At 71.6% G+C, this 54,593-nt stretch carries 58 protein-coding genes (2 of these 58 running past the window's edge); 35 read left to right on the top strand and 23 right to left on the bottom strand.

Annotated elements, in window-relative coordinates:
* The 8 genes from ACGFYP_RS26420 to ACGFYP_RS26385 all read left to right on the top strand — a co-directional run.
* On the top strand, positions 1 to 370 hold the 3' portion of the coding sequence (locus ACGFYP_RS26420) for an ABC transporter ATP-binding protein (protein ID WP_393498281.1). The gene continues 689 nt to the left of window position 1, outside the view; 370 of the gene's 1,059 nt are visible here — the last part of the coding sequence; the start codon falls outside the window, past its left edge; its stop codon occupies positions 368 to 370.
* Positions 363 to 1,511 carry a dipeptide ABC transporter ATP-binding protein gene (locus ACGFYP_RS26415; protein WP_361965746.1) on the top strand — a complete coding sequence of 383 codons (1,149 nt, stop codon included), beginning with the start codon at positions 363 to 365 and terminating at the stop codon, positions 1,509 to 1,511. The genes ACGFYP_RS26420 and ACGFYP_RS26415 overlap by 8 nt, the downstream gene beginning before the upstream one ends.
* A gap of 162 nt (positions 1,512 to 1,673) precedes the next feature.
* Positions 1,674 to 3,299: an ABC transporter substrate-binding protein gene (locus tag ACGFYP_RS26410; protein WP_393498277.1), complete on the top strand. Its 1,626-nt coding sequence runs from the start codon at positions 1,674 to 1,676 to the stop codon at positions 3,297 to 3,299.
* A gap of 82 nt (positions 3,300 to 3,381) precedes the next feature.
* Positions 3,382 to 4,305: an ABC transporter permease gene (locus ACGFYP_RS26405; protein ID WP_393498274.1), complete on the top strand. Its 924-nt coding sequence runs from the start codon at positions 3,382 to 3,384 to the stop codon at positions 4,303 to 4,305.
* Positions 4,298 to 5,284, top strand: coding sequence for an ABC transporter permease (locus ACGFYP_RS26400; protein ID WP_361965740.1), 987 nt, complete (start codon positions 4,298 to 4,300; stop codon positions 5,282 to 5,284). The genes ACGFYP_RS26405 and ACGFYP_RS26400 overlap by 8 nt, the downstream gene beginning before the upstream one ends.
* 6 nt (positions 5,285 to 5,290) lie before the next feature.
* A complete protein-coding gene (locus ACGFYP_RS26395; protein WP_393498270.1) occupies positions 5,291 to 6,265 on the top strand; it encodes an ABC transporter ATP-binding protein in 975 nt (324 codons plus the stop codon).
* Positions 6,258 to 7,370 carry an ABC transporter ATP-binding protein gene (locus ACGFYP_RS26390; RefSeq protein WP_393498267.1) on the top strand — a complete coding sequence of 371 codons (1,113 nt, stop codon included), beginning with the start codon at positions 6,258 to 6,260 and terminating at the stop codon, positions 7,368 to 7,370. The genes ACGFYP_RS26395 and ACGFYP_RS26390 overlap by 8 nt, the downstream gene beginning before the upstream one ends.
* 212 nt (positions 7,371 to 7,582) lie before the next feature.
* Entirely contained in the window at positions 7,583 to 8,503 is a 921-nt protein-coding gene (locus ACGFYP_RS26385) for a hypothetical protein (protein ID WP_393498264.1), read from the top strand.
* A gap of 44 nt (positions 8,504 to 8,547) precedes the next feature.
* Here ACGFYP_RS26385 and ACGFYP_RS26380 read toward each other — a convergent pair whose 3' ends face one another.
* The gene (locus ACGFYP_RS26380; protein WP_393498260.1) at positions 8,548 to 10,698 is read right to left on the bottom strand and encodes a prolyl oligopeptidase family serine peptidase; all 2,151 of its coding nucleotides are present in this window, start codon (positions 10,696 to 10,698) and stop codon (positions 8,548 to 8,550) included.
* Between the two features lie 174 nt (positions 10,699 to 10,872).
* Between ACGFYP_RS26380 and ACGFYP_RS26375 the strand changes: the two genes are divergently transcribed.
* The 4 genes from ACGFYP_RS26375 (at position 10,873) to ACGFYP_RS26360 (ending at position 14,915) form a co-directional block, all read left to right on the top strand.
* A complete protein-coding gene (locus ACGFYP_RS26375; protein WP_137993529.1) occupies positions 10,873 to 11,067 on the top strand; it encodes a hypothetical protein in 195 nt (64 codons plus the stop codon).
* Between the two features lie 112 nt (positions 11,068 to 11,179).
* On the top strand, positions 11,180 to 12,124 hold the full coding sequence (gene mshB / locus ACGFYP_RS26370) for an N-acetyl-1-D-myo-inositol-2-amino-2-deoxy-alpha-D-glucopyranoside deacetylase (RefSeq protein WP_393498256.1): 945 nt from the start codon (positions 11,180 to 11,182) through the stop codon (positions 12,122 to 12,124).
* Entirely contained in the window at positions 12,124 to 12,462 is a 339-nt protein-coding gene (locus tag ACGFYP_RS26365; RefSeq protein ID WP_393498253.1) for a DUF6113 family protein, read from the top strand. Before mshB ends, ACGFYP_RS26365 begins: the two co-directional genes overlap by 1 nt.
* Positions 12,463 to 12,647: 185 nt before the next feature.
* A complete protein-coding gene (locus ACGFYP_RS26360; protein ID WP_393498250.1) occupies positions 12,648 to 14,915 on the top strand; it encodes a hypothetical protein in 2,268 nt (755 codons plus the stop codon).
* Positions 14,916 to 14,988: 73 nt separating this feature from the next.
* Here ACGFYP_RS26360 and ACGFYP_RS26355 read toward each other — a convergent pair whose 3' ends face one another.
* From ACGFYP_RS26355 to ACGFYP_RS26340, 4 genes are all read right to left on the bottom strand, one after another.
* Complete coding sequence (locus ACGFYP_RS26355) at positions 14,989 to 16,563, bottom strand: alkaline phosphatase D family protein (RefSeq protein ID WP_393498247.1); 1,575 nt, start codon at positions 16,561 to 16,563, stop codon at positions 14,989 to 14,991.
* Positions 16,560 to 17,138, bottom strand: a complete 579-nt coding sequence (locus ACGFYP_RS26350; protein ID WP_393498244.1) for a phosphoesterase — start codon at positions 17,136 to 17,138, stop codon at positions 16,560 to 16,562. The genes ACGFYP_RS26355 and ACGFYP_RS26350 overlap by 4 nt, the downstream gene beginning before the upstream one ends.
* Before the next feature lie 162 nt (positions 17,139 to 17,300).
* The gene (locus tag ACGFYP_RS26345; protein WP_393498241.1) at positions 17,301 to 18,248 is read right to left on the bottom strand and encodes a hypothetical protein; all 948 of its coding nucleotides are present in this window, start codon (positions 18,246 to 18,248) and stop codon (positions 17,301 to 17,303) included.
* A gap of 250 nt (positions 18,249 to 18,498) precedes the next feature.
* Positions 18,499 to 18,723 carry a hypothetical protein gene (locus tag ACGFYP_RS26340; RefSeq protein WP_393498238.1) on the bottom strand — a complete coding sequence of 75 codons (225 nt, stop codon included), beginning with the start codon at positions 18,721 to 18,723 and terminating at the stop codon, positions 18,499 to 18,501.
* A gap of 115 nt (positions 18,724 to 18,838) precedes the next feature.
* On the opposite strand from ACGFYP_RS26340, the gene ACGFYP_RS26335 reads away from it, so the two are divergent.
* Both ACGFYP_RS26335 and ACGFYP_RS26330 read left to right on the top strand, forming a co-directional pair.
* The gene (locus tag ACGFYP_RS26335) at positions 18,839 to 19,681 is read left to right on the top strand and encodes a Scr1 family TA system antitoxin-like transcriptional regulator (protein WP_393498235.1); all 843 of its coding nucleotides are present in this window, start codon (positions 18,839 to 18,841) and stop codon (positions 19,679 to 19,681) included.
* The gene (locus tag ACGFYP_RS26330) at positions 19,653 to 19,943 is read left to right on the top strand and encodes a DUF397 domain-containing protein (protein ID WP_393498232.1); all 291 of its coding nucleotides are present in this window, start codon (positions 19,653 to 19,655) and stop codon (positions 19,941 to 19,943) included. Before ACGFYP_RS26335 ends, ACGFYP_RS26330 begins: the two co-directional genes overlap by 29 nt.
* On the opposite strand, the gene ACGFYP_RS26325 is transcribed toward ACGFYP_RS26330, so the two are convergent.
* From ACGFYP_RS26325 to ACGFYP_RS26315, 3 genes are all read right to left on the bottom strand, one after another.
* Positions 19,926 to 21,623, bottom strand: a complete 1,698-nt coding sequence (locus ACGFYP_RS26325; protein ID WP_393498229.1) for a serine/threonine-protein kinase — start codon at positions 21,621 to 21,623, stop codon at positions 19,926 to 19,928. The two genes, ACGFYP_RS26330 and ACGFYP_RS26325, sit on opposite strands and share 18 nt — an antisense overlap.
* 237 nt (positions 21,624 to 21,860) lie before the next feature.
* On the bottom strand, positions 21,861 to 22,187 hold the full coding sequence (locus ACGFYP_RS26320) for a hypothetical protein (protein WP_393498417.1): 327 nt from the start codon (positions 22,185 to 22,187) through the stop codon (positions 21,861 to 21,863).
* Positions 22,188 to 22,288: 101 nt separating this feature from the next.
* Positions 22,289 to 22,675, bottom strand: coding sequence for a winged helix-turn-helix transcriptional regulator (locus ACGFYP_RS26315; RefSeq protein WP_393498226.1), 387 nt, complete (start codon positions 22,673 to 22,675; stop codon positions 22,289 to 22,291).
* 59 nt (positions 22,676 to 22,734) lie between these two features.
* Between ACGFYP_RS26315 and ACGFYP_RS26310 the strand changes: the two genes are divergently transcribed.
* Both ACGFYP_RS26310 and ACGFYP_RS26305 read left to right on the top strand, forming a co-directional pair.
* A complete protein-coding gene (locus ACGFYP_RS26310) occupies positions 22,735 to 23,355 on the top strand; it encodes an NAD(P)-dependent oxidoreductase (RefSeq protein WP_393498223.1) in 621 nt (206 codons plus the stop codon).
* Complete coding sequence (locus ACGFYP_RS26305) at positions 23,352 to 23,798, top strand: nitroreductase/quinone reductase family protein (RefSeq protein WP_393498220.1); 447 nt, start codon at positions 23,352 to 23,354, stop codon at positions 23,796 to 23,798. The genes ACGFYP_RS26310 and ACGFYP_RS26305 overlap by 4 nt, the downstream gene beginning before the upstream one ends.
* 15 nt (positions 23,799 to 23,813) lie before the next feature.
* Here ACGFYP_RS26305 and ACGFYP_RS26300 read toward each other — a convergent pair whose 3' ends face one another.
* A complete protein-coding gene (locus ACGFYP_RS26300) occupies positions 23,814 to 24,407 on the bottom strand; it encodes a hypothetical protein (protein ID WP_393498217.1) in 594 nt (197 codons plus the stop codon).
* Positions 24,408 to 24,614: 207 nt separating this feature from the next.
* On the opposite strand from ACGFYP_RS26300, the gene ACGFYP_RS26295 reads away from it, so the two are divergent.
* A complete protein-coding gene (locus ACGFYP_RS26295; protein ID WP_393498214.1) occupies positions 24,615 to 26,942 on the top strand; it encodes a hypothetical protein in 2,328 nt (775 codons plus the stop codon).
* A gap of 123 nt (positions 26,943 to 27,065) precedes the next feature.
* Here ACGFYP_RS26295 and ACGFYP_RS26290 read toward each other — a convergent pair whose 3' ends face one another.
* Positions 27,066 to 27,902: a tetratricopeptide repeat protein gene (locus ACGFYP_RS26290; RefSeq protein WP_393498414.1), complete on the bottom strand. Its 837-nt coding sequence runs from the start codon at positions 27,900 to 27,902 to the stop codon at positions 27,066 to 27,068.
* 5 nt (positions 27,903 to 27,907) lie between these two features.
* On the bottom strand, positions 27,908 to 28,909 hold the full coding sequence (locus tag ACGFYP_RS26285) for a GNAT family N-acetyltransferase (RefSeq protein WP_393498211.1): 1,002 nt from the start codon (positions 28,907 to 28,909) through the stop codon (positions 27,908 to 27,910).
* Positions 28,910 to 29,021: 112 nt separating this feature from the next.
* On the opposite strand from ACGFYP_RS26285, the gene fdxA reads away from it, so the two are divergent.
* Positions 29,022 to 29,342: a ferredoxin gene (gene fdxA, locus ACGFYP_RS26280; protein WP_003985062.1), complete on the top strand. Its 321-nt coding sequence runs from the start codon at positions 29,022 to 29,024 to the stop codon at positions 29,340 to 29,342.
* A 114-nt stretch (positions 29,343 to 29,456) separates the two neighbouring features.
* Positions 29,457 to 30,569: a succinyldiaminopimelate transaminase gene (gene dapC / locus ACGFYP_RS26275; RefSeq protein ID WP_393498206.1), complete on the top strand. Its 1,113-nt coding sequence runs from the start codon at positions 29,457 to 29,459 to the stop codon at positions 30,567 to 30,569.
* Positions 30,570 to 30,666: 97 nt separating this feature from the next.
* Here the strand turns inward: dapC and ACGFYP_RS26270 are convergent, their stop codons facing one another.
* Entirely contained in the window at positions 30,667 to 31,083 is a 417-nt protein-coding gene (locus ACGFYP_RS26270; RefSeq protein ID WP_361965688.1) for an ATP-binding protein, read from the bottom strand.
* A gap of 466 nt (positions 31,084 to 31,549) precedes the next feature.
* On the bottom strand, positions 31,550 to 32,518 hold the full coding sequence (locus ACGFYP_RS26265) for a hypothetical protein (RefSeq protein ID WP_393498202.1): 969 nt from the start codon (positions 32,516 to 32,518) through the stop codon (positions 31,550 to 31,552).
* Positions 32,519 to 32,547: 29 nt separating this feature from the next.
* Here ACGFYP_RS26265 and dapE point away from each other — a divergent pair, with 29 nt between their 5' ends.
* The gene (gene dapE / locus ACGFYP_RS26260; RefSeq protein ID WP_393498199.1) at positions 32,548 to 33,630 is read left to right on the top strand and encodes a succinyl-diaminopimelate desuccinylase; all 1,083 of its coding nucleotides are present in this window, start codon (positions 32,548 to 32,550) and stop codon (positions 33,628 to 33,630) included.
* 84 nt (positions 33,631 to 33,714) lie between these two features.
* Positions 33,715 to 34,464 carry a TIGR00730 family Rossman fold protein gene (locus ACGFYP_RS26255; RefSeq protein ID WP_393498196.1) on the top strand — a complete coding sequence of 250 codons (750 nt, stop codon included), beginning with the start codon at positions 33,715 to 33,717 and terminating at the stop codon, positions 34,462 to 34,464.
* Positions 34,465 to 34,525: 61 nt separating this feature from the next.
* On the opposite strand, the gene folP is transcribed toward ACGFYP_RS26255, so the two are convergent.
* On the bottom strand, positions 34,526 to 35,386 hold the full coding sequence (gene folP / locus ACGFYP_RS26250) for a dihydropteroate synthase (RefSeq protein ID WP_393498193.1): 861 nt from the start codon (positions 35,384 to 35,386) through the stop codon (positions 34,526 to 34,528).
* 103 nt (positions 35,387 to 35,489) lie between these two features.
* Here folP and ACGFYP_RS26245 point away from each other — a divergent pair, with 103 nt between their 5' ends.
* Together ACGFYP_RS26245 and ACGFYP_RS26240 are read left to right on the top strand one after the other, a co-directional pair.
* The gene (locus ACGFYP_RS26245; RefSeq protein ID WP_361964256.1) at positions 35,490 to 35,843 is read left to right on the top strand and encodes a hypothetical protein; all 354 of its coding nucleotides are present in this window, start codon (positions 35,490 to 35,492) and stop codon (positions 35,841 to 35,843) included.
* Positions 35,840 to 36,424: a DNA-3-methyladenine glycosylase I gene (locus ACGFYP_RS26240; RefSeq protein WP_393498189.1), complete on the top strand. Its 585-nt coding sequence runs from the start codon at positions 35,840 to 35,842 to the stop codon at positions 36,422 to 36,424. Before ACGFYP_RS26245 ends, ACGFYP_RS26240 begins: the two co-directional genes overlap by 4 nt.
* 69 nt (positions 36,425 to 36,493) lie before the next feature.
* Here ACGFYP_RS26240 and ACGFYP_RS26235 read toward each other — a convergent pair whose 3' ends face one another.
* On the bottom strand, positions 36,494 to 37,297 hold the full coding sequence (locus ACGFYP_RS26235; RefSeq protein WP_393498186.1) for an enoyl-CoA hydratase/isomerase family protein: 804 nt from the start codon (positions 37,295 to 37,297) through the stop codon (positions 36,494 to 36,496).
* A gap of 42 nt (positions 37,298 to 37,339) precedes the next feature.
* Between ACGFYP_RS26235 and ACGFYP_RS26230 the strand changes: the two genes are divergently transcribed.
* Positions 37,340 to 37,483 (top strand): hypothetical protein, encoded by a 144-nt coding sequence (locus ACGFYP_RS26230; protein WP_361964251.1) that lies wholly within the window; start codon positions 37,340 to 37,342, stop codon positions 37,481 to 37,483.
* Positions 37,484 to 37,609: 126 nt separating this feature from the next.
* Positions 37,610 to 37,777 (top strand): DUF3117 domain-containing protein, encoded by a 168-nt coding sequence (locus ACGFYP_RS26225; RefSeq protein WP_006346801.1) that lies wholly within the window; start codon positions 37,610 to 37,612, stop codon positions 37,775 to 37,777.
* Between the two features lie 141 nt (positions 37,778 to 37,918).
* Here ACGFYP_RS26225 and ACGFYP_RS26220 read toward each other — a convergent pair whose 3' ends face one another.
* Positions 37,919 to 38,584, bottom strand: a complete 666-nt coding sequence (locus ACGFYP_RS26220) for an O-methyltransferase (RefSeq protein WP_393498181.1) — start codon at positions 38,582 to 38,584, stop codon at positions 37,919 to 37,921.
* 142 nt (positions 38,585 to 38,726) lie between these two features.
* Between ACGFYP_RS26220 and sigE the strand changes: the two genes are divergently transcribed.
* The 5 genes from sigE (at position 38,727) to ACGFYP_RS26195 (ending at position 43,586) form a co-directional block, all read left to right on the top strand.
* Positions 38,727 to 39,485: an RNA polymerase sigma factor SigE gene (sigE, locus tag ACGFYP_RS26215; protein ID WP_361964247.1), complete on the top strand. Its 759-nt coding sequence runs from the start codon at positions 38,727 to 38,729 to the stop codon at positions 39,483 to 39,485.
* 2 nt (positions 39,486 to 39,487) lie between these two features.
* Positions 39,488 to 40,468, top strand: coding sequence for an anti-sigma factor family protein (locus ACGFYP_RS26210; RefSeq protein ID WP_393498411.1), 981 nt, complete (start codon positions 39,488 to 39,490; stop codon positions 40,466 to 40,468).
* Positions 40,469 to 40,546: 78 nt separating this feature from the next.
* Positions 40,547 to 42,319: a trypsin-like peptidase domain-containing protein gene (locus ACGFYP_RS26205; RefSeq protein WP_393498176.1), complete on the top strand. Its 1,773-nt coding sequence runs from the start codon at positions 40,547 to 40,549 to the stop codon at positions 42,317 to 42,319.
* Between the two features lie 91 nt (positions 42,320 to 42,410).
* Positions 42,411 to 42,863, top strand: coding sequence for a sec-independent translocase (locus tag ACGFYP_RS26200; protein WP_393498173.1), 453 nt, complete (start codon positions 42,411 to 42,413; stop codon positions 42,861 to 42,863).
* 93 nt (positions 42,864 to 42,956) lie between these two features.
* Positions 42,957 to 43,586 carry a hypothetical protein gene (locus ACGFYP_RS26195; protein ID WP_361964241.1) on the top strand — a complete coding sequence of 210 codons (630 nt, stop codon included), beginning with the start codon at positions 42,957 to 42,959 and terminating at the stop codon, positions 43,584 to 43,586.
* Between the two features lie 66 nt (positions 43,587 to 43,652).
* On the opposite strand, the gene ACGFYP_RS26190 is transcribed toward ACGFYP_RS26195, so the two are convergent.
* From ACGFYP_RS26190 to ACGFYP_RS26180, 3 genes are read right to left on the bottom strand one after another with little or no spacing between them, the layout of a single operon-like run.
* The gene (locus tag ACGFYP_RS26190; RefSeq protein WP_361964239.1) at positions 43,653 to 44,786 is read right to left on the bottom strand and encodes an Mrp/NBP35 family ATP-binding protein; all 1,134 of its coding nucleotides are present in this window, start codon (positions 44,784 to 44,786) and stop codon (positions 43,653 to 43,655) included.
* Positions 44,787 to 44,829: 43 nt separating this feature from the next.
* Complete coding sequence (locus ACGFYP_RS26185; RefSeq protein WP_393498167.1) at positions 44,830 to 45,423, bottom strand: DUF1003 domain-containing protein; 594 nt, start codon at positions 45,421 to 45,423, stop codon at positions 44,830 to 44,832.
* Positions 45,413 to 46,696 carry a magnesium transporter MgtE N-terminal domain-containing protein gene (locus ACGFYP_RS26180; protein ID WP_393498164.1) on the bottom strand — a complete coding sequence of 428 codons (1,284 nt, stop codon included), beginning with the start codon at positions 46,694 to 46,696 and terminating at the stop codon, positions 45,413 to 45,415. Before ACGFYP_RS26180 ends, ACGFYP_RS26185 begins: the two co-directional genes overlap by 11 nt.
* Before the next feature lie 210 nt (positions 46,697 to 46,906).
* Here ACGFYP_RS26180 and ACGFYP_RS26175 point away from each other — a divergent pair, with 210 nt between their 5' ends.
* Positions 46,907 to 47,698, top strand: a complete 792-nt coding sequence (locus ACGFYP_RS26175; protein WP_361964233.1) for a hypothetical protein — start codon at positions 46,907 to 46,909, stop codon at positions 47,696 to 47,698.
* A 19-nt stretch (positions 47,699 to 47,717) separates the two neighbouring features.
* On the opposite strand, the gene ACGFYP_RS26170 is transcribed toward ACGFYP_RS26175, so the two are convergent.
* The 3 genes from ACGFYP_RS26170 to ACGFYP_RS26160 form a co-directional block, all read right to left on the bottom strand.
* Positions 47,718 to 48,983, bottom strand: coding sequence for a CapA family protein (locus ACGFYP_RS26170; RefSeq protein ID WP_393498159.1), 1,266 nt, complete (start codon positions 48,981 to 48,983; stop codon positions 47,718 to 47,720).
* Positions 48,984 to 49,102: 119 nt separating this feature from the next.
* On the bottom strand, positions 49,103 to 49,612 hold the full coding sequence (locus ACGFYP_RS26165; protein WP_393498157.1) for a hypothetical protein: 510 nt from the start codon (positions 49,610 to 49,612) through the stop codon (positions 49,103 to 49,105).
* Positions 49,613 to 49,660: 48 nt separating this feature from the next.
* Positions 49,661 to 50,803 (bottom strand): magnesium and cobalt transport protein CorA, encoded by a 1,143-nt coding sequence (locus ACGFYP_RS26160; protein ID WP_361964227.1) that lies wholly within the window; start codon positions 50,801 to 50,803, stop codon positions 49,661 to 49,663.
* 414 nt (positions 50,804 to 51,217) lie between these two features.
* Between ACGFYP_RS26160 and ACGFYP_RS26155 the strand changes: the two genes are divergently transcribed.
* From ACGFYP_RS26155 to ACGFYP_RS26140, 4 genes are all read left to right on the top strand, one after another.
* Positions 51,218 to 51,802: a suppressor of fused domain protein gene (locus tag ACGFYP_RS26155; RefSeq protein WP_361964225.1), complete on the top strand. Its 585-nt coding sequence runs from the start codon at positions 51,218 to 51,220 to the stop codon at positions 51,800 to 51,802.
* Positions 51,803 to 51,944: 142 nt separating this feature from the next.
* Positions 51,945 to 52,583 carry a DUF6758 family protein gene (locus tag ACGFYP_RS26150; RefSeq protein WP_361964223.1) on the top strand — a complete coding sequence of 213 codons (639 nt, stop codon included), beginning with the start codon at positions 51,945 to 51,947 and terminating at the stop codon, positions 52,581 to 52,583.
* Positions 52,584 to 52,777: 194 nt separating this feature from the next.
* On the top strand, positions 52,778 to 53,638 hold the full coding sequence (locus ACGFYP_RS26145; protein ID WP_393498151.1) for a PHP domain-containing protein: 861 nt from the start codon (positions 52,778 to 52,780) through the stop codon (positions 53,636 to 53,638).
* 229 nt (positions 53,639 to 53,867) lie between these two features.
* On the top strand, positions 53,868 to 54,473 hold the full coding sequence (locus tag ACGFYP_RS26140) for a MarC family protein (protein WP_361964219.1): 606 nt from the start codon (positions 53,868 to 53,870) through the stop codon (positions 54,471 to 54,473).
* 100 nt (positions 54,474 to 54,573) lie between these two features.
* Here the strand turns inward: ACGFYP_RS26140 and ACGFYP_RS26135 are convergent, their stop codons facing one another.
* Positions 54,574 to 54,593 carry the end of a hypothetical protein gene (locus ACGFYP_RS26135; protein ID WP_315891306.1) on the bottom strand. The gene runs 133 nt beyond the window's last position, so 20 of the gene's 153 nt are visible here — the last part of the coding sequence; its start codon lies off the right edge, out of view; the stop codon is at positions 54,574 to 54,576.

Genomic DNA, 54,593 nt, shown 5'->3' with positions numbered 1-54,593 from the left:
GATCACCCACGACCTCGGCGTCGTCGCCGACGTCGCGGACAAGATCGCGGTCATGTACGCGGGCCGGATCGTCGAGACCGCCCCCGTCCACGAGCTGTACAAGCGCCCGGCCCACCCGTACACCCGGGGTCTGCTCGACTCGATCCCGCGCCTGGACCAGAAGGGCCAGGAGCTGTACGCGATCAAGGGCCTGCCGCCCAACCTGCTCCGGGTGCCCACCGGCTGCGCCTTCAACCCGCGCTGCCCCAAGGCCGACGACATCTGCCGCACGGAGATCCCGGCGCTCGCGCCGGTCACCGAGCAGGACGGCACGGAGCTGCCCGGTCGCGGCAGCGCCTGCCACTTCTGGAAGGAGACGATCCATGGCTGAGCTCAGCAAGAAGGACGAGGCCGCGGACGCGACTCCGAACGTCACCGAGGTCGAGACGGTCGACGCCGCCACCGAGGCGGAGGCCATGGCCGCGATCGACGCGCCGGTCGAGCGCGGTGAGCCGATCCTGCAGGTGCGCAACCTGGTCAAGCACTTCCCGCTGACCCAGGGCATCCTGTTCAAGAAGCAGGTCGGCGCGGTCAAGGCCGTGGACGGGGTCTCCTTCGACCTCTACCAGGGCGAGACCCTCGGCATCGTCGGCGAGTCCGGCTGTGGCAAGTCCACGGTCGCCAAGCTGCTGATGACCCTGGAGCGGGCCACCGCCGGCGAGGTCTTCTACAAGGGCCAGGACATCACCAAGCTGTCCGGCCGCGCGCTGAAGGCCGTCCGCCGGAACATCCAGATGGTGTTCCAGGACCCGTACACCTCGCTGAACCCGCGTATGACGGTCGGCGACATCATCGGCGAGCCCTTCGACATCCACCCCGAGGTGGCCCCGAAGGGTGACCGGCGCCGCAGGGTGCAGGAGCTGCTCGATGTGGTCGGTCTGAACCCCGAGTACATCAACCGCTACCCGCACCAGTTCTCCGGCGGTCAGCGCCAGCGCATCGGCATCGCCCGAGGCCTCGCGCTCAACCCCGAGATCATCATCTGCGACGAGCCGGTCTCGGCCCTGGACGTCTCCGTCCAGGCGCAGGTCATCAACCTGATGGAGAAGCTGCAGGACGAGTTCAACCTCTCCTACGTCTTCATCGCCCACGACCTGTCGATCGTCCGGCACATCTCGGACCGGGTCGGCGTGATGTACCTCGGCAAGATGGCCGAGATCGGTACGGACACGCAGATCTACGACCACCCGACGCACCCCTACACCCAGGCGCTGCTGTCGGCGGTCCCGGTCCCGGACCCGGACGCCCGTGAAGGCCGCGAGCGGATCATCCTCACCGGTGACGTCCCCTCGCCGGCCAACCCGCCGTCGGGCTGCCGCTTCCGCACCCGGTGCTGGAAGGCGCAGGACAAGTGCTCCACGGAGATCCCGCTCCTGGCGATCCCCGAGCGTTTCCAGGGTGAGGACACCCCGGCCGCGCACGAGTCGGCGTGCCACTTCGCCGAGGAGAAGGACGTCATCCACGCGGCGTAGTTCTCCCGCTCCGCATCGAGGGCGCCCCGGCCGTGACGGCCGGGGCGCCCTCGCGCGTTCCCGTACGGGTGTCGCCCGACGGGTGTCGTTAAGGTGCATACCGCCCGCACTCGGGTGATATTGGGGCTCTCGGTACATACCAGGATCCTCGGGAGGAACCTCATGCGCGGAGCCACGCACGCCAAGTGGGCCGCAGTGGCCGTAGCCGTCGCCCTCACGGCCACGGCCTGCGGCGGCGGAGGCGATGGCGGAGGTGGTGGCGCGGACGGTGTCGTGAGCTCCTCGTGGGGCGACCCGCAGAACCCGCTGGAGCCGGCGAACACCAACGAGGTCCAGGGCGGCAAGGTCCTCTCCATGATCTTCCGGGGGCTCAAGCAGTACGACCCGAAGACCGGCGCGGCCACGGACATGCTCGCCGAGAAGATCGAGACCACCGACTCCACGAACTTCACCGTCACCGTCAAGGACGGCTGGACCTTCTCCAACGGGGAGGCGGTCACCGCCAACTCCTTCGTGGACGCGTGGAACTACGGCGCCCATCTGAAGAACAACCAGAAGAACTCCTCCTTCTTCGCCCAGATCGAGGGCTACGAGCAGGTCCACCCGGCGAAGGGCGAGCCGACCGCCGAGACCATGTCCGGCCTCAAGGTCGTCGACCCCAAGACCTTCACGGTCAAGCTCAACCAGGTCTTTTCCACCTGGCCCGACACCCTCGGCTACGCCGCCTTCTCCCCGCTCCCCAAGGCCTTCTTCGACGACCACGCCGCCTGGCTCAACCAGCCCGTCGGCAACGGCCCGTACACGGTCGACACGTACGCCAAGGGCTCCCAGATGGAGCTGAAGCGCTGGGACGGCTACCCCGGCGACGACAAGGCGCAGAACGGCGGTGTGACCCTCAAGGTCTACACCGACAACAACACCGCCTACACCGACCTGACGGCCGGCAACCTCGACCTCGTCGACGACGTGCCCGCCTCCCAGCTCAAGAACGTCCAGGCGGACCTCGGCGACCGGTACATCAACGAGCCGGCCGGCATCATCCAGACCCTCGGCTTCCCCTTCTACGACCCGGCGTGGAACAAGCCCGGCCAGGAGAAGCTCCGCCAGGGCCTCTCCATGGCGATCAACCGCCAGCAGATCACCGACACGATCTTCCAGAAGACCCGGACGCCCGCCGTCGACTGGACCTCCCCGGTCCTCGGCGAGGAGGGCGGCTTCAAGGACATCTGCGGCGAGTTCTGCAAGTACAACGCGGCAGACGCGAAGAGGCTGGTCGCCGAGGGCGGCGGCATCCCCGGCGGCACGATGAAGATCTCGTACAACGCCGACACCGGCTCCCACAAGGAGTGGGTGGACGCCGTCTGCAACTCCATCAACAACGCGCTGGGCAACAACCGGGCCTGCGTCGGCAACCCGATCGGCACCTTCGCCGACTACCGCAGCCAGGTCTCCACGCAGAAGATGCCCGGCCCCTTCCGGGCCGGCTGGCAGATGGACTACCCCCTCATCCAGAACTTCCTGCAGCCGCTGTACTACACGAACGCGTCCTCCAACGACGGCAAGTACACGGACCCCGAGTTCGACAAGCTCGTCGACCAGGCCAACGCCGAGACCGACATCGGCAAGGCCGTCTCGACCTTCCAGCAGGCCGAGGAGATCCTCCGCGACGACATGGGCGCGATCCCGCTCTGGTACCAGAACGGCAGTGCCGGCTACTCGGACCGCGTCTCCAACGTCCTGCTCAACCCCTTCAGCGTCCCGGTCTACGACCAGATCAAGGTCAACTGACGCAGCGCGTCGGCGTACGGCCCGGCCCGGCGTTCTCGCTCGCGCCGGGCCGTACGCCTACCCCACACCCCCGGAGCCCCTCATGGGTCGTTATGTGATCCGGCGTCTGCTGCAGATGATCCCGGTCTTCATCGGCGCCACCCTGCTGATCTTCCTGATGGTGAACGTGATGGGCGACCCCATCGCCGGCCTCTGCGGCGACCGCGCCTGCGATCCGGCGACCGCCGCCCAGCTGGAGAAGGAGTTCGGCCTCGACAAGCCCGTCTGGCAGCAATACCTGACCTACATGGGCAACCTCTTCACCGGCGACTTCGGGACGGCCTTCAACGGCCAGCCGGTCACCGAACTGATGGCCAGCGCCTTCCCCGTCACCATCCGGCTCACCATCGTCGCGATCCTCTTCGAGATCGTCATCGGCATCAGCCTCGGCGTCCTGACGGGCCTCAAGCGCGGCCGCCCCGTCGACACCACCGTGCTGCTGCTGACCCTGGTCGTCATCTCGATCCCGACCTTCGTCACCGGTCTGCTGCTCCAGCTCCTCCTCGGCGTGAAGTGGGGCTGGATCAAGCCCGCGGTCTCCTCCGACGCCACCTTCGACGAGCTGATCGTCCCCGGCCTCGTCCTGGCCTCCGTCTCCCTCGCCTACGTCACCCGGCTCACCCGGACCTCGATCGCGGAGAACAAGCGCGCCGACTACGTCCGTACCGCCGTCGCCAAGGGCCTGCCGCGCCGCCGGGTCATCACCCGCCACCTGCTGCGCAACAGCCTCATCCCCGTGGTGACCTTCATCGGAGCCGACATCGGCGCGCTGATGGGCGGCGCGATCGTCACGGAGCGGATCTTCAACATCCACGGCGTCGGCTACCAGCTCTACCAGGGCATCGTCCGGCAGAACACCCAGACCGTCGTCGGCTTCGTGACCGTTCTCGTCATCGTCTTCCTGCTCGCCAACCTCCTGGTCGACCTCCTGTACGCCGTCCTTGACCCGAGGATCCGCTATGCCTGAGCCCCTTGAGCCGTTCGACGACGGGCGCGCCATCGACCACACGGGGGCGGGTGGCGCCACGGACCTCGCCATGGAGGAGGGCGCCTCGCTGGAGAAGACCCCCGGCGGCCCCCTCGGCACGGGACCGGCCGGAAAGCCCCGCTCGCTCTGGTCCGACGCCTGGCACGACCTGCGCCGCAACCCGGTCTTCATCGTCTCGGGCCTGATCATCCTCTTCCTCGTGATCATCTCCATCTGGCCGTCCCTGATCGCAAGCGGAGACCCCCTCCAGTGCGACCTGTCCAAGGCGCAGGAGGGCTCCCAGCCCGGCCACCCCTTCGGCTTCAACGGCCAGGGCTGCGACGTGTACACCCGTACGGTCTACGGCGCCAGGACCTCCGTCGCCGTCGGTGTCCTCGCCACCCTCGGCGTCGCGATCCTCGGCTCCCTCCTCGGCGGCCTCGCGGGCTTCTTCGGCGGCGGCTGGGACGCGGTCCTCTCCCGGATCACCGACGTCTTCTTCGCCATCCCGGTCGTCCTCGGCGGCCTCGTCCTGCTCTCCGTCGTCACCAGCGCCACCATCTGGCCCGTCATCGGCTTCATGGTGCTGCTCGGCTGGCCGCAGATCTCCCGCATCGCCCGCGGCTCGGTCATCACCGCCAAGCAGAACGACTACGTGCAGGCGGCCCGGGCGCTCGGCGCCTCCAACTCCCGCATGCTGCTCCGCCACATCGCGCCCAACGCCGTCGCGCCGGTCATCGTCGTGGCGACCATCGCCCTCGGTACGTACATCTCGCTCGAAGCGACCCTGTCGTACCTCGGCGTCGGGCTGAAGCCCCCCACCGTCTCCTGGGGCATCGACATCTCCTCGGCCTCGCAGTACATCCGCAACGCCCCGCACATGCTGCTCTGGCCGGCCGGCGCGCTGGCGATCACCGTGCTCGCGTTCATCATGCTCGGCGACGCGGTGCGCGACGCCCTCGACCCGAAGCTGAGGTAGGCGCCCATGCTGCTCGAAGTGCGCGATCTGCACGTGGAGTTCCACACCAGGGACGGCGTGGCCAAGGCGGTCAACGGGGTCAGCTACTCGGTCGACGCGGGCGAGACCCTGGCCGTCCTGGGGGAGTCCGGCTCCGGCAAGTCCGTCACCGCCCAGGCCATCATGGGCATCCTCGACATTCCGCCGGGGAAGATCACCGACGGCGAGATCCTCTTCCAGGGCCGCGACCTGCTCACGCTCAAGGAGGAGGAGCGGCGCAAGGTCCGGGGCGCCAAGATGGCGATGATCTTCCAGGACGCCTTGTCCTCCCTCAACCCCGTGATCAGCGTCGGTGACCAGCTCGGCGAGATGTTCCAGGTCCACCAGGGGCTGTCCCGCAAGGACTCCCGGAACAAGGCGATCGAGCTGATGGACCGGGTCCGCATCCCGGCCGCCAAGGAGCGGGTCGGGCAGTATCCGCACCAGTTCTCCGGCGGCATGCGCCAGCGCATCATGATCGCGATGGCGCTCTCCCTCGAACCGGACCTGATCATCGCCGACGAGCCGACGACCGCCCTCGACGTCACCGTCCAGGCCCAGGTCATGGACCTCCTGGCCGAGCTCCAGCGCGAGCTCAACATGGGCCTCATCCTCATCACCCACGACCTCGGCGTCGTCGCCGACGTCGCCGACAAGATCGCCGTGATGTACGCGGGCCGGATCGTCGAGACCGCCCCCGTCCACGAGATCTACAAGGCCCCGGCCCACCCCTACACCCGGGGCCTGCTCGACTCGATCCCGCGCCTGGACCAGAAGGGCCAGGAGCTGTACGCGATCAAGGGCCTGCCCCCGAACCTGCTCGCCATCCCGCCCGGCTGCGCCTTCAACCCGCGCTGCCCGCTGGCCAGGGACGTCTGCCGCACCGACGAGCCGCCGTTGTACGAAGTGTCGGAGGAACGCCGCAGCGCGTGCCACTTCTGGCAGGAGGCCCTCCGTGGCTGAGTCGATCCTGCAGGTCAGGGACCTGTACAAGCACTACCCGCTCACCCGGGGCGTCGTCTTCAAGAAGCAGGTCGGCGCGGTCAAGGCCGTCGACGGCGTCGACTTCGACCTGGCGGCGGGGGAGACCCTCGGCATCGTCGGCGAGTCCGGCTGCGGCAAGTCGACCGTCGCGAAGATGCTGGTCAATTTGGAGCGCCCGACCTCCGGCGCGATCCGCTACAAGGGCGACGACATCACCACGCTGTCGCCGAAGGCGCTCCGCGCCGTTCGCCGCAACATCCAGATGGTCTTCCAGGACCCGTACACCTCGCTCAACCCCCGGATGACGGTCGGCGACATCATCGGGGAGCCGTACGAGATCCACCCCGAGGTCGCCCCCAAGGGGGACCGGCGCCGGAAGGTCCAGGACCTCCTGGACGTCGTCGGCCTCAACCCCGAGTACATCAACCGCTATCCGCACCAGTTCTCGGGCGGCCAGCGGCAGCGCATCGGCATCGCCCGCGGCCTCGCGCTCCAGCCGGAGATCATCGTCGCGGACGAGCCGGTCTCGGCCCTCGACGTCTCCGTCCAGGCCCAGGTCGTGAACCTCCTGGAGAAGCTCCAGAACGAGTTCAGCCTGTCGTACGTCTTCATCGCCCACGACCTCTCGATCGTGCGGCACATCTCCGACCGCGTCGGCGTCATGTACCTGGGCCGGATCGTCGAGATCGGCACCGACAGCCAGATCTACGACCACCCCACCCACCCGTACACCCAGGCGCTGTTGTCGGCGGTCCCGGTGCCCGACCCGGACGCGCGGGAGCACCGCGAGCGCATCATCCTCAGCGGCGACGTGCCCTCGCCGGCCAACATCCCCTCCGGCTGCCGCTTCCGCACCCGCTGCTGGAAGGCGCAGGAGCGCTGCGCGCTCGAAGTCCCGGAGCTGGCGGTCCCCGCGGTCTTCCGGCTCACGGACACCCCGGCCAAGCACGACTCGGCGTGCCACTTCGCGGAGGAGAAGCACGTGGTGCCGACGGAGGAGGAGTTGGGGAAGCCGCCGGGGGAGCCGGAGGGGCTGCGGAAGCCCGAGGAGCCGGGGGAGCCGGACCAGGGCATTTCCGGATGAAACAGCGTCAAATTCGTTAACGAGCAGGCAACTCGGCCGACCCGGATCCGATATACGAACGCGCCAAGCTCGACAGCGTACGGCCGTGCGGGTGCCGTAGGCCGGCCGGTGCGCGCCATGTCGCTCCGGCCGGCCGCCCCATCCCTTCCACATGCCGGTCGAATATGCGGAACCGCTTGTTTCGGCGCGTGGTAGCGGTGAGTATCGGCTCCGTGACTGTGACACGACCGGCACGTCTCACCGGCGCCGCGCTGTGTGGCGCGCTCGCGCTCGTCATCGTCGTCTGGCTGCTGCGGGACCTCGCGGCCTTCGGCTCACCCGCCGACCTCGGCTGGTACTGGGCCGGGGACCACGCCTTCCTCCTCCGGAGCAGGTCCGCCACCTCGCTGCTCGACCCGCTCCTGCTCGTCGTCTACGCGGCCACCGCGCTCGCCGCGCTCCGTTCCTCCCTTGCCGCGCCCGCGCTCGCCTCCGCCGGGATCGTCACGCTCGCGCTGCGGCTGCCCGGGCTGTGGGCCACCGGCGTCGACGCGCTCGTGACCACCCTCCTCACGCTCGGCCTCGCCGCGGGACTCGTCATCGCGGCGGCCGTGGGCCGCGACCCCGCCCCCGAGCCCCCGGCCCGCCCCCGTAGGGGCCCCGCCGTCGCGGCCGGGGCCCTGTGCGCCGTCGCCGGAGTCGCCTGGATCGCGTGGGAGGTGTACTGGGCGCGGGAGTTGCCGGTCGAGGCGACCGTCGACCGGTTCGCCGGTGGCCGCTCGCTCCTCCTGCCCGCGCTCGCGGCCCCGCCTGCCTGGCTGAACGTGATGCTCGCCGTCCTCTTCCTCGCGGCCGCGGGCGGCGCCTTCGCCCGCGCCGCGCACGCCCGGCCCCTCGGCCTCCTCGCGGGGCTGCTCCTGACGGGCTGGGGGGTGGCCGGGGTCGCCACCGCGTTACGGGCCGGGTGGGCCGCGCACCTCGCCGAGCTGGGCGACGACGGCCGGCTCGCCCTCGCCACCTCCGCGTACGGACTGCTCGCGGGGGCCGCCGTGCTCGTCCTGTCCTCCGTGCGCGGCGCGCCCCACCCCGTACCCCGCCGGCCGGTGGCCGCGCTGCCACCGGCCCCGCCGTACCCCCGCCCGCCGGGCTGGTGAGAGCCCCGCCCTTCGGGCGGACGACCATACTTTCCGGACACTCCCTAGGGCCGGTCCATGCCCAGCGCGCGCTTCAGGAAGTCCACCTGAAGCAGCAGCAGGTTCTCCGCCACCTGCTCCTGCGGGGTCATATGGGTCACGCCCGTCAGCGGCAGCACCTCATGGGGCCGCCCGGCCGCGAGCAGCGCCGAGGAGAGCCGGAGCGTATGGGCCACCACCACATTGTCGTCGGCCAGACCGTGGATGATCATCAGCGGTCGCGCAGGATTCTCCGGCGCCGAAAGACCGTCGTCGGTCACCAGCGAGTTCGCCGCGTACACCTCCGGGCTCTCCTGCGGCGTCCCGAGGTACCGCTCGGTGTAGTGGGTGTCGTAGAGCCGGAAGTCCGTCACCGGCGCGCCCGCGACCGCCGCGTGGAAGACGTCGGGCCGCCGCAGCACCCCGAGCGCGGCGAGATAACCGCCGTACGACCAGCCCCGGATCGCCACCCGGTCCAGATCGAGCGGGAAGTCCTTCGCCAGCGCGTGCAGCGCCTCGACCTGGTCGTCGAGGGTCGGCGTCAGATCGTTCTTGATCGCCTTCTCCCACTCGGGCGACCGGCCCGGCGTACCCCGCCCGTCCGCCACGATCACGGCGAAGCCCTGGTCGGCGAACCACTGCGAGGTCAGATGCGGATTGTGTGCGGCGACCACCCGCTGGCCGTGCGGACCGCCGTACGGATCCATCAGGACGGGAAGCGGCCCGTCCCCTTCCGCGTATCCGGAGGGGAGCAGCACGGCGCACGGAATCCGCCGTGCGCCCCCCTCGACGAGCCGCACACCCGCCGAAAGGACCGGCGCCTCCGCGTACGAGGCGACCACCGCCACCTGCTCGCCGTCCCGCAGCACCCGCGCCACGCTCCCCGGCGCGTCCGGCCGGGCCGAGACGAGGACCGTCACCCCGCCGCCGCGCGCCGCCGAGTGGACCCCCACCCCCTCCGAGACCCGCTCCACACCCCGCTCGCCGACCCGGTACACGTGGATCTCACCGGTCTCGGGCTCCGCCCGCTCCTCGCCCGCGGAGGCCGAGACCAGGACGTCGTCCTCCCCGATGTCCAGGACCGCGCGCAGCTGCAGCGCCGCCCCCGTCAACGCCCGGTCCCCGACCGCGAGCACCCGCGCGCCCCCCTCGTCGGCGATCCGCACGAGCCGCCCACCCGGGGCCCACGCCGGCACCCCCGGCAGCAGCTCGAGCCACACCGGGTCCTCGTCCGCGTGCACCGTCCGCGTCGCCCCGGTCGCCGGGTCCACCGCCAGATGCAGCTGCGTCCGCTGGTCACGCGCCTGCACGAGCAGCAGCGGAGCCCCGTCCGCCGACCAGTGCACCCGGGCCAGATACGGATACCGCTCCCGGTCCCACTCGACCTCGGTGCGCTCCCCGGCCAGATCCACCACGTACAGCCGCACCTCCGCGTTCGGCGTCCCCGCCGCCGGATACGGGACCACCTGCGGCTCCCGCTCCGGATGCGCGGGATCGGCGATCCACCACCGCCGCACCGGCCGGTCATGAGCACGCGCCACGAGCAGACGGTCCGAGTCCGGCGACCACCAGAACCCCCGCGACCTGCCCATCTCCTCCGCCGCGACGAACTCCGCGAGCCCGTACGTCGTGTGCGCGTCCTCCGGCTCCGCGAGCGCCCGGTCGCCCTCCCCGTCCGCGCCCGTCACCCGCAGCGCGCCGCCCACCACATAGGCGACGTGCCGCCCGTCCGGCGAGGGCCGGGGGTCGATCACCGGTCCTGGCGCCGGGAGTTCCCGCGCGGTGCCCGCCCGCAGCTCCGCCGCGAACAGCCGCCCCGAGAGTGCGAAAGCGGCCAACTCCACGGCCGCGTCCACCGCGTACGCCACGATCCCGCCCGAACCCTCGCGGCTCCGCTCCCGCCGCGCCTGCTCCTCCGCCGACAACTCCTCGGCCGCGCCCGCGAGGAGCGTCTCCGGGTCCGCCGCGAGCCGCTCCCGCGGCTCCTCGCCCCGGGCCAGGTCGAGGACCCACAGCCCGTGCGAGCGATCCGTACCGGAAGACGAGCGGACGAACACCACACGTTCACCGTCCGGGGAGACCGTGAACGTGCGGGGGACGCCCAGGGTGAAGCGCTGCGTCCGGGCGTACTGGCGGGGGAACGAGAGCGGATGCGACGGCAGTTGCGTGGAGGTCATGCGACCGAAACTAGCGCTGTGCGCCCCCTCTATGCCCCCGTACACCATCAATGCGGTGCCACACATAGTTATGATCCGTAGCGCTAGGTGGGTAGGGGACATCTGACATCTGGCACATGCTCGCCGACCTGACCGTCCGAATATCCGACCGAAGAAGTGTGGAGGTGAACCGCCGTGGCACTCTCGATTTCGGCGGTGGTGCTGCTGGCGATCGTCGTCTTCCTGCTGATCCGGAAATCCGGGCTGAAGGCTGGACATGCGGCGGTCTGCGCGCTCCTGGGGTTCTATCTCGCGAGCTCGTCCATCGCCCCGTCCATCAGCACGCTCACCACGAACGTGGCGGGCATGATCGGCGGCCTCAAGTTCTGAGCCCCGTGCTCGGTGATCCGCCGGGGTCCGCCGGGATCCGCCGAGATCCCCCGGGATCCGCCGTGATCCTCCGGACACACTGATCCCCGGCCCCGCCTCGTAGGGTGGGGCCATGACGGTTCTCCCAGCCCGTCGTCTGCTCCTGGTGCACGCGCACCCCGACGACGAGTCGATCAACAACGGCGCCACCATGGCCAGGTACGCGGCCGAGGGTGCCCAGGTCACGCTCGTGACCTGCACGCTCGGCGAGGAGGGCGAGGTCATTCCGCCCGCCCTCGCCCATCTCGCGCCCGACCGGGAGGACCGGCTCGGGCCCCATCGCGTCGGCGAGCTGGCCGACGCGATGAAGGAGCTGGGCGTCACCGACCACCGCTTCCTCGGCGGCCCCGGCCGCTTCCGCGACTCCGGGATGATGGGCGTCGAGCAGAACCGGCGCGAGAACGCCTTCTGGAACACGGACGTCGACACCGCCGCCGCGTACCTCGTCGAGATCGTCCGCGAGACCCGCCCGCAGGTCATGGTCACCTACGACCCCGACGGCGGCTACGGCCACCCCGACCACATCCAGGCCCACCGCGTCGCCATGCGCGCCGCCGAGCTGGCCGAGGACGCCGCGTACCGCCCCGACCTCGGCCCGGCCCACACGATCGCGAAGATCTACTGGAACCGCGTCCCGCGCCCGCTCGCCGAGGCCGCCTTCGCCCGGCTGCGCGCCGAGGAAGGGGGCGGATTCCCCGGCATCGCGGACATCGACGACGTACCGGGAGTCGTGGACGAGTCCCTGATCACCGCCGAGATCGACGGCGGGACGGCCTGGGCGGCCCGCAAGGCCGCCGCGATGCGCGCCCACGCCACCCAAATCGCCGTCGAGGGCCCCTTCTTCGCGCTCTCGAACGACCTGGCTCAGCCGATCCTCACCACGGAGCACTACCAGTTGGTCAGGGGCACGCCCGGCGCGCCGGAGGGCGCGCGCGAGACCGACCTCTTCGCGGGCGTCGAGACGGGCCCCGAGAAGACGGATCGCGTGAAGGACTCCGAGCGGGACGGGGGCGCGTGATGCGGATCGTCTGGTACGTCCTCCTTGTCGTGCTCGGAGCCCTCGTCGGCATCGCGGGCTCCATCGTCCAAAACGCCTGGTTCCCCGGCGGGTTGATCCTCGCCCTCCTCGCCACCGCCGCCGTCTTCTACGGCGGGCTGCGGGCCACCGACACCCAGCTCGGCGTCGTGGCCCCCGGGGCGGGCTGGCTCGTCGCCATCGTGCTGCTCAGCCTCGGACGCCCGGAAGGCGACGGGGTCTTCGGAGGCGGCGCGGCCGAGATGATCTTCCTGCTCGGCGGCATGGCGATCGCTGTGATCTGTGCCACGATGTCGCGGCTCGTCCGACCGGCCGCGTGAACAGCGTGACTTGGGGGGAGCTTCGGTGAAGGGGTGCCCGGACTTCGGCCGGATTGCCCCGTACTGGATCCCCTGCCGTCGGGTGCCTGTCGGCGACGGCCAGTATGGTGGTGCGCGCCGCCGAGCCGCCCGGGTACACGAGCACCAGCAAGAGCGGGCGGTGGAGCCAACCGGGAGAACCTGCTTTGAGTCGTGAAACTGGTCGAGAGACTGACAGTTCGTCCTCCGGCGCCCAGGGGCGCGGTGGAGCCGCGTACCCGTCGGGCACGCCGCCGTACGGATCCCGCCAGTATCCGTCGCTCCACCCCACGCAGGACGGGTCCGACGAGACGGCCGGTGCCGCAGGCGCGCCGCCCGCTCCTCCGCAGCCGGAGGAGCCGAAGACCGAGACCACGCTGACCACCCGCATCCGGATCAACATCCCGGGTTCGCGGCCGATCCCGCCCGTGGTCGTCCGCAAGCCGGTCGGCGACTCCGCCGCGGACTCCGCGCCCGCCCCGGCCCCCGAGGCGCCGGCACCGGCCCCCGCGCCGGAGCCTCCGGCCGCTCCGGAGCCGGCTCAGGCGGAGCCGCCCAAGGCCGAGGACAAGCCGACGAGCGACTGGTTCGCCCCGCGCAAGCCGGCCACGCCCGAGGCGCCCGCCGCCCCGGCTCCCTCCGCGCCTCCTGCCGCCCCGGCGGCGAAGTCGGGCCTGTCCCAGCTCTCCGAGCCGGGCCCGGGCCCCGCTGCCGGTCCTGGCGGGGCGCGTCCCGGCGCCTCCGGTCCCGGACGTACGCCTCCGCAGGGTGTACGGCCCCCGGCCACGGGCGCGACGCGCGGCTCCGGTTTCGCCGGTCCCGCGACGGGCGGCATCCCGAGGGTCGGCGGCGCGTCGATCTCGGCCACGCCCGCGTCCGGTACGCCGATGTTCCTCTCCACCCCGCCGCAGGACGAGGCCGCGTACGGCCCCGACGGCGACCCCTACGCCCAGGGCGCCCCGCAGGGCCCCGGCCCCGGAGCCCCGACGCGCCCGAACGGCCCCAACGGCCCCAACGGCCCGACCACGGGCCCGATGACCGGCAACAGCACGCTGGGCACCGGTCCTATGGGCGGCGGCACCATGGGCGGCGGCACCATGGGCGGCGGCACCATGGGTGGTGGCCCCGTCGCGGGCAACCCCCTGGCGGGCCTCGGCCCCATGGCCGGCAACCCGCTGGCGGTCGGTGACCCCTTCGGGGGAACACCGCGGATGTCCGACGACACCGCCGTCCTGACGCCCCAGGGCCCCGGCCCCGGCTCCCCGGCCGCCCCCGGCCAACCGCAGCCGCCCGGCGGCCATGTCTCCGGGGACACGCTCACCAGCGGCATCCCGGTCGTCCCCTCGGGCCCGGACCTGACGCCCCGCCTCCCGGACCGCGGCTTCTCGACCCCCGAGTACGTCGGCGGCGCCCCCGCCGAGCCGCGCCCCGCACCCTCGTCCCCCGCCCCCGCCGCCTCCCCGGCGCGCTCCTCCGCCCCGCAGAAGAAGGGCCGCTCCAAGCTGGTCCTCGTCGGTGCCGGCGTCTTCGGCCTGGCCGGCGTCGCCTATGGCGCGGGGCTGCTCCTCAACCACTCCGACGTCCCCAAGGGCACGACCGTCCTCGGCGTGGACATCGGCGGCGGTACGAAGGAGGAGGGGGTCAACAAGCTGGAGACCGCCCTCGGCAAGCGCGCCCACGCCCCGCTGAAGCTCAGCGTCGGCGGGAAGACGGTCGAGCTCTCCCCGGACAAGGCCGGTCTCGCCCTGGACAGCCAGGAGACCGTCCGCGCGGCGGCGGGCAGCGACTACAACCCCGTCTCCGTGATCGGCTCCCTCTTCGGCGGCGAGCGCGTCGCCCAGCCGAAGCTCCCGGTCGACGAGGAGAAGCTGGCCGTCGCCCTGCGGGACGTGGCCGGTGTCTCCGGCTCGGCCACCGAGGGCACGATCACGTTCGCTCCCAACAAGGTCACCGCCGTCGAGGGCAAGCCGGGCAAGGGCCTGGACGTCGGCCGTTCGATGATCTTCGTCAAGGACGCGTTCCGCGCCCAGGTGGAGACGGGCAAGGCCAAGACCGTCGAGCTGCCCGTCGTCACCCGCCAGCCTTCGATCACCAAGGCCGAGCTGGACCGGGCGATGAAGGAGTTCGCCCGGCCCGCGATGTCCGACGCGATCGTGATCAAGGCGGGTGCGAAGGAGATCAAGTTCGGCCCGGCGCGCTCGCTCCCGCAGATCCTCTCCATGAAGGCCGTCAACGGCCGCCTGGTCGAGGTCTACGACAAGAAGGCGATCGACAGGCTCCTCGACGGGGTCTTCGACGGCGTCATGATCACCAAGGCCGACGGCAAGAAGCACCAGGTCTCCGCCGACGACGTCGCCTTCGTCATGCGCGACGCGCTCCTCGGAAAAACGACGGCCGAGCGGACGAAGACGATCGACCTCACCGGCCAGGGCTGAGCACAGCGAGGAAGGGGCCCGTCCCACCGGTCACGACCGGCGGGACGGGCCCCTCGTCATACCCCCCGACGGGTCAGTCGCGGCGGTACTGCGCCGGCGAGCCCTTCGTCGCCGGGTCCTCGTACGAGCCCGCCTTCCCGCGGTCGACGTGGAAGGTGGTCAGCGTCGTGACGGGGGACGCCGGGTCGCGGCGGTCGCCGATCACCCGCATGTGGGCGCTGAAGCGCTCCGGGGTGACCTCGTAGACGTCGTAGCCGTAGCGGTTGCCCTCGAAGTACTTCAGGTGCGGGTTGGCCGCGCCCATGACCGGCCCGTTCGTGGCGTTCCAGCTCGCCGAGTACGCCCCCGAGGTCACCGAGTGCGCCGTGAACTCCGTACCGATGACGGGCGAAGAGACGTCGTCGAAGTCGGGCCGGATGTCGTCGACGAAGGCCGAGTGCCAGTCGCCCGTGATGACGACCAGGTCCTCCATGCCGGCGCTGTGCACATGGCCGAGGACCTCCTTGCGCTCGGCGAGGAAGCCGTCCCACTGGTCGGTGAACATGTACGAGCCGCCGGGACGGCCGCGCAGCTGGCTGAGCATGATCGAGTTGGCCCAGACGTGCCAGGTGTCGGGAGCGCCGTCGATGTTCTTCTTCAGCCAGCTCTTCTGCCCGGCGCCGAGGATCGTGCCGTCGGAGAGGTTCTGCGCGGAGCGGTACGAGCGCAGGTCGAGGACGCTCAGCTCCAGCAGGTTGCCCCAGCGGCGCACCCGGTGGATCTCCGGGTCCGGCAGCGCGGCCATGGTCCCGGCGCTGCCGTCGCGGTGCGGCATGTTCTCGTACCAGGCCTGGTACGCGGCCGCCCGCCGCTGCATGAACGGCGCGCCGCCGCCCGTACCGGAGTAGTCGTTGACGACCTCGTGGTCGTCCCAGGTCAGGAACCACGGGTGGGCCGCGTGCGCCTCGCGCAGGGAGGCGTCGCCCTTGTAGAGGGCGTGCCGGCGGCGGTAGTCGGCGACCGTGATGATCCCGGGGCCCTCGTGGTCGCGGACGTGGTCGGCGGGGACGCCGCCGACCTGACCGTGCTCGTAGATGTAGTCGCCGAGGTGGACGACGAAGTCGACGTTCTCGCGGGCGATGCCCCGGTGGGCCGCGTAGAAACCGTCGTGGAACGCCTGGCAGTTGGCGGCGGCGAAGCGGACCGACGCGATGTCGCCGACGGGCGCGGTCTTCGTACGGCCGATCCGGCTCCGCTTGCCCAGGGCCTTGAAGGCGTACCAGTAGTGGATGCCAGGACGCAGCCCGGAGACCGGGACGTGGACGCTGTGGCCGAGCGTCGCGGAGGCGGGCACGGAGCCGCTGGCGACGATGGTCCGCAGCTGCGGGTCGGTGGAGACGAACCACTCGACCTCGACGATCTCGCTCAGCTTCTGCTCGGCGGCCAGCGGCTCGGGGGCGAGCCGCGTCCACAGCACGACGCTGTTCGGCTGCGGGTCGCCGGAGGCGACGCCGAGGGTGAACGGCGCCGAGTCGTACTCGGCGCCGAGCGCCTGGGCGGCCTCCATGGCCTGCGCGGGCGAAAGACCGGCGGAGAGCGGCCAGACGAGGTTCAGGGCGCCGGCGGCTCCGGCGGCCTTGAGGAGATCGCGTCGGTTGAGCCTGGTCACTTGCTTCCCCCCGTGGCGTGCAGCGTGAGCGATATGGCGTCGGCGTACCCGTCGTTGGACGTACCGCCGCCGCTTCGGGTGAAGACGAGCAGCACGCGCGCGGAGCGGGCCGTGCGCGGCACGCGCGCGGTGGCGGTGCGCTCAAGGAGCGCGGTGCGGGACAGCCGCTCGGTGGCCGTCACCGGGCCGAGCACGGACAGGGCGACCGGGGTCCCCTGGGCGTTCCGGAACTCCACGGACAGCCGGGCGCCGTCCTCCTGCGTCGCGTAGCCGCCCAGCCAGCCGGCGAGCGTGTAGCTCACCCGCCCGGCGTCGATGTGCCGCCACCCCGTGGTGCCGTTCACCGGCAGGGCGATGTCCTGGACGAGCGCGGTACGGGGGCTGTTGCCGCCGGAGAAGAACCGGGTGCCACGGTTGGCGGGCCCGGGGTCGGCGGGCGCGGGGTAGCCGTTCCCCAGGCTGTACGCGATGAGCGCGGGCGCCCCCTCGGGCACCACCCAGCCGGTCACTGCGGCGACCGGGTCGGCGGACCCGCCGGGTCCGCTCTCCGCGTCGCCGTTGACTACGAGATTCACTCGAGCCTCCTCGATCAAGCGCTGTTCGTTTTCGAATGGCGCGTGTATCGCAGCAGTCGGGAGTGAATTCTTGAAGGCCGATCGGGGAACGGCGTCCGGGAGTTGTACAGACAACTCCCGGGTAGCTAGGGGAGCCAGGGGGATCCAGGGGGCCAGGGAACGCTAGAGGTGGCTCCTGAGCGCGGCACGGGCGAGGTCGGGTCCGGCTGGGGGCCTGGCGGCGGCGGACGTGGCTTCGGCGGGGGAGGGCTCACGGCAGGGCCCGCAGTGGTCCTCGTCGCCCGACGGCCGGAACAGGTACGGCTGTACGTGAAGCCCGCTCTCGCACTCGCGGAGCGCGGCTACCCAGGGCGGCGGAGGCGGCGGCGCGACGGGTGGCACCTCGCGGAGGATGTACCGCAGCAGCCCGCCGGGCCGGTGGATCGGACTGCCCCGGCCGGGCAGGCAACGGGCGACGGCGTCCCGTACGGACTCGGCCACGTGCCCCGCCTCCAGCCAGCGGGCCGCGAGGCCCGCCAACTCCGGCAGCATCGCGCGCGGGACGCGCAGCCGGGGATCGAGAGCGGGCAGCGAGTCGACGAGGCGGCGGGCTTCGGGGACGTCGGGGTCCTCGGGGGCCGCGGGAGCCTCGGGGTCCCTAGGGGCCTTAGGGCACCTAGGCGCCTCGGGCGGGGGAGGGTTGGAGGTGTTCCCTGCGGGAGTCTTCTCTGGATGACGGCCGACGGCCCGACCGGTCGGCTCACCGGCGGCCGGACGGGTGTCCGTCGGTGGCGAGTCGGCCGGAGGACCGGACCGCAGGACGGCCACCTCGGCGGCGCTGAGCGGCACGTTGGAGACGAGCTGCCGGGTGGCCCACCGCCCTCCGGGCCCCTGCTCGCGCCACTCGTGGAAATAGCCGGCGATCTTCAACTGCCCCTTGGCACGCAGGAAGCCGACCTTGCGGATGCCCGCCCGTTCGGCGGTCTTGGAGAGCGGCTCGTTGACGCCGTCGGGGAGGGAGAGCTGCCAGCACAGGAGCCGTACGGCGTCGGAACCGAGGTCCCGATGGCGAAGGATCTCGTTCGAGATCTGACTGAAGCACCGAGACGGCGGGATAGCATGACGAAGCATTCCGGGTGCTCCTTGTAGGCACTCGAAGTGAAGGCCCTCGACGCTGGCTGCAACCAGCTCGGGGGCCGCTTTTGTGCTCACCGTACAGCAGGATGAGTGACCGGACGGTCGCTTGCTGTGACGAAGCAGCGGGGGCAACGGCAGGGCGGAAAGCGCAGAATCGATTCGACCGGCACGTCTCCCCGCCGGGGTATGTACGTCCTGACGGCGGACCAGCTCCGCCCGCCGTCGCGCGAGACGCGCAGCGTCATCACCACTCGCCGCCGTACCGCTGCCGCTTGGCGCGCAGCCACTCCTGGATCTCCCGCGTCTCGCGGGGAGAGGCCGGCCGGAGGTCGTCGGCGCGGATCGTGGCCACGAAGTGCACGAACCGCACGCGCCGATGGGCTCCGTCCACGCCGATGACCTTGCCGGGGCCGTAGACGTCGGTTCCGGTATGGGCGACGAAGGCGCCGGGACCGTGGGGGGTTTGCATTGCTCGCGAGCCCTTTCGCTCTGTGTGGTGTTCCGGTCACACAGTGGCGTGGATCACGTTACGCTCGACAGGGGTTTACGCGTGACAACGCGACCAGCACGTCGGGGAGTTGGCGATGGCAATCGAGGACAATCCTGAGACCCGTCGAAAATACGGTGAAGAGCTGAAACGCCGAAGAGAAGCGGCGGGCCTCACCCAGGAGCAGTTGAGTGAGTTGGCGATCATCTCGCGCACTCACCTGGCCCACATGGAGGCGGGGCGCCGCCGCCCGGGCGAGGAGGACGCGCGGCGCTTGGACCGGGCCCTGAATCTGGGCGACGACTTCTTCGAACGGTTCCTGCCGGCGCTGGACGGCAAGAAGGTGGCCGAGCACTTCGCGGAGGCGCTGGAGTTCGAGGGCCAGGCGACGACGATCCGGGTGTACGGGCAGACGCTGGTCCCGGGCATCCTCCAGACGAGGGCGTACGCCGAGGACGTACTGAGTTCCGGGTCCGCGCCTAAGAGCGATGAGGAGCGTGACAAGCTCCTCGGCACACGGATCGAGCGAACGCGGATCCTTGAGAACTTCGACTCGCCGACGGTCTGGGCGATATTGGACGAGGCTGTCCTGCGCCGTGAGATCGGTGGTCCGGCGGTGATGTGCGAGGCACTCCGGCACATCGTCCGCCTCGGGGAGAACCACCGTGTCCGGGTGCATGTCCTGCCGTTCAGCTCGGGCTATCACGCCCTGCTGGAGGGCTTGGTCTCCCTGATGTGGTTCCAGGACCAGCCGCCGATCGCCTATGTCGAGGGCCTCAACAACGGTCGCGTGTGGGAAGAACCGGCCATGGTTCGGGCCTGTCAGCTGGACTACGATCACGCTCTGGGCGACGCGCTCTCCCATCGCGAGTCGCTGGCTCTGATCAGGTCTGTAGCGGAGGAATACGAACATGCAGCACGTAGCAACCAGCATCCGTGACGCCTCGGTCCTCCCCGCCTGGCGTAAGTCCTCCTACAGCGGCGGCGACAGCGGCGAGTGCCTCGAAGTCAGCGACGCCTGGCGGAAGTCCTCGTACAGCGGCGGCGAGAGCGGCGCGTGCCTCGAAGTGAACGACGCCGCTTGCCCCGCCCATGTCCCCGTCCGGGACAGCAAGAACCCCACCGGCCCCGCTCTCCTCTTCCCCGCCCCCGCGTGGGCGGCGTTCGTGGACGGGGTCAAGGGGTCACTGGGGCATCGCTGACACGGCGGCCTTGGCGATCGTCCTGGCCTCCGACTCGCAGGTTGCGGCAGGGTGGCGGTCGCCGCTGAGCAGGACCCAGACGACGAGGTTGCCGTCACGGACGTTCAGCGAGCAGTTCCGGTAGGGGTTGGGCAGGTCCCAGTAGGCCTCGTCCCCGACGTCGAGACTGTCCCGGCGGCCGGTGGACGCTTCCTGGTCGAACGCCTCGTTCTTGCGTTCCGTAGCGTTGCCGTCCGTGCCGACGGTCCGCCGCAGGGACCATCGGACGATCGCGTGCGGGGCGGCCGCGGCGGCCCAGTTCGCCGAGGGATCGCCCTCGTACCAGGAGCAGTTGGTCACCGGCGCAGGACCGTCCTGGACGGTGCTGTCCGCCTTCGCCAGCCGGTCCGGCAGAGGAAGCTGCCCGGCGGCGTCCGAGCAGACCGGTACCTTCGCGTACTTGTCGGGTGCGGCGGCGCCTGAACCGCCCTGGTTCTGGAGCAGCAGATACGTACCGACTCCGGCACCTGCCAGGGCGAGCGCACCCGCCGTGACCAGGGCCACCAGCCTGCCGCGCCTGCGCGCCGGCCGGGAGGGCGTGGGACGCGGTGGCCGGGCGGCGGCCGTGACGGTCCGGGCGTCCCGATCGACCTCGACCTCGACCTCGGGCTCGGGCTCGACCTCGGGTCCGACCTCGACCTCGGCCTCGGCCAGGGGCTCGGCCTCGGCCTCCGGTTCGATCTCGGCCTCCGGTTCGACCTCGACGTCAACCTCGGGCGGCGGGGGCGATGTGCGTTCGGCGCTGTCACCTTCGCCCAGTAGCTCGTCCAGGCGGTCCTTCTGGTCGGTGATCAGCCCGTGGACGGCGGGCGGCCACGGCCGGGCCGCGGGGCGGACCGGGCCGAGCAGGGCCCGGAGTTCGGCCGGGGTCGGGCGGGCGGCCGGGTCCTTGGCGAGGCACCGGGCCACGATCGCGCGCAGGTCTTCCGGGATCTCGCCCAGCTCGGGCTCGGTGTGGACGACGTTGTGGAGCGTCAGGAACATCGACGCGGCGGCGAAGGGCGCGCGGCCGGTCGCCGCGAGGGCGAGGACCGAACCGAGCGAGAACACGTCACTCGCCGGGGTGAGTTCCTTGCTCTCGGCCTGTTCGGGTGACATGAACGGGGGAGAGCCGATCACCCAGCCGGTCTGCGTCAGCGCCGTCGACCCCACCGGCTCCACCGCCCGCGCGATGCCGAAGTCGATGACGCGGACGCCGTCCTCGGCGAGCAGGACGTTCTCCGGCTTCAGGTCGCGGTGGATCAGGCCCACGCGGTGGATCTCCTCCAGGGCCGTCACAAGGCCCAGAGCCAGCCGGCGTACGGTCTCGGCGGGCAGCGGGCCCGTGGCGTTCACGGCGGCACCGAGCGACGGTCCGGGGACGAACACCGAGGCGAGCCACGGCAGCTCCGCGTCCGCGTCGGCGTCCATGACGGCGGCCGTATAGGCGCCGGAGACCTTGCGGGAGGCGGTGACCTCGCGGCGGAACCGGCTCCGGAAGCCGTCTTCGGCGGCGAACCGGTGGTGCACCTGCTTCACCGCCGCCAGACGGCCGTCAGGGGCCGCGCCGAGGAAGACGCGGCCCATGCCGCCGCTGCCGAGCTCGGTGAGGAGGCGGTACGGCCCGGCCTCCGCCGGTACGGATGCGTCAAGCGGCTTCATACCGGTTCCCCCACGGCTCCCTCTCGGATCTCACCCGAACGCGCGGTGATCCTATGGCCCTTGGCCGTCCGACGGGTGGTCAACTCCGGATCATGTCCGGTCGCGGCCGGGTGCCCGGTCAGCGCGTGGCGCGCAGGACGTGGACCATGCCCTGCCCCCTGTACGACAGTCCGACGTACGTGTGGGCCGGCAGCGGAGCCTGACGCGCGGGGTCGGCGGCCGGCCCGGTCCGGGGTTCTACGCGACGCCGGGGCCGGGCTCCTCCAGGAAGCGCAGCAGTACGGCGGCCTCCGCGCGGAGCCGCTCGGCGCGGTCGGCGTGGGCGGGGGCGGTCAGCTGCTCGGCGGCCTCCAGACGCTCGGTGGCCTCGGCGCGGACCATCTCCGCCACGGTGCCCTCGCTCAGCTCCTGCCGTACCGCCTCGGTCGCCCCGGCGCCGACCGGCGCGTTCTCCAGCGCCACGCCCTTGAGCGCGGCCTCGTCCAGCGGAACGGCCTCGGCGTTGTCCAGGGCGGCGAGCGTCGTGCGCAGGGCGCTCACGGCGGCCTTGTCGCGGGCGCGCATCGCTTGGGGCAGGGCTTGTTGCATACGGAGACGTAGAGACATGCCGCGACCCTACGGGGGCTCCCCGGGCCCCACAACGCGATAGTGGGCCGGTGGAGCCGTCAGCGACGCAAGCTCCGCTCCTGCGTCTCGATCAGCTCGTCCCAGTGGTCCCGCGTCCACTCGCAGGCCGCGTCGAGCGGGCCCAGGAGGCCGCGCCCGAGCGGGGTCAGGGCGTACTCGACATGGCGCTGGGTGCCCTCGTACTCCTCCCTCGCGACGAAGCCGTCCTGCTCCAGCCTGCGCAGCGACGCGGTCAGGGACTTGGCCGTGATGCCGCGCAGCGGGACCTTGAGCTCGGAGAACCGGCGCGGGCCCTCCTCCAGGCACCGGAGGATCAGCGTGGCCCACTTGTCGCCCACGCGGAACGGCACCAGCGGGGACGGGCAGACGGGGTCGAACATCTCGGGGTCCAGCGGGGTGCGCCCGGCTGCCTGGGGGGTCGTCATGATCCACACCGTAGGCAGGTATCCGATCGGAAACCAGCCCTCCTCCTACGCTCCTGGCCATGGAAACGAAGAGCAGCAGCAAGCGCAGGATCATCGTCTTCGGCGCGGGCGGCCGGGTCGGCAGGGCCGCCGTGGCCGAGGCCCGACTGCGGGGCCACGAGGTGACCGAGGCCGGGCGGGCCGACGGGGACGTGACGGACCCGGCGGCCGTGGCGCGGCTCGCGGACGGGCACGACGCGGCGATCGTCGCCGTGTACGACTCCGGGGCGCTCCCCGGCGCGTTCTTCCCCGCCGTCGCACACGCCCTCGCGGAAGGGCTCCCGAAGGCCGGGGTGACGCGGCTCGTGTCGGTCGGGCTGGCGTCCGTACTGCCCACCGCGTCCGGGGAGCTGCTCATGGACACCCCCGGGTACCCGCAGGAGTGGCGGGAGTTCTACGTCGGCCACGGCGCCGGCACCGAGGCCCTGCGGGTGGCGGCGGCCGTGACGGGGGCGCTGGACTGGGCGGTGCTGAGCCCGGCGGGCGACTTCGACCACGCGGGCGAGTCCACCGGCGGCTACGCGATCGCCCCGGCCGCCGCCGACAGCCGGATCACGGCGGCGGACTTCGCCCGCGCGCTGCTGGACGAGACCGAGAGGCCGACCCTGCACCGGGCGCACGTGGGGGTGACCTCCGCATGACCGAAGCGAGCCGGGTCGGCGAGACGACCCACGACAATCCGACTCCCTGGATCGCCGACCACATCCGCCGCTTCGAGGAGACCGGCGGAAACCCCCGCCCCGGCGTGAACGACCTCCTGCTGACCACCCGGGGCCGGAAGTCCGGCCTGCTGCGGCGCACCGCGCTCGCCTACGTCCGGGACGGGAACGGCGCGTACGTCCTCACCGCGTCCAACGCGGGCTCGGACCGGCACCCGGCCTGGTACCTGAACCTGCTGGCCACCCCGGAGGTCACCCTCCAGGTCGGCACGGCCACCCTCGCCGCGACGGCCCGCCCGGCCACCGCCGCCGAAGCGGCCCGGCTGTGGCCCGTGATCGTGTCGGCGATGCCCTCGTACGAGACGTACCGCACCGCCACGACCCGGGAGATCCCCCTCGTCCTGGTCACCCCGGACAGGCCCTAGGGCCTCGCGCCGCGCCTACCTGTCGGCGTGGTGGCGGCAGGACGAATCGTCGCAGGAGGGGGGTACCTCCCACCGGCTGCTGATGCGGTGCAGGAGGCCCTGATCCGCAGGCAGGGCGGGGAGCCGGCACAAGACTTCGGTGGGGGAGTAGATCGGGCGCGCGTCGTCCTCGATGTGCTCGGGGTCGGTGTAGTGGAACTCCTCCCGGCGCTCCCAGGGCGGGGTGATGTGCGGCCGGTGGTCGAGGGGGTTGTCGTCGGCGAAGGAGGGGTGGAGCCGCCACTGGGTGCCGAAGGCGCGGTTGTGGACCTCGCCGAGGTACCAGGCCGCGACCGCGACCAGGGGCGTGTCCTTCGCCTTGCGGGCCTGGGCGGGGCTGTCGAACGCGTCCCGGACGAGCGCTTCGAGCCGGGGGAGGGAATCCACGGTGAAGTCCCACGGCCCGCGGCCGGCGCGTTCCTTCGCCCAGGCGGGGAATCCGGCGCGCTGCTGTCCCAGCCACTTCTCCAGCACCGGGTTGTGGGCGCTGACGTGGTCTCGGGTCTTCTCTTCGCGCAGGTACTCGGCGTACTCGTCCTCGTCCATGTCGCGCGGGTCGGTCCACTCCATGCCCCGACACTAGGCGAACCATGTGTGCGCGGTGTAAAGATCCTGCGCAGCACGTAAGTTGTCGGTGCGCCGTCAGTAATTCCCGTGTGGCCAGGGAGAGTTGAGGCCCTAGGGTGGGCTGCTCCCGCAGCGGCGCCGAACTGACCACGGGGGCCCGTGGCGCCACGCGAGGAATCTGACTGACCTGGGGGCCCCCAGGGGGTTTTCGTGACCCGACACATACCTTCCCGGCGCCGCTGGTGGGCGCGGGCGGCGATCGCGCTGGCCTGTGCCGGCGCCGTCTCGCTGACCGGCCTGCCCGGCTGGGACCAGGCCGAGGCGAAGGCGAAGCCTCCGCTGAAGCAGGGAAAGCGCTGCGACGAGGAGTACAAGGACTTCTACGACTTCTCCGACGTCGTCGAAGGCGGCCTCCCGGCCGACGGATACATCCGGCCGGACGCGGACCGCGACGAGTACGACTACGTCAACGGGCAGCGGCAATGGGACGGCCTGCCCGCGCCCACCCCTGATGAGCTCGACGAGATCAGCGACAACCCGGACGACTACAAGAAGGGTGACAAGCGGCGGGTCTGGGCCTACTACAAGAAGGCGCAGAACACGGCCCAGTGGAAGGGGGTGCCGTTCGCGACGTACCGGGACGACTTCTACATCCCCAAGGGCGGCAACGACCCCCGCGGCAAGGCGTACATGGCCAAGCTCGTCTACGACTTCGGCCTGGTGGGTCCGGACTGGATCTGCGAGAAGGAGTTCGAGGTCATCGACCCGGACACCAAGGAACGCTACGTACGGCGTGCGGACGCCTACAACCAGCGCACCGGCGAGATCGTCGAGGGCAAGTCGAACGACAAGCCCGACCCCACGCAGCGCCCCAAGGACAAGGCGCTGCTGAAGGACCCGAACCACAAGGACAAGAAGATCTCCTACGCGTACGGGCGGGAGACCAAGGGCGGCGCGAAGAACCACGACACCGATCTGCGGAAGATCGCCCCGGACCGGGTCAAGAAGATCTCGTACAAGGCGGACGCGGTCGAGAAGGCCCCGAGCGGTACGTCGAACAGCCCGACACGCCGTGTCGATCCGTACATGAACGCCAAGCCCGGCACCAGCACCGGTTCCCGGGGCGGCGGCAACGACATGATCCAGAAGTCGCCGGAGAACCCGAAGCAGCTCGCCGACCGGCTTCAGCGCATCGGCCGGATCCCCGGCATCTCCCAGATGCCCACTCCGGGCGGCATCGACTTCTCCACCCTGGAACTCCAGTACGTCGGCACGCCCGTGAAGGGCAAGGGCCTGGACTACTCCTTCGGCGCGAAGGAAGACCCCGACAACGACACGGTCGGCTGGGGCGGCAGGGCGAACGCGCAGATGGCCTCGGACGCGTTCTTCACGTGGCTGGCTCTGACGCCGGACAAGTTCTGGGTGAACCTCAACCCGGACACCCCCGGCACGATCATGGACGACAAGTTCGCGGCCACGGACGCCGGCCGGGTGCTGCTGGAGGCCGACCTCCGGCTCAAGCACGACTTCTTCAAGGCGATGGACCCCAAGACGGCCCTCGGCAAGAACACCTGGGACAGCCTGTCCAAGGTCAACGGCTGGCCGTGCCTGACGTCGACGCGGAACTGGATCGAGCCGAAGCCGGCGCAGGTCCGCGAGCAGGACGGCGGGATCTACATCCTCGACGCGCCGCTCAAGCTCCAGTCCGAGTACGCCGACGTCAACACCCCCGGCCCCGGCGAGGGCAAGCCCTGCCAGGACTCGCTGACCAAGGCCGAGATCGAGCACAACGAGCGGGTGTTCCGCAGCACGATCGTGCCCGAGGTCGAGAAGTGGATCAACGAGGCGCCGCAGTACGCCGACCTGCGCCGGGTCTACAAGTCCCGGGTGGCGGCCGAGTTCGTCCGTCAGCAGGACGCCCAGCGGCCGACGGACTACCGCACCATCATCAACAGCAACAACGTGGAGCAGTGGCCGATCCGCGCCCCGCACCAGGACTGGAAGAAGACCGACGTCTTCAACAAGTACGTCAAGGTCTTCAAGGAGGGTGAGTTCAAGTACGAGCTCACCAAGGGCCAAGAGGTCTGGGTCATCAGCGTCGGCGGCGTGGACCTGTCCAAGCAGCCCAAGCGGAACGTCTCCCAGACCGAGTTCCGTCTCCAGAACCGCCACCTGCCGCGCCAGACCAAGACCTCGGTCAAGGCCCTCACCGACGACACCGAGCGGGAGCGGCTGCTCCTCCTCGGCGGGAACTCGAACGGTCAGAAGGACGACGGCGGCACCACCCCGCCGCCGGACCCGACCGACCCGCCGAACCCGACCGATCCGCCGTCGACCCCCACCCCGGACCCCACCACCCCGGGCCCCGGTGACGGTACGACGGCCCCGCCGTCGAACAAGCCGGACCCCGACGGCGACCTCGCCGACACCGGCTCCGACACCCCGATCGGCCTGATCACCGGCATCGCGGCGGCGATCGTCGCCCTCGGCGGTGGCCTGATGTGGTGGATGCGCCGACGCAAGGCCCTCGGCACGTAGCCTGAACAGGCCGTACGCGCCTCTTGTGCAGGAGGGCCCCGACCCATGCCTCGGCAGGGTCGGGGCCCTTCTGCGCTTCCGCGAGATCCAGCGCCTTTCGTTTGGATCAGGCCGGATCAGGACCTAGTTCAGCAGCGCCCGCGCCGCCTGGGCCCTGTTGCGGATCGAGGCCGCCGCGCTCGGTTCGACCGCGTCCACGACCGAGGCGTACGCCTCCATCTCCGCCGCCCCCGCCTGGAAATCGCCCCGCTGCACCAGCAGCTCCGCGTGCTCGTAGCGCAGCCGGGCCGGGTGGGAGGGGAGCATCAGGGAGAGTTCCACCGCCCACAGGGCGACGCTCGACCGCTCGGGGCGGGGCGCCGCCCAGGCGCGGATGTTGTTCAGGATGCGCAGGACGATGTCCAGCGGGTCCGTCGGGCGCAGCATCGAGGGTTCGAGGGGCTCGCCCGTCGCGCCCGCGACCAGCAGCTCCGCGTCCACACCGGTCATCGGCCGGCCGCCCGCGAAGGGGTCCGCGAAGACCTGGGCCGCCGGGTCGCCGAAGCCGATCACGAAGTGGCCCGGCAGGCCGAGGCCGTACACCGGGGCGCCCGCCCGCCGTGCCACCTCCATCCAGACGACGGACAGCAGGATCGGCAGCCCACGCCGTCGCCGCAGCACCTCGTGCAGCAGCGAGGACTCAAGACGCTGGTAGTCGGCCGGGACGCCCTGGAAGCCGTACCGGCCGCCGAGCAGCCGGGCCAGCGCGGTCACCCACTGCGCCGGGTCGTGCATGCCGTACGGCAGCTCTCCGGCCAGCCGGTCGAGCTCGATCTCCGCCGCGTCCAGGTCGGCCTCTCCCAGGCCGTCGTCCGCCACCGCCCCGATCAGCAGACAGAGCCGTGCGAGGTCCGGACGCCGCGTGCGGGCCTCCTCCGCGAATTCACGCCGCCAGTCGGTCACGCCGGTCACACCGTCCACCTCGCTCACGCCTCTGCCGGCCGGTAGTGGTGATAGTGGTGATGGACCGCGAAGCCCATCCCCTCGTACATCGCCCGCGCCCCGTCGTTTTCCTTCTCCACCTGCAGCCAGGCCGCCGACGCGCCCTCGTCGAGGGCCTGCCGGGCGAGCGCCGCCATCACGGCCGTGGCAAGGCCTTGGCGCCGGGACGAGGGGTCGACCTCCACCGCCATGAATCCGGCCCAGCGGCCGTCGACCACGCACCGGCCGATCGCCGCCGGTATGTCTCCCGTGCCCGGTACGGACGCGAACCACACACTCGGGCCGCTGGAGAGGACGCTCAGCACATGGGGTCCGACCACACCGAACCGGTTGTAGCGACCCAGCCACGCCTCGTCCACGCTCCGCGCGAGCCGGACCCGTGAGACGTCCGCGTCCAGGTCGGCGACGGGGGCGAGGCCCCCGACCCGTACCTCCGCCGTGACCTCCGACCGCCAGCCGTGCCGCTCGAGGTCCGCGCAGAGGAGCTCCTGCGTGCCCTCGGCGCCCGTCGCCGTCTGGACGTACGGGGGCAGGTCCCGCTTCTCGTACCAGTCGCGCACGCGCGCGAGGGCGTCCTCCGGCGGAAGCCCGGGGTCGCCGAGCGGCAGCACCGAGTTCGCCCGCCGCGTGAACCCGGCCGAGGCCCGCAGCGTCCACTCGCCCAGCGGCTCGCTCTCCACCGGCTGCCACCCGCGCGCCGTCACCCGCGCCAGCTCCTCGAAGGAGGCGGCGGGACCGCGCCTGCGGGCCGGGGCGGCGGGTACGACCTTGCCCGCGACCAGGGCTGATTCCGCGATCCGGACGGCCTCACCGGTCCGTCGTGTGATCAAGACCACACCCTGGTCCCAAGATGTGAGAACTCCGACCGCGTCGGTGAATTTCCCGCCCGGATCACCCACGTCCGTCACGTACCGAACTGAGACACGTTTTCCCACGTCAGCGCGGGTAATACGCACCTCAAGGCGCCCTCCTGCGGTGAATTCCACAGCTTCTCCGCCCCTCCTGTTCGGATCGTCCCCAAGAACGGAGATACTAGGGGCGGGCATCGACGACGCCGCGCTCCCGCGCAGACCAGCCCTACCGAGGAGGAACGACAGCGTGACCTACGTCATCGCGCAGCCTTGTGTCGACGTCAAGGACAAGGCATGCATCGAGGAGTGCCCCGTCGACTGCATCTACGAGGGCTCCCGGTCCTTGTACATCCACCCGGACGAATGCGTCGACTGTGGTGCTTGTGAGCCGGTGTGCCCGGTCGAGGCCATCTTCTACGAGGACGACACCCCGGAGGAGTGGAAGGACTACTACAAGGCGAACGTCGAGTTCTTCGACGAGCTCGGTTCGCCCGGTGGTGCCTCCAAGCTCGGCCTGATCGAGCGCGACCACCCCTTCATCGCCGCCCTGCCGCCGCAGAACGGCTGATCGAACCGTCCTCGGTCCCGTACAGCCTCGCCCGCCGGCGCGCTGTACGGGACCGACGCGTATCCCGACGCGTTCCCGACGCGTTTTCCGTACGTACGAGGAAGTGAGCCACTCGTGAGTGCAGTCCCGGGCGCAGTCTCTTCGCGCCTCCCCGCCTTCCCCTGGGACAAGCTGGAGCCGTACAAGAAGACGGCGGTCGCCCACCCGGACGGCATCGTGGACCTGTCCGTGGGCACCCCGGTCGACCCCGTCCCGGAGCTGATCCGGCGAGCGCTGGTCGCGGCGGCGGACTCGCCCGGCTATCCCACGGTCTGGGGCACGACCGAGCTGCGGGACGCGCTCACCGGCTGGTGCGGGCGGCGCCTCGGCGCGGTCGACCTCACCCACCACAACGTGCTGCCGGTCGTCGGCTCCAAGGAGCTCGTCGCCTGGCTGCCGACGCAGCTCGGCCTCGGCGCCGGTGACCAGGTCGCCTACCCGCGCCTCGCCTACCCGACGTACGAGGTCGGCGCCCGGCTCTGCGGCGCGGAGCCCGTCGTCTACGACGACCCGACCACCGACCTGGACCCGGCGGCCGTCAAGCTGCTCTGGCTGAACTCGCCCTCCAACCCGACCGGCAAGGTCCTCGGCAAGGACGAGCTGATCCGGATCGTGGCCTGGGCGCGCGAGCACGGCATCCTCGTCTTCTCCGACGAGTGCTACCTGGAGCTGGGCTGGGAGGCCGACCCGGTCTCGGTCCTGCACCCGGACGTCTGCGGCGGTACGTACGAGGGCATCGTCGCCGTCCACTCGCTCTCCAAGCGCTCCAACCTGGCCGGCTACCGCGCCGCGTTCATCGCCGGCGAGGCGGCCGTCCTCGGTGAGCTGCTCCAGATCCGCAAGCACGGCGGCATGATGACGGCCGCCCCGGTGCAGGCCGCCACGGTCGCCGCCCTCGGCGACGACGCGCACGTCGCCGAGCAGCGCGAGCGGTACGCGGCCCGGCGCGCGGCGCTGCGGACGGCGCTGGAGGCGCACGGCTTCCGCATCGAGCACAGCGAGGCGAGCCTCTACCTGTGGGCGACCCGGGACGAGCCGTGCTGGGAGACGGTGGCGTACCTGGCGGAGAAGGGCATCCTGGTCGCGCCGGGCGACTTCTACGGAACGGCGGGGGAGCGGTTCGTCCGCGTGGCCTTCACGGCGACGGACGAGCGGGTCGAGGCGGCGGTCAAGCGCCTGGCGTCCTGAGTCCTGACGGACGGCGTGACGTGAGAGGGCCCGGGGAGCGTGTGCTCCCCGGGCCCTTTTCCCGTACCGGTGCTGGAGTTACCGGTCCGGGGGTCGGTCAGCCGCCGATCGGCAGCCCGCCGAGCGACGGGACGCCGCCGCCGAGGCCGCCGGCGGACGGGGCGGTCTCGCCGACGACCTGGCCCGCGTTGCCGGCGGTCTCGCCCGCGATCTCCTGCGCGGCCGGGGTGGCGGTCTTGGTCGCCGTGCCCAGGGTCTTGCCGGCGGCCGGAACGGACGTGCCGACGGCCTTGCTGCCGGTCTCGCCGACGAGACCGGTGGCGGTCTGCGAGGCACCGTCGACCGTGCTGCCGGCCCCGGCGGCGTCGAGCGAGCTGATGCCGGAGAGGGCGCCCGTGGGCGCGATGTTGTGGTCCATGGCGCTCGCGGAGCCGGCCGCACCGACCACGGGGGCTGCTCCGGCCGCGACGAGGAGGGCGGCGCGGGCGATCCGACGGGTCAGGGGGAGGGACATGGTGCTCCTTCGACGGAGAGGACGTTCTGACGCCGTGCTCAACCGAGGCGGGGGAGGGGGAGGTTGCGGCGTTCGAAGGTAAAGCCCGTGCGATGCATCGCATTATCAGGTGGGGAGGAAAGCGGACGAACGCGCCGAAGATCCAAGCCGTGCTGAACCGTCACTCCCCTTGTGGTGCAAGGGGAGTGGGGGGTTGGGGAGGTGGAGCGGCGAGGGAGGTGCGCGAATACCCGGTCGGGTGACACCCCGCACGCACGCCCGACGGCGGATTCCCGGCTTCCACGGGGCTGCCCGCCGCGCGAGCCGCCTCGGCGCCCCGCCGCGCGAGCCTTGCGGCGCGAGCTGCCCAGTGCATTGCCGCGCGACCTGCCCCGCGCCTTGCCGCGCGAGCTGCCCAGTGCCCCGCCGGCGCGAGCTACGCCGCCCCGCGCCCCGCCGCGCGAGCCAGGCCGTGTGAGTCGAGGGCTTACGGCTCCAGTCGGATGCGGACCGCGTCCGCGGCCGTCCCGTCCGGGGTCCTCGACCTGGTCCACGTGCCCGAGACGTCGCTCGCGCGCCAGACCTTGCCCCCGTACGTCACTTCCGCGATCCGCAGGTCGTCCGCGCGCGCCACCGCCCAGTGGGCCAGCTCCCAGCCGCGCCGGGCGCCCGTGCCCGGGGTCGCGACGACGGGGACGGAGAGCACGGCGGGGGCGGCGCCCTTCGCGTCCGTGCCGCCACCGGCGTTCCTGCCGGAGGACCCACCCGCGTCGGCGCCCGCCGTCGGCTTCGGGGCGACCTTCTCGCCGAAGGCCCGTACCAGCTCCGCCCGCACCTTCGCCGGATCGCCCGGCCGCCCGGGGTCCACCTTGCTCGTCGTACAGCTGAGGGCGGCGGCCGAGCGGCCCGTCAGCGCGGCCGCGAGCAGCGCCGCGTCCGGCTCGTGCTTCGCGTACGCCTGCGGGAAGCCGCTCTTCTGCACCTTCTGCGCCGCGACCGTCAACGGGAGGCGCGAGTACCCCGGGACCTTCGCGAGACCCTCGTAGAACTTCCCCGAGGAGTACACCGGGTCCATGATCTGCTCGGGCGTCCCCCAGCCCATCGACGGGCGCTGCTGGAACAGGCCGAGGGAGTCGCGGTCGCCGTGCTGGATGTTCCGCAGCGCGGACTCCTGGAGCGCCGTCGCCAGGGCGATCGTGACGGCCCGCTCGGGCATCCGGCGCGTCGTGCCCACGGCCGAGATGGTGGCCGCGTTCGCCGCCTGCTCCAGCGTGAACTCGTATGTGTTCTCGCCACTGCCCACCGTGCAGACGGGCGCCCTCTTGGAGCCCGTGACATGGTGCACGGCCACATAGGCGATCAGGCCGCAGAGCACGACGAAGGCCGCCGTGTACCTGCCGAGACGGCCGGTGCGGCGAGTGCGGGGGGTACGGCTGCGCTCGGACACGGGGCCCACCGTACTGGAGGCCGGGTTAGGGTCGGCACATGGCTGACAACGCTCCCCTCGACCTCACGCTGGACGGCCCCGCGCTCACCGCCTGGCTCGTCGACTTCCCCTCGGTCAGCGGGACCGAGAAGCCGCTCGCCGACGCGATCGAGCAGGCCCTGCGGACGCTTCCGCACCTCACCGTCGACCGGTTCGGCAACAACGTCGTCGCCCGTACGAACCTCGGTCACGAGCAGCGGGTGATCCTCGCCGGCCACATCGACACCGTGCCGATCGCCGACAACGTGCCCTCGCGCCTCGACGAGAACGGCATCCTGTGGGGCTGCGGCACCTCCGACATGAAGTCGGGCGTCGCCGTCCAGCTCCGGATCGCCGCCACCGTCCCCCAGCCCAACCGCGACCTCACCTTCGTCTTCTACGACCAGGAGGAGGTCGCCGCCCACCTCAACGGCCTCGGGAAGGTCGCGGAGGCCCACCCGGACTGGCTCGAGGGCGACTTCGCGGTCCTCCTCGAAGGGTCGAACGCCGAGGTCGAGGGCGGCTGCCAGGGCACCCTGCGCGTCCTCCTGCACACGGAGGGCGAGCGCGCCCACTCCGCGCGCTCCTGGATGGGCTCCAACGCCATCCACAGCGCCGCGCCGATCCTGGCCCGCCTTGCCGCGTACGAGCCGCGCAAGCCGGTCATCGACGGCCTGGAGTACCACGAGGGGCTCAACGCCGTACGGATCGAGGGCGGCGTCGCCAACAACGTCATCCCCGACGCCTGCACGGTCGTCGTCAACTACCGCTACGCCCCCGACCTCACCCCCGCGGAGGCCGAGGCGCACGTGCGCGAGGTCTTCGCCGACTGCGGTGTCGCCGAGTTCGTCGTCGACGACCACAGCGGAGGCGCCCTGCCCGGCCTCTCCCACCCGGCCGCGGAGGCGTTCATGAAGGCGGTCGGCGGCACGGCCCACCCCAAGTTCGGCTGGACGGACGTGGCCCGCTTCAGCGCCCTCGGCGTCCCCGCGGTCAACTACGGTCCCGGCGACCCGATCTACGCGCACAAGGTGGACGAGCACGTCGTCGTGGAACGGATCGTCCACTGCGAGGCACGCCTCCGCGACTGGCTCACTGCCTGACAGCCGAAATTCTGCTTTTTGTCACGTCTGTGGACCTACCCTGACCGAATCAGAAGATCAGTGGATCGGTGGAGGGAGCAGGCCATGGGTATCCCCGAGGGAGCGTCGAAGCCGGAGGAGCAGCGGCTGGGACCGGTGCTGCGGCGCCGGGACCAGGTCCAGCCGGGCACCACGGATCAGCGTCTGCTGGACACCGAGGGCGACTCGGAGTGGGTGCACACCGACCCGTGGCGGGTCATGCGCATCCAGTCCGAGTTCGTGGAGGGCTTCGGCGCCCTCGCCGAACTGCCGAGCGCGATCAGCGTCTTCGGCTCGGCCCGCACGAAGCCGGACTCGCCGGAGTACGAAGCGGGCGTGCGGCTCGGCCGCGCGCTGGTCGACGCCGGCTTCGCGGTCATCACGGGCGGCGGCCCGGGCGCGATGGAGGCGGCCAACAAGGGCGCGCGGGAAGCCAAGGGCGTCTCGGTCGGCCTGGGCATCGAGCTCCCCTTCGAGCAGGGGCTCAACCCGCACGTCGACATCGGCGTGAACTTCCGCTACTTCTTCGTCCGCAAGACGATGTTCGTGAAGTACGCCCAGGGCTTCGTGGTCCTCCCCGGCGGCCTCGGCACCCTGGACGAGCTCTTCGAGGCGCTCACCCTGGTCCAGACGCGCAAGGTCACCCGCTTCCCGATCGTGCTCTTCGGTACGGAGTACTGGAAGGGCCTGGTCGACTGGCTCCGCGACTCGGTCGTCGCCGGCGGAAAGGCCTCGGAACGGGACCTGCTCCTCTTCCACGTGACGGACGACGTGGACGAGGCGGTCGCCCTGGTGACGAAGGAGACGGGCCGGTAGGGATCGGGGCGTCGGGCGCGGGGCGCCCGACGCCCCGCCCCTTCCCCCCTTCGCTCCCGCGTTACGCCAGCCCCCGCCGGGCGACGGCGGGCTCACGGTGCCCCGCGATCGTCGCCACCATGTCCAGCACCTGCCGCGTCTCCGCCACCTCGTGCACCCGATACACCCGCGCCCCCAGCCACGCCGAAACCGCCGTGGTCGCCAGCGTCCCCAGGACCCGCTCCTTGACCGGCCGGTCCAGCGTCTCGCCCACGAAGTCCTTGTTGGACAGGGACACGAGCACGGGCCACCCCGTCTCCGTCATCTCCCCGAGCCGCCGGGTCGCCTCCAGGCTGTGGCGGGTGTTCTTGCCGAAGTCGTGGCCCGGGTCGATCATGATCCCGTCCCGCCGGACGCCCAGGTCGACCGCCCGCTCGGCCAGGCCCACGGTCACCCGCAGGATGTCGGCCATCACGTCCTCGTACGCGATCCGGTGCGGCCGGGTCCTCGGCTCCGCGCCGCCCGCGTGGGTGCAGACGAGACCGGCGCCGTACCGCGCCGCGACCTCCGCGAGCCGGGGGTCCACCCCGCCCCACGCGTCGTTGAGGACGTCCGCGCCGGCCTCGCAGACCGCCTCGCCGACGTCCGCGCGCCAGGTGTCGACGCTGATGACGACCTCCGGATACCGGCGCCGTACCTCCGCGACGAAACCGACCGTGCGGCGCGCCTCCTCCTCGGCCGAGACCTCCTCGCCGGGGCCCGCCTTCACCCCGCCGATGTCGATGATGGCGGCGCCCTCGGCGACCGCCTGCTCGACGCGGGCCAGGGCGGGCTCGTCGCGGAAGGTAGCGCCCTGGTCGTAGAAGGAATCCGGGGTCCGGTTCACGATCGCCATGATCACCGGCTCGTGCGGCCCGAATTCACGCCGTCCCAAGCGCAGCATCCCTTTTGTCCTCCCTCGCGTCCGTTCGCCTGCGACCCTAACTGTCAGTGGCGCATGGCACGATCGGCACGGGACGTTTTCCACTTCGGGGAGAGGCGCGCTGGTGTTCTGGTTTTTGCTGATCGCGATGGTCGTGGTCGTCGCCGCTGTCACCCTCGCGGTGATCGGCGGGGGAGACAGTGAGGTGCTGCCCGAGGTGGCGCCCGAGCAGCTGGTGGACCCGCTGCCGGCCACCCGCCCGGTGGACCGCGCCGACGTCGAGGCGCTCCGACTGCCGGTGACGGCGCGGGGGTACCGCATGGCGGACGTGGACGACGTCCTCGGACGCCTGGGCGCCGAGCTCGCGGAGCGGGACGCCCGGATCGCGGACCTCGAGGCGGCGCTCGCGGGCAGGCACGGCGGTCAGGGCCCGTCGTCCGGCCCCTCCCTCCGTAAGGACGAAGGGCCCGGCCGGTGACCGGCGAGGCGATCCCCGGCCCGGACGGGCGGCTCCGCTGCCCCTGGGGCCTGTCGACCGAGGACTACGTGGCGTACCACGACGAGGAGTGGGGCCGCCCGGTCCACGGCGACGACGCGCTCTTCGAGCGGCTCTGCCTGGAGGCGTTCCAGTCCGGCCTGTCGTGGATCACGATCCTGCGCCGGCGCGAGGGCTTCCGCCGGGCCTTCGCCGACTTCGAGATCGCCTCGGTCGCGCGGTTCGGCGCGGCCGACCGGGAGCGGCTCCTCACGGACGAGGGCATCATCCGCAACCGCGCGAAGATCGACGCGACCATGGCGAACGCCAAGGTGCTCGCCGAGTGGGCCCCCGGAGAGCTGGACGCCCTGATCTGGTCCCACGCCCCTGACCCGAAGACCCGCCCGGCCCCCCTGACGACCGTGGACGTCCCGGCCGTGACGGACGAGTCGACGGCGCTCTCCAAGGCCCTGAAGAAGCGCGGCCTCCGCTTCATCGGCCCGACCACGGCCTACGCCCTGATGCAGGCCTGCGGCCTGGTCGACGACCACCTCAAGGACTGCGTGTCCCGGGGCGCCGTCTAGCTGGCGGCGGTCGGCTGGTAGGGCCGGTCGGCTGTCGGCCAGTTGGTCGGCGCCCCGGGGTGCTCGGTTTCAGCGGCCGACGTACTTCGGCTTCTCCTTCGCCAGGAAGGCCTGCACCGCGATCGTGTGGTCCTCCGAGGCGCCCGCCGCCGTCTGGAGCTCGTCCTCCTTCTCCAGGGCCTCCGTCAGCGAGTGGTCCGCGCCGTACGCCAGGGACTCCTTCAGCGCCGCGTACGCCACCGTCGGGCCCTCGGCCAGGGTGCGGGCGACCTTCAGGGCCTCCTCGGCCAGGTCGGCGGCCGGGACGAGCCTGTTCACGATGCCCAGCTCGTACGCCTCCTGCGCGGTGATCGAGCGCGGGAAGAGCAACAGGTCGGAGGCGCGGCTCGCGCCGATCAGCCGCGGCAGCGTCCACGACACGCCGGAGTCCGCGGTGAGGGCCACGCCCGCGAAGGAGGTGTTGAACGCGGCGGTCTCCGCGACCACCCGGTAGTCGGCCGCGAGCGCGAAGCCGAAGCCGGCCCCGGCCGCGACGCCGTTCACGCCCGCCACCACCGGCTTCTTCATGCCGGTCAGCGCCCGGACGATCGGGTTGTAGTGGTCCCGGACGGTGTTCATCGTCGCCTGCGACCCGGACTCCTTGTCCTGGAGCAGCAGGCCCACGTGCTCCTTCAGGTCCTGCCCCACGCAGAACGCCCGGTCGCCCGCCGCCGTCAGCAGCACCGCCCGTACGGCCGTGTCCGCGCCCGCCGCCTCCACGGCGTCCCGCAGGGCGAGCTTCGCCTCGACGTTCATCGCGTTCATGGCCTCGGGCCTGTTGAGCGTGATCGTGGCGAGTCCGTCGGTCACTTCGTACAGCACGGTGTCGGCCATCGCGGCTTCCCTTCGCGTCATTGCGTCCCTGACTGGCCCAGCATGGCGGAGATCACCCACCCCGCACATGTGACCTGCGTCAAAGACCTGAAGGGTGCTGGTGGCGCGATGGCGGCGAAGTATCGCAGGCCGATCGCCGAATTGGGCGGTTTTGCGGAAGCGCGTTGCGCAAGCGATGCAGTCTGATGTTGGTCATCGGGTCCTCCGATGCGGGATAATGACCTGGAAGCAATGTGTTCGATGCCGGTGACGTGTGCTCCCGATCAGGGGCCGTCGGCTGACGAAGAGCTGGTTTCAGGAAGGGGAACAAGCATGGCGGCCATGAAGCCGCGGACGGGCGACGGCCCGCTCGAGGTGACCAAGGAGGGGCGGGGCATCGTCATGCGCGTTCCGCTCGAAGGCGGCGGTCGGCTTGTCGTCGAGCTGACCCCGGACGAGGCCGAAGCCCTCGGCGACGCCCTGAAGCAGGTAGTCGGCTGACTCGACAAGCCAGGATTGTCCGCCCCTGCCCCGGCACGGTACCCACCGCGCCGGGGCAGGGGTGTGTCGGGGGGTGTCCAAGGGACGGGTGCGGCCCCTGAGGGGCGAGGTGGGGACGTACGGAGCGGGCGAGGGCGGCCGTCAGCCCCGGCGAACCGCGCAGAGCAGGCCGTCGCCGACCGGCAGCAGGGAGGGCAGCAGCTCCTGGCTCTCCCGGACCGCCCGCAGCAGCTCCCGTATCCGGAGCACCTCCGCCGGCTGCGCCCCCGAGTCGACCGTACGGCCGTCCGCGAAGACGCCCTCGAAGCAGACCAGACCGCCCGGTCGCAGCAGGCGCAACGATTCAGCGAGGTAGTCCAGGCACTCCAGCCGGTCGCCGTCGCAGAACACGAGGTCGTACCCGCCGTCCGCGAGTCGGGGCAGGACGTCCAGCGCGCGGCCCGGGATGAAACGCGCCCGGTTCCCCGCGAAGCCCGCCGCACGGAACGCCGTCTTCGCGAACTGCTGGCGCTCCGGCTCCAGGTCCACCGTCGTCAGGACCCCGTCCGGCCGCATCCCGTGCAGCAGATAGATCCCGGACACGCCCGTGCCCGTACCGATTTCGGCCACCGCTTTCGCGTCCGCCGTCGCGGCCAGCAGGCGCAGAGCGGCGCCGGTGCCCGGTGACACCGAGGGCAGCCCTGTCTCCCGGGCCCGGTCACGGGCCCAGCGCAGCGCTTCGTCCTCGGCGACAAAGGCGTCGGCGAACGCCCAGCTCGTCGGCCGGTTGGCGGTAATGGCCCTCTCCTGTCCCCGTAGTTGGCGCAACGGTGACTGTATCCGCTGCACCCGGGAACCCGCAGATGGGACCGCGCGTTCATAGGAGGCAGGGCGGCGAGGAGGGGCACGGAGGATCCGGTCCCCAAATTCGCGTAAAGATTCTTATCCGGAGCTAACGGGCGAGGTGGCTATGGTAGGGGCTCCACTGGACACCACCAGAGCCGACAGGGGAGGTGCGGCTGCGCCTGTGGATCGGGGAGGAGTGCTTCGGCGTCTTCTCAGGTCGGCGGGTGAGCCGAAATCCGTGACAAACACCGCTGACCGAATCCACACCGCCGACTCCGCTCCCACCACCGCGACCTTCGCATCGGATGCGGAATCGCAGGCGTGGACTCCGCCCACCTGGGAGGAGATCGTCAGCACGCACAGCGGCCGGGTCTACCGCCTCGCCTACCGGCTGACCGGCAACCAGCACGACGCCGAGGACCTCACGCAGGAGGTCTTCGTCCGCGTCTTCCGCTCGCTGTCGACGTACACGCCGGGCACCTTCGAGGGCTGGCTGCACCGCATCACCACCAACCTCTTCCTCGACATGGTCCGCCGCAAGCAGCGGATCCGGTTCGACGCGCTCGGCGACGACGCGGCCGAGCGGCTGCCCAGCCGCGAGCCCTCCCCGCAGCAGGCGTTCAACGACACGCACTTCGACGCGGACGTGCAGCAGGCCCTCGACACCCTCGCGCCCGAGTTCCGGGCCGCGGTCGTCCTCTGTGACATCGAGGGGCTGTCGTACGAGGAGATCGCCGCCACCCTCGGCGTGAAGCTCGGCACGGTCCGCAGCCGCATCCACCGCGGCCGCTCGCACCTGCGCAAGGCGCTCAAGCACCGCTCCCCCGAGGCCCGGGCGGAGCGCGCGCTGGCCGCCGTCGGCTGGGAGGGCGGAACGGCGTGAGCATCAGTCCTGCCGGCCCGACCCCCGCGGAGCAGCACCTCGGGGACCGACTCGCCGCTCTGGTCGACGGGGAGCTCGGCCACGACGCCCGCGAGCGGGTCCTCGCGCACCTCGCGACCTGTGCCAAATGCAAGGCGGAGGCCGACGCCCAGCGCCGGCTGAAGAGCGTCTTCGCCTCCACCGCACCCCCACCGCCCTCGGAAGGGCTCCTCGCACGCCTTCAGGGGTTGCCCGGGGGCCCTGGCGAACCGGGGGGTGACGACCGTCGAGGACCCTTCGACGATCTCTTCGGCCTCGGCGGAGGCGGAGGTGTCGGAGGAGGCATCGGCGGAGTGAGGTCGGACGGCTTCGCGACGGCCGTTCCGGTCTCCCCGCACCACTCCGGTTTCCGTATCCACGCGGTCGGCCGACCCGACGGCGACCGCTCGTCCTGGCGCGGCCGGCGCTTCGGCATCGCTGCCGCCAGCGCGGTCTCGTTCGCCGCGATAGCGCTCGGCGGAGCCCTGCCCCTGGAGGCGACGCCGAACGTCGGCGCGCGCGGCGAGGGCACGGGTACGAACGTCACCCCGCTCCGCACCTCCGCCACCGGCCCGGGCGTCGGCTCGGTCACCGGCACGGGCACGGGTTCCGGTACGGGCACGGCGACGAACGCGGGCACGACCGCCGGACGCGGCGGGCGCACGGAGGAGCGGACGTCCATCGGCTCGTCGGAGAGCCCGATCGGCGTCGGCTCGACCACCGGCACGGTGGCCTCCGGACCCCTGGTTCCCGGCGAGCCGACCCCGGCCGTCGCCCTCCAGCTCCAGGGGACGTCCGGCCAGTCGGTCTTCGAGCTCTCCCCGTTCGTACGACCCACGGGCCCGGCGCTGCGCCTGGCGTTCACGTCCGCGTACAACCCGCTGGGCGGCCCGCGTCCCGCCCCGTCCCCGACCGCGCTCGCGGACGCCAACCCGACGACGACCCCGCTCACGTCCCACCGCTGAGCCGGGACCTGGTTGAATCCTCGGCACGGGCGCCCGCCGTGAGGCGGGCGCGGACAGGTCAGCTGTTGCGGGGAGAGCATGAACGACGGGAAGTCGACCGGCCAGAAGCCGAAGTGGTGGAGTCGGCCGACGAGTACGCGGCCGGAGGCCGGGGAGATACCGGAACCGCCGGTCGCGGACGAGGGTGACTTCACCCTCGCCGCCCCCGCGACCCCGGACGCGCAGCCCGCGCCGGCACCCACCCCCGTACCGCAGCAGGCAGGCGCCACCGAGGCGCCGGTCGAGCAGCAGGCGGTGCCCGAGGTCAAGACCGAGCCGCAGGACCTGGCGCCGACGGAGGTTCCGGTCGAGCCGCGGGGGCAGGTGCCGGCCGGGCCGCCGGTCGAGCCGCAGGACCAGGTCACCGCGCAGGCGCAGTCGCACGCGCAGCCCCAGCCGCTGCACGAGCCCGATGAGTACCGGACTCCGCCCTACGGAGGGCCCGGGCCCTGGGCGCCCGCGCCGCCCGTCCAGCGACCGGTGGCGACTCCGGCCCACGGCGTGCCCGCACCGCCGCCGCAGGCCGTCCCGCCGCAGGCCGTCCCGCCACAGGCCCTTCCCCCGCAGGCCGTCCCGCAGTCGACCGCCCCCGTCCCGCAGCCCGCGCAGTGGGTGCAGTACGACCCCTGGGGAGCGCCCGGTGCCGCCGGCGCGCCCGCCGCGCCGCTGACCGTCGGGGCCGAGCCGCTCGGCAAGCCCCGCCGCTCCCGCCGCGGGCTCGCGCTCGTCGGGGCGCTGATCTTCGCCCTGATCACCGGCGTCGTCGGCGGCGCCATCGGCGCGTACGTCGAGCGCAACGGCGGCATCACCACCGTCGAGCTGCCCCAGGCGGACGTCGAGGGCGGCGACCGCGCCCCCGAGTCCGTCGCCGGGATCGCCGCAAGCGCCCTGCCGAGCGTGGTCACCCTGCACGTCAGCGGTGCCGGTTCCTCCGGTACCGGCACGGGCTTCGTCCTGGACACCCAGGGCCACATCCTCACCAACAACCACGTGGTCGACGCGGCCGCCGCCTCCGGCGACATCAGCGTCACCTTCAGCAGCGGCGAGACCGCGAGCGCCAAGCTCGTCGGCAAGGACAGCGGCTACGACCTCGCCGTCGTCAAGGTCACCGGGGTGTCGGGCCTCAAGCCCCTCCCGCTCGGCAACTCGGACGACGTCCGGGTCGGCGACCCGGTCGTCGCCATCGGCGCCCCCTTCGACCTCCAGAACACCGTCACCTCCGGCATCATCAGCGCCAAGGAGCGCCCGATCACCGCCGGCGGCGAGAAGGGCGACGGCAGCGACGTCAGCTACGTCGACGCCCTCCAGACCGACGCGCCGATAAACCCGGGCAATTCGGGCGGCCCTCTGGTCGACTCCAAGGCGCGGGTCATCGGCATCAACAGCGCCATCCGCGCGGCCGGTGGCGGCGAGAGCGGCGAGGGCGCCCAGTCGGGCTCCATCGGCCTCGGCTTCGCCATCCCCATCAACCAGGGCAAGCGGGTCGCCGAGGAGCTGATCAACACCGGCAAGGCCACCCACCCCGTCATCGGTGTGAGCCTCGACATGCAGTTCAACGGCGACGGCGCGCGGGTCGGCGACAAGGGCAAGGACGGCAGCGCCTCGATCACCCCGGGCGGCCCGGCGGCCAAGGCGGGCATCCGGCCCGGTGACGTCATCACCAAGGTCGACGGCCAGCGGGTGCACAGCGGCGAGGAGCTGATCGTGAAGATCCGCGCCCACCGCCCGGGCGACCGGCTGGAGCTGACGTTGAAGCGCGGTGGCAAGGAACAGACCAAGACGTTGACGCTCGGTTCCTCGCAGGGCGACTGAGCGCCATGTGGGAGACACCGCAAGGTACCCGCCCGGCTGTTTCGGCGGGTACCGTGGAGCGGGCCCCGGACCCCGCGTAAGGAGCAGCAAGGTGTTCAACGACCTAGGCATACTCGAGCTCGTGACGCTCGTGGTCCTCGCCGTGCTCATCTTCGGCCCGGACAAGCTGCCGAAGGTCATCCAGGACGCCTCGCGGTTCATCCGCAAGATCCGCGAGTTCTCCGAGAGCGCCAAGCAGGACATCCGTACCGAGCTGGGGCCCGAGTTCAAGGACTTCGAGTTCGAGGACCTCAATCCCAAGACCTTCCTGCGCAAGCAGCTGGACGGGAACGAGGACCTCAAGGAGCTGAAGGAGCTGCGCAGCAGCTTCGACCTCAAGAAGGAGATGAACGAGGTCGCCGACGCGGTCAACGGCCGCGAGCCGGAGCCGTCCCCCGCGGCCGCCTCGGTCCCGGCGACCGTCAACGGCTCGCCGGACCTGCTGAAGAAGCAGGACAAGCCGGACGGCGGCGAGCGGCCGCCGTACGACTCCGACGCGACCTGATCACCTGGGCTGACACGACCTGGCGTGAGCCGGTGGCTATCCTCCATCTGTTGTCCGCCGCCGCGGACACGACGGATCGAGGAGGCGGCCGAGATGGAGACGACGAGTCGGGTGGAGGGAGTGCCCGCTGCCCGGCGCGCGGCCGAAGGCTATCTGCGCGCACCCTTCACCTGGTACGGACTTGACGACGCGTTCACCGGAGCGCGCTGGCTGATGCAGGTCGGCACGGCGGCCGACGGGACCGTCCAGCACGGGTCGATGGGCCACGGGGACGAGCCGTCGATAAAGTCCGACGCGAGCGGGGTCGAGAAGGAGCGCTTCGCGGTCGTCGTGACGGTCGCCGCGAGCCCGGTGCGCAGGACCGGCGACGGTACGGGCGTCCTCGACGCCACCACGGTCTCCTCCGCCGCCTGGCTGGCCGGCTCCGGACTCCTGGCGTACACCTGGCCCGCGCAGCTGGACCACGCGCTGCGCGACGACTGGCTGGACCAGCAGACGGAGACGGCCTTCGAGCTGGCGGACGACCTGACGGGCCCGGAGTGGTCGACGCTCTCGCTGCCCGTGGACGGGGTGCCGATGCCGTTCCACTACCGGGAGTCCGAGTTCGGCTGGGTTCTCGCCGGGTCCGCCGGGGCGGTGCACATCGGGGCGTACGGGCGGGGCATGAGCGCGTACGGCTTGGGGTTCGCGGGGGTCCAGGACCTTGAGGCGTACGCCTCGTAGGAACGCGTCAGGAACCTGAGGAACGCGAAAAGGGCGCCCCCGAATCGGGGGCGCCCTTCTCTCGGTTCAGAACTTGTTGCGCGGCGTGATGCCCAGGCTCATGCCCGACAGGCCCCTGGCGCGGCCGCCCAGCTTCGAGGCGATCGAGCGGAGGGCCGAGCCCGCAGGGGAGTCCGGGTCGGTGATGACGACCGGCTTGCCCTCGTCGCCGCCCTCGCGCAGACGGACGTCGATCGGGATGGAGCCCAGGACCGGGACCGTCGCGCCCGTGGTCTTCGTCAGGCCCTCCGCGACCTTCTGGCCGCCGCCCGTGCCGAACACGTCGACCATCTCGTCGCAGTGCGGGCACGGCAGGCCCGACATGTTCTCGACGACGCCGACGATCTTCTGGTGGGTCTGGACGGCGATCGAGCCGGCCCGCTCGGCGACCTCGGCCGCCGCCTGCTGCGGGGTCGTGACGACGAGGATCTCCGCGTTCGGCACGAGCTGCGCCACCGAGATCGCGATGTCGCCCGTGCCCGGGGGCAGGTCGAGCAGGAGGACGTCCAGGTCGCCCCAGTACACGTCCGCGAGGAACTGCTGCAGCGCGCGGTGGAGCATCGGGCCGCGCCAGACCACCGGAGCGTTGCCCGGGGTGAACATGCCGATGGAGATGACCTTCACGCCGTTCGCCGACGGCGGCATGATCATGTTCTCGACCTGGGTGGGACGGCCGTCCACACCCAGCATGCGGGGGACCGAGTGCCCGTAGATGTCGGCGTCGACGACACCGACCTTCAGCCCGTCGGCGGCCATCGCCGCCGCCAGGTTCACGGTCACGGAGGACTTGCCGACGCCGCCCTTGCCGGAGGCGACCGCGTACACCCGGGTCAGCGAGCCGGGCTTGGCGAACGGGACCTCGCGCTCGGCGGTCGTGCCCCGCAGGGCCGAGGCCAGCTCCTTGCGCTGCTCGTCGCTCATCACGTCCAGCGTGACGTCGACGCCGGTGACACCTTCCACCCGCGCCACCGCGTCCGTGACGCGTTGCGTGATCGTGTCCCGCATCGGGCAGCCGGAGACGGTGAGGTAGACCGTGACGGCGACCTTGCCGTCGGATCCGATCTCCACCGACTTGACCATGCCCAGTTCGGTGATCGGTTTGTTGATCTCGGGGTCGTTCACCGTCGCCAGTGCTTCGCGCACCGCGTCTTCCGTAGCCATATGGAGATGGTACGGCGCCGACCACCGGCGCCGGAAAGACCCGTCAGCGGTCAGGTACGTCACGTACCCGATCGTCACCTGAGGGGAATAGATCGCGGCGCTCCCCCATCTCCTTGATCAGGTCCTGCAGCTCCGAGCGGATCCAGTCCCGGGTGGCCACCTCGCCCAGGCCCATCCGCAGCGCCGCGATCTCCCGCGCCAGGTACTCGGTGTCGGCGATGGACCGCTCGTTCTGCTTGCGGTCCTGTTCGAGATTGACCCGGTCGCGGTCGTCCTGCCGGTTCTGGGCGAGGAGGATCAGCGGGGCCGCGTACGAGGCCTGGAGCGACAGGGCGAGCGTCAGGAAGATGAACGGGTACTCGTCGAACTTGAGCGACGACGGGGCGAAGATGTTCCACAGCACCCAGATGATGATCGTGATCGTCATCCAGACGATGAACCGCCCCGTGCCCAGGAAGCGCGCGATCCGCTCCGAGAACCGGCCGAAGGCCTCCGGGTCGTACTCCGGCAGCAGCCGCGCCCGCCGCTCGCGCGGCAGATCGAGCCGGATACGGGGCATGGACCGCTCCCGCTCCCGCTCCCGTTCGCGCTCCTTCTCGCGCTCCCGCTCCCGGTCCTGAGTGCGCTCACCCGCCATGCGTCACCCCCTCCTCGTGGAAGTCGGTCTCGCGCCAGTCCTCCGGCAGCAGATGGTCGAGTACGTCGTCCACGGTGACCGCGCCCAGCAGCGACCCGCTCTCGTCCACCACCGGCGCCGCGACCATGTTGTACGCGGCGAGATAGCCGGCGACGGCGGGCAGCGGCGTGTCCGGGCCGAGCGGCGGCAGGTCGCTGTCGACCAGCAAGCTGACCAGCGTGAACGGCGGATCCCGCAGCAGCCGCTGGAAGTGCACCATGCCCAGGTACTTGCCCGTCGGCGTCTCGTCGGGCGGCCGGCACACGTACACCTGCGCCGCGAGCGCCGGAGAGAGGTCCTGCTGCCGTACACGGGCCAGGGCGTCCGCGACCGTGGCGTCCGGCCGGAGCACGATCGGCTCCGTCGTCATCAGACCGCCGGCGGTCCGCTCCTCGTACGCGAGGAGCCGGCGGACGTCGGCCGCGTCGTCGGGCCGCATCAGGGCGAGCAGCCGCTCCTTGTCCTCCTCCGGCAGCTCGGAGAGCAGGTCGGCCGCGTCGTCCGGGTCCATCGCCTCCAGGACGTCCGCCGCGCGCTCCTCCTTCAGCTTCCCCAGGATCTCGACCTGGTCGTCGTCCGGCAGCTCCTCCAGGACGTCGGCGAGCCGGTCGTCGTCCAGGGCGGCCGCGACCTCGGCGCGCCGCTTGGGGGAGAGGTGGTGCATCACGTTGGCCAGGTCGGCGGGGCGCAGCCGCTCGAAGGTGGCGACCAGGCTCTCCGCGCCCTGCCCCTCCTCCTCCAGGGAGAAGCCGGTGACGGCCGACCACTCGACGGTGAACGTCTCGCCCTTGCGGCGCAGGGCGCCGGGCTTGCCGCGCCGGACGAAGACCTTGTCGATCTCCCACTCGCGGCGGGCGGGGAGCTGCTGGACGGCGATGTCGAGGACGGTGACCTCCTCACCTTCCTCCCCCGAGGGCCCGACGAGCCGGACGCGGCGGTCGAGGAGTTCGCCGAGGACGAGCCGCTCGGTCGGGCGCTGCTCGAAGCGGCGCATGTTGACCACGCCCGTCGTGATGACCTGGCCGGACTCGACGCCGGTGATCCGGGTCATCGGCACGAAGATCCGGCGGCGGGTGAGCACCTCCACCACCATGCCGAGCAGCCGGGGCGGCCGGCGGCCCACCCGGAGCATGGCGACGATGTCGCTGACACGGCCGACCTTGTCGCCGTTGGGGTCGAAGACCGGGACACCGGCGAGGTGCGAGACGAAGATCCGGGGGGCGCCTGCCGCCATGCCACGCGCCTCCTCGGTGCCGCACGATTCGGGTCAATGCTGAGGTATGCCGGATTCAGGCTAGCCCGTGCCCATCCGTGGCGCCCGGGCGAGAGCACCCGTACGGCTGCCTGCGGCGACGGCCCGCGGCCCGGGTACGCTGCGTGCTGCCGTCCCCCCACCATCGACGCCGCCATCGACGGCGTCGACGACAGACGAGAGGCCGCGCCGGTGACCGCACTCCTCACTGCATCGCGCATCCGCAGGGTCGTCCTGCCGCTGGCGCTGTGCGCCGGCCTCGCGGCGGGACTCGGCGCCTGCGCGGAGGACCCGGACGAGGGGACGAACGGCGTCGGGAAGCTGGCCCCCGACGCCATCGAGGAGAAGGCGCAGGCGGCGGCGGACAGTGCGAAGGCGGTCCGGCTCGCCGGGACCCTCGTCAGCAAGGGCGGCACGTTCAAGCTGAACATGCGGCTCAAGGACGACGGCGCGACCGGTTCGGTCACGACGAAGAACAGCACCTTCGAGCTGCTGCGGATCGGTGACGCGCTCTACATGAAGGCCGACGCGGCCTTCTGGACGCACGGCGAGGACGGCAAGCCGTCCGCCGCGCCCACGGGCGGCTCGGGCGGCTCGGACGCCTCCGAGACCGACAGCGAGGCCGCCGACAAGCTCGACGACAAGTACGTGAAGGTGCCGCAGGACGACCCCTCGTACAAGCAGCTGCGCGGCTTCACCGACATGGACCTGCTCCTGGACGGTCTCATCGGCCTGCACGGTGACGTGGTGAAGGGCGACCGCGACAAGATCGGCGGCATCCGCACGGTCAAGGTCAAGGGCGGCGAGGACGGCATGGGCGGCACGCTCGACGTCGCTCTGGAGGGCACCCCGTTCCCGCTCCAGTTCGCGCGGGGCGGCGGGGCGGGCGTGGTCGTGCTCTCCGAGTGGGACAAGGACTTCTCGCTGGAGGCCCCCGCACCGGGCGAGACGCTCGACTACGGCAAGCAGCTGCCGCGCACCTGACCCCGCCGGGCCCGGTGGGCTACTTCGTGGCGCGGGTCAGCCCGTGGGCCGCCGCGCCCCGGGACATCACGGCCTCGGTGACGCGGGCGTCGACCGCCGGGTGGCGCGTGTCGCACGAGGCGCACACCACCCGGAACGGCGGCCCCATGTCGGAGTACTGCGTGAGGTACTCGGCCTTCGTCACCGTCCACCGCCCCGGGTGCGCCGCCGAGGGCCCGAAGGTGAACCGCGGGATCGAGGACATGTTGCCGCGCGCCTTGTCGGCCGTGTAGAAGCTGGCGACCTGGTCGCCCATGCCGTAGACCACCCAGGTGCCGTTGACCTTCTCGTACGGCTGGGGCACGTGGTTGTGCGTCCCGAGGACGAGGTCGATGTCGGGCAGGCCGTCCGTGCGGGAGGCCGTGAGGGCCTGCGCGAGCTCGCGCTGCACCGCGTCGGGGGCCTCCTGCCACTCGGTGCCCCAGTGGATGCTGAGCAGGACCACCTGCGCGCCCGCCCGCCGTGCGGCCCGCGCGTCGTCGACGATCCGCTGCCGGTCGGTCAGGTTGACCGCCCAGGGCTTGCCTTCGGGGAGCGGGATGCCGTTCGTCCCGTACGTGTACGACAGCTGCGCCACCTTCGCTCCGCCGGCCGTGTACCAGGCGGGTGCCTTGGCCTCCTCGGCGGTGCGTGCCGAGCCGACGTGCTTCAGGCCCACCCGGTCGAGCCCGTCGAGGGTCCGCCGCAGACCGGCGAAACCGGCGTCGAGGGTGTGGTTCGAGGCGGTCGAGCAGCCTTCGTACCCGGTCTCCCTGAGGGCGTCGGCGAGCTGGTGGGGCGCGGTGAAGGTGGGGTAGCCCGTGTAGGGGCCGCCGGGCTGCCCGTAGGGGATCTCGTGGTGGCAGATCGCCAGGTCGGCGCCGGAGACGACGGGCTTGACGCCCGCGAGTATCTTCCGGAAGTCGTGGCCGCCGCCCTCCGCGTCCGACGCGGCCCGCTGGATGATCGAGGGGTACGGGATGATGTCGCCGGTCGCGACGAGGGTGAAGGGGCGGGCGTCCGGGCCGGGGGCGGGCTTCTCCGGTGCGCCGGAGGCGGTGGCGCCGGAGGTCGGAGCGCCGGGGGAGAGCGGGGCGACGGGCGCGGTGGGGGCGGGGTTGCCGGTGTCGCGCGAGGAGTCGTGCGCGTCGTCGCCGCTCGCCGACCAGACGGTGGCCGCGCCGACGACGGCCAGACAGACGGCCGTGGCGACGAGACCGACGGAATTCCGCCGCCGGCTGCGAGGCTCCTCGTGGTCGTCCGTCATGTGATGCCCCGACTCCTGGAGTTCACCGCTGTCACCTGAACAGATGCGTCTGCTTCCAGCCAGGTTCCACGAGGATCAGGGATCGCGCACCAGGACGTCGCGCCGGGGCGGCGCCGCGCTCAGCGCTTGCGGCGCTTGAGCAGCAGGCGGGGCAGGGCCGCCGGGGCGGGGCGGCGGGTGACGGCGTCGGAGGGCTGCGGTACCGCCGCGAGGGAGCCGGTCGGCAGGTCGGTCGTCGAGTCCAGCGGAGCCAGTCGGAGCACCCGGCACTCGCGCGCCCACCGCTCCGGCATGGCCTCGCCGTCCGTCGCGTTGAGGCGCTTGCCCTTCAGCTCGGCGACCGCGGCGTCCCACTCCTCCGTACCCGGAGCCAGCTCGGAGACCGCCGCCGTCCAGGCGACGATCCGGCCGCCCTTGTCCTTGCTGCGGACCGTGACCTCGGCCGTCGCGCCCGCGACGAGCCCCGGCAGGGGCTGCTCGCCCGGACCGTCGCCGACGACGTGCGCCGCGCCCTCGTGCCAGACGTGCCACAGCGCCCGGGCCTGGGCGGCTTCGCCCCGGACCCAGATGAGGCCGGACTTCTTCGTGGCCTCCTCGACGAGGGCGGGCCCGAGCAGCGTGTCTGTCATGCCCGCAGCCTATCGAGAGCCGGCACCGCTGGCTGGCCGGCCGTGTCGCTAGAGCCAGCCGTTGCGCTTCAGGGTGCGGTGGATGGCGAAACAGATCGCCGTGATGCCGACGAGCACCATCGGGTACCCGTACTTCCACTCCAGCTCGGGCATGTGGTCGAAGTTCATGCCGTACACACCGCAGACCGCCGTCGGGACGGCGATGATGGCCGCCCAGGACGTGATCTTGCGCATGTCCTCGTTCTGCGTGACCGTCGCCTGCGCCAGGTTGGCCTGGAGGATCGAGTTGAGCAGCTCGTCGAAGCCGACGACCTGCTCCTGCACGCGTGCGAGGTGGTCGGCGACATCACGGAAGTACTTCTGGATGTCCGGGTCCACCAGCCGCATCGGCCGCTCGCTCAGCAGCTGCATCGGGCGCATCAGCGGGGTGACCGCCCGCTTGAACTCCAGTACCTCACGCTTGAGTTGGTAGATCCGCCCGGTGTCCGTGCCGCGCGTGGAGCCCTTCGCAGGCGGCGAGAAGACATCGATCTCGATCTGGTCGATGTCCAGCTCGACGGCGTCGGCGACCGCGATGTACCCGTCGACGACGTGGTCGGCGATGGCGTGCAGGACGGACGAGGGGCCCTTGCTCAGGAGCTCGGGCTCGCCCTGGAGGCGGTGGCGGAGGTTGCGCAGGGAGCCCTGCCCGCCGTGCCGGACGGTGATGACGAAGTCGGGGCCGGTGAAGCACATCACCTCACCGGTCTCGACGACCTCGCTGGTGGCGGTCAGCTCGGCGTGCTCGACGTAGTGGATCGTCTTGAAGACGGTGAAGAGGGTGTCGTCGTACCGCTCCAGCTTCGGCCGCTGGTGGGCGTGGACGGCGTCCTCGACGGCGAGCGGGTGGAGCCCGAACTCGGCGGCGATACCGGCGAATTCGGCCTCGGTCGGCTCGTGGAGACCGATCCAGGCGAAGCCGCCGCTCTCCCGTACCTGGCGCATCGCGCCACGCGGCGTCAGGCAGGCACGGTCGTCCACGCGGCGGCCGTCGCGGTAGACGGCGCAGTCGACGACGGCGCTGGAGGCGGAGGGGTCACGGGTCGCGTCGTAGTTGGCGTACGGCGAGGCGGTACCGGCGGTGGTGGGCTTGCGCAGGGAGGTGCGCAGGGAGGGGCGGACCGCGGCGCGCAGGTCACGGATCATCGACATTTGGCATGCTCCTTCACGGAGAAGCCGTCGGCGAGGCGTGGCACAGCCCGGAATGAGGACGTGGAGCTACGTCGTCCACAAAGCGGGCGGCACCGCGGGATCGCGGTGACGGCGTTCGCTACAGACAGGCAAAGGCGAAGTGCTCTTCCGTCGTGCGAGATGCCGGGTGACGGTGGGCGGACCGGTTGCGGAAGGCCTCAGATCACCGGGAGAAACGCACCGGGCTCAGGTGCGGGGCGGAAGAGCGGTTGGTACTGCCCGATCGACTTCGATCCACGCAGCCCCACCTCCTCCGGCCGGTCCCCCTTGGGGGATGACGAGTGGTCGGGAGTACCGACCAGCGGCCAAGACTATCAGCCGACAGAGGGTCAATCCCTTTCTTTGCCCGTTTCATACGCGCTTTATGCTCGCCGCATGGGAGAAGTTCTTGCTCTGGTCGAGGCCCGGCTGCGTTCGGCACTTGGTGAACCGGACGCGCGCGCCGCAGTGACGTTTCTGGGTACGGATCGGATCGAGGTGCTCCGCTTCGTCGACGGCGATGTCGTGCGGTACGCCACCCTCGGCATGTCCGCCCATCCGATGACCGATCCGACGGCCGCGCTCGCCGACCCGGTGAAGGGCCCGCGCGCGGAGCTGGTCCTCTCGGTACGGGTCGGGCTCGCCGACACCGACAAGGTGCTGCGCCCGCTCGCGGTCCTCGCCTCGACCCCTCAGGTCGAGGGCGTGGTCGTGGCGGCCGGCGCCTCGCTCGACGTGGGCGAACCGCTCTGGCCCGGGGCTCCGTTCAGCTCGGTCCTCGTGGCGGAGCCGGGTGGCCTGGTGGAGGACCTGGACCTGGACGACCCGATGGACCCGGTCCGGTTCCTGCCGCTGCTGCCGATGACGTCGAACGAGGCGGCGTGGAAGCGGGTGCACGGCGCGGAGGCGCTCCAGGAGCGCTGGCTGGCCAACGGCACGGACCTGCGCGATCCGCTGCGGCGCTCGGTGACGTTGGACTGATCGGACCGTGCTCTGAGGGGGCCTGCCGGAGCGCGGGAGCCGCCGCTCGGTCCCTCCGCGCCTGCCACTCGGGGTGAACTGGTCGGTCCGGACGGGTGATCGTCCTTGACGCGGGCGCGGAGGGGTAGGACCGTTGGGCTCTATGAGGGGCGAACCCAGTTGCCCGAGGTGCGGTGGCCGGGTCAGGGCGCCCGGTCTTTTTGCCGACTCCTGGCAGTGCGCCGTGCATGGCCCGGTGCACCCGCTGCAGCCCGTGATCCCGCCCAGTGTCGAGGCCCTCGGTGTCGTCGTGCACCGGGCCGAGGTGCCGGTCTGGATGCCGTGGCCCCTACCTGTCGGCTGGCTCTTCACCGGGGTCGCGTACGCCGGTGACGACCGCAGCGGAGGACGCGCGACCGCCGTCGCCTGCTCGGGTCCCGGTCCGCTCGGCGGAATCGGTGAGCTGCTGCTCGTGGCCGAGGAGCTGGGCGTCGGACTCGGCGCGCGGTACGCCGGGCTCGACGGCCCGGACCCCGGAGCCGGCCTGTCCATCGACAAGCCCGCCCAGACCAAGGTCCTCGCCGCCGGCCGCCCGACACCCCTGTGGCATGTGACCGGCACCCCGCAGGACCGCGCGGTCTTCGCGGGGGAGGCGCGCGGGCTGTGGCTGTGGGCGATCGTGTGGCCGGAGCAGTCGGGCCTGCTGATGTACGACGAACTGGTCCTGACGGACCTGCGCGACGCGGGCGCGGAGGTCGAACTCCTCCCGTGCGGGGCGCTGACGCCGCGTCTGCTGACGTAGAGCGGGGCAGCCTGAGGACCAGGGGTCTGGAGCCGCCTCGCGCCTTGGGATGCGCGGCCGTCTTGGCGTGGGGGCTTGGTTCTGGGGGGCCGTAACGCCTGGGGCCTTGGTTCTGTGGGGCGGGTGGGGCTTATTCGCCCGTTATGCTGGAGCGTCCCCTTGTTCGCCCGCCCTGAGCCCTGGAGCAACGCGTCGTGCGCATCGACCTGCACACCCACTCCACGGCGTCGGACGGTACGGACACCCCGGCCGAGCTGGTCCGCAACGCGGCCGCCGCCGGACTGGACGTCGTCGCCCTCACGGACCACGACACCACGCGCGGCCACGCCGCCGCGATCGCCGCGCTCCCCGAGGGGCTGACCCTCGTGACCGGCGCCGAGCTGTCCTGCCGCGTCGACGGTGTCGGCCTGCACATGCTCGCGTACCTCTTCGACGCCGACGAGCCCGAGCTGGCCGCCGAGCGCGAGCTGGTCAGGGACGACCGGGTGCCGCGCGCGCGGGCGATGGTCGGCAAGCTCCAGGAGCTCGGTGTCCCGGTCACCTGGGACCAGGTCGCCCGCATCGCGGGTGACGGTTCGGTCGGCCGCCCGCACGTGGCGGAGGCGCTGGTCGAGCTCGGAGTCGTACCGGACGTGTCCGGGGCGTTCACCCAGGAGTGGCTGGCGGACGGCGGTCGGGCGTACGTGGGGAAGCACGAGCTCGACCCGTTCGAGGCGATCCGGCTGGTCAAGGCGGCCGGCGGGGTCACGGTCTTCGCGCACCCGCTCGCGGTCAAGCGGGGCGAGGTCGTCCCGGAGTCCGCGATCGCACGCCTCGCGGAGGCGGGCCTCGACGGCATCGAGGTCGACCACATGGACCACGACGAGCCGACGCGGGCGCGGCTGCGCGGGCTCGCGAAGGAGCTCGGGCTGCTCACCACGGGCTCCAGCGACTACCACGGCAGCCGCAAGACCTGCGCGCTCGGCGAGTACACGACGGACCCCGAGATCTACGGCGAGATCACGCGCCGCGCCACGGGGGCCTTCCCGGTCCCGGGCGCCGGCGGACCGGCCTAGGGCCTCAGGGCCCCCAACCCGCCACCGCCTCCTCAAGGGTCGGTGCCGGAGGTTCCCCGTGCCCGCACGGGTCTTCCGGCCCCTGCGGGAGCCCTCCTGAGCCCCTACGGGCCCTCGGGCGGGCCACACCTGTCACCTGTCACCCGCCGCCGGATTCCGGACGGGCGGGGCCTCGGCTCGGGCTCACGCCCACCCACACCCTCGTACACCCCACATCGCAAGGCACACCGTGTTCGACGTCGCCGTATTCGGCTCGCTGTTTCTGACCCTGTTCGTGATCATGGATCCCCCCGGGATCACCCCGATCTTCCTCGCCCTCACCTCCGGCCGGGCCGCCAAGGTGCAGCGGCGGATGGCCTGGCAGGCCGTCGCCGTCGCCTTCGGCGTCATCACCGTCTTCGGGATCCTCGGGCAGCAGATCCTCGCCTATCTGCACGTCTCCGTCCCCGCCCTGATGATCGCCGGCGGTCTGCTCCTCCTGCTCATCGCGCTCGACCTGCTCACCGGCAAGACCGACGAGCCGAAGCAGACCAAGGACGTCAACGTCGCCCTCGTGCCCCTCGGCATGCCGCTGCTCGCCGGGCCCGGTGCGATCGTCTCCGTGATCCTCGCCGTGCAGCACGCCGACGGCGCCTCCGCCCAGGTGTCGGTCTGGGCCGCGATCGTCGCCATGCACGTCGTGCTCTGGCTGACCATGCGCTACTCGCTGCTGATCATCCGCGTCATCAAGGACGGCGGTGTCGTGCTCGTGACCCGGCTCGCGGGCATGATGCTCTCGGCCATCGCCGTGCAGCAGATCATCAACGGCGTCACCCAGGTTGTTCAGGGGGCCTAGGGCGAAAGGCCCTGACCCCCTCCGCACACCACTGCGCCCCCGTACGGATTCCGATCGTCGGAGTCCATGCGGGGGCGCGGTGCGTCGGTGCGTTGCCTTGTTATGAGGCCGTGCTGTCGG

The organism is Streptomyces sp. NPDC048370 (genome assembly GCF_043200825.1).
GTDB lineage: Bacteria > Actinomycetota > Actinomycetes > Streptomycetales > Streptomycetaceae > Streptomyces.
This window is presented reverse-complemented; position numbering and strand designations above follow the sequence as displayed.

What these genes read in the sequence shown, in the direction of transcription:
- ACGFYP_RS26380 (WP_393498260.1), bottom strand. Translation starts at nt 10,698, where the DNA reads ATGACCTCCACGCAACTGCCGTCGCATCCGCTCTCGTTCCCCCGCCAG.
- ACGFYP_RS26230 (WP_361964251.1), top strand. Translation starts at nt 37,340, where the DNA reads ATGGCGGAGATCACCCACCCCGCACATGTGACCTGCGTCAAAGACCTG.
- ACGFYP_RS26160 (WP_361964227.1), bottom strand. Translation starts at nt 50,803, where the DNA reads ATGTCGATGATCCGTGACCTGCGCGCCGCGGTCCGCCCCTCCCTGCGC.
- ACGFYP_RS26270 (WP_361965688.1), bottom strand. Translation starts at nt 31,083, where the DNA reads ATGTCCCTCCCCCTGACCCGTCGGATCGCCCGCGCCGCCCTCCTCGTC.
- ACGFYP_RS26165 (WP_393498157.1), bottom strand. Translation starts at nt 49,612, where the DNA reads ATGACAGACACGCTGCTCGGGCCCGCCCTCGTCGAGGAGGCCACGAAG.
- dapE (WP_393498199.1), top strand. Translation starts at nt 32,548, where the DNA reads ATGGCTGACAACGCTCCCCTCGACCTCACGCTGGACGGCCCCGCGCTC.
- ACGFYP_RS26335 (WP_393498235.1), top strand. Translation starts at nt 18,839, where the DNA reads ATGGCAATCGAGGACAATCCTGAGACCCGTCGAAAATACGGTGAAGAG.
- ACGFYP_RS26315 (WP_393498226.1), bottom strand. Translation starts at nt 22,675, where the DNA reads ATGACGACCCCCCAGGCAGCCGGGCGCACCCCGCTGGACCCCGAGATG.
- ACGFYP_RS26305 (WP_393498220.1), top strand. Translation starts at nt 23,352, where the DNA reads ATGACCGAAGCGAGCCGGGTCGGCGAGACGACCCACGACAATCCGACT.
- ACGFYP_RS26410 (WP_393498277.1), top strand. Translation starts at nt 1,674, where the DNA reads ATGCGCGGAGCCACGCACGCCAAGTGGGCCGCAGTGGCCGTAGCCGTC.
- ACGFYP_RS26345 (WP_393498241.1), bottom strand. Translation starts at nt 18,248, where the DNA reads ATGCTTCGTCATGCTATCCCGCCGTCTCGGTGCTTCAGTCAGATCTCG.
- ACGFYP_RS26235 (WP_393498186.1), bottom strand. Translation starts at nt 37,297, where the DNA reads ATGGCCGACACCGTGCTGTACGAAGTGACCGACGGACTCGCCACGATC.
- sigE (WP_361964247.1), top strand. Translation starts at nt 38,727, where the DNA reads ATGGTAGGGGCTCCACTGGACACCACCAGAGCCGACAGGGGAGGTGCG.
- ACGFYP_RS26320 (WP_393498417.1), bottom strand. Translation starts at nt 22,187, where the DNA reads ATGCGCGCCCGCGACAAGGCCGCCGTGAGCGCCCTGCGCACGACGCTC.
- ACGFYP_RS26195 (WP_361964241.1), top strand. Translation starts at nt 42,957, where the DNA reads ATGGAGACGACGAGTCGGGTGGAGGGAGTGCCCGCTGCCCGGCGCGCG.
- folP (WP_393498193.1), bottom strand. Translation starts at nt 35,386, where the DNA reads ATGCTGCGCTTGGGACGGCGTGAATTCGGGCCGCACGAGCCGGTGATC.
- ACGFYP_RS26400 (WP_361965740.1), top strand. Translation starts at nt 4,298, where the DNA reads ATGCCTGAGCCCCTTGAGCCGTTCGACGACGGGCGCGCCATCGACCAC.
- ACGFYP_RS26155 (WP_361964225.1), top strand. Translation starts at nt 51,218, where the DNA reads ATGGGAGAAGTTCTTGCTCTGGTCGAGGCCCGGCTGCGTTCGGCACTT.
- ACGFYP_RS26395 (WP_393498270.1), top strand. Translation starts at nt 5,291, where the DNA reads ATGCTGCTCGAAGTGCGCGATCTGCACGTGGAGTTCCACACCAGGGAC.
- ACGFYP_RS26255 (WP_393498196.1), top strand. Translation starts at nt 33,715, where the DNA reads ATGGGTATCCCCGAGGGAGCGTCGAAGCCGGAGGAGCAGCGGCTGGGA.
- ACGFYP_RS26405 (WP_393498274.1), top strand. Translation starts at nt 3,382, where the DNA reads ATGGGTCGTTATGTGATCCGGCGTCTGCTGCAGATGATCCCGGTCTTC.
- ACGFYP_RS26180 (WP_393498164.1), bottom strand. Translation starts at nt 46,696, where the DNA reads ATGGCGGCAGGCGCCCCCCGGATCTTCGTCTCGCACCTCGCCGGTGTC.
- ACGFYP_RS26190 (WP_361964239.1), bottom strand. Translation starts at nt 44,786, where the DNA reads ATGGCTACGGAAGACGCGGTGCGCGAAGCACTGGCGACGGTGAACGAC.
- ACGFYP_RS26185 (WP_393498167.1), bottom strand. Translation starts at nt 45,423, where the DNA reads ATGGCGGGTGAGCGCACTCAGGACCGGGAGCGGGAGCGCGAGAAGGAG.
- ACGFYP_RS26225 (WP_006346801.1), top strand. Translation starts at nt 37,610, where the DNA reads ATGGCGGCCATGAAGCCGCGGACGGGCGACGGCCCGCTCGAGGTGACC.
- mshB (WP_393498256.1), top strand. Translation starts at nt 11,180, where the DNA reads ATGACGGTTCTCCCAGCCCGTCGTCTGCTCCTGGTGCACGCGCACCCC.
- ACGFYP_RS26150 (WP_361964223.1), top strand. Translation starts at nt 51,945, where the DNA reads ATGAGGGGCGAACCCAGTTGCCCGAGGTGCGGTGGCCGGGTCAGGGCG.
- ACGFYP_RS26340 (WP_393498238.1), bottom strand. Translation starts at nt 18,723, where the DNA reads ATGCAAACCCCCCACGGTCCCGGCGCCTTCGTCGCCCATACCGGAACC.
- ACGFYP_RS26330 (WP_393498232.1), top strand. Translation starts at nt 19,653, where the DNA reads ATGCAGCACGTAGCAACCAGCATCCGTGACGCCTCGGTCCTCCCCGCC.
- ACGFYP_RS26415 (WP_361965746.1), top strand. Translation starts at nt 363, where the DNA reads ATGGCTGAGCTCAGCAAGAAGGACGAGGCCGCGGACGCGACTCCGAAC.
- ACGFYP_RS26365 (WP_393498253.1), top strand. Translation starts at nt 12,124, where the DNA reads ATGCGGATCGTCTGGTACGTCCTCCTTGTCGTGCTCGGAGCCCTCGTC.
- ACGFYP_RS26310 (WP_393498223.1), top strand. Translation starts at nt 22,735, where the DNA reads ATGGAAACGAAGAGCAGCAGCAAGCGCAGGATCATCGTCTTCGGCGCG.
- ACGFYP_RS26325 (WP_393498229.1), bottom strand. Translation starts at nt 21,623, where the DNA reads ATGAAGCCGCTTGACGCATCCGTACCGGCGGAGGCCGGGCCGTACCGC.
- ACGFYP_RS26300 (WP_393498217.1), bottom strand. Translation starts at nt 24,407, where the DNA reads ATGGAGTGGACCGACCCGCGCGACATGGACGAGGACGAGTACGCCGAG.
- ACGFYP_RS26170 (WP_393498159.1), bottom strand. Translation starts at nt 48,983, where the DNA reads ATGACGGACGACCACGAGGAGCCTCGCAGCCGGCGGCGGAATTCCGTC.
- ACGFYP_RS26205 (WP_393498176.1), top strand. Translation starts at nt 40,547, where the DNA reads ATGAACGACGGGAAGTCGACCGGCCAGAAGCCGAAGTGGTGGAGTCGG.